General features: G+C 40.9%; 48 protein-coding genes. 15 read left to right on the top strand and 33 right to left on the bottom strand.

Translation table 11 applies throughout. The annotated features are described in order from the left end of the window. Positions 1–76 precede the first annotated feature (76 nt). The 3 genes from DSM106972_RS24735 to DSM106972_RS24725 all read left to right on the top strand — a co-directional run bounded on the left by DSM106972_RS24735 (position 77) and on the right by DSM106972_RS24725 (position 3,428). A complete protein-coding gene (locus DSM106972_RS24735) occupies positions 77–379 on the top strand; it encodes a hypothetical protein (protein WP_186538755.1) in 303 nt (100 codons plus the stop codon). Positions 380–536: 157 nt separating this feature from the next. Beyond that, the gene (locus tag DSM106972_RS24730) at positions 537–1,199 is read left to right on the top strand and encodes a Uma2 family endonuclease (protein ID WP_127083199.1); all 663 of its coding nucleotides are present in this window, start codon (positions 537–539) and stop codon (positions 1,197–1,199) included. Positions 1,200–2,225: 1,026 nt separating this feature from the next. Further along, complete coding sequence (locus tag DSM106972_RS24725) at positions 2,226–3,428, top strand: Arm DNA-binding domain-containing protein (RefSeq protein ID WP_127083198.1); 1,203 nt, start codon at positions 2,226–2,228, stop codon at positions 3,426–3,428. A 247-nt stretch (positions 3,429–3,675) separates the two neighbouring features. On the opposite strand, the gene DSM106972_RS24720 is transcribed toward DSM106972_RS24725, so the two are convergent. From DSM106972_RS24720 to DSM106972_RS53790, 12 genes are all read right to left on the bottom strand, one after another. Next, the gene (locus DSM106972_RS24720; RefSeq protein ID WP_127083197.1) at positions 3,676–5,928 is read right to left on the bottom strand and encodes an NHLP bacteriocin export ABC transporter permease/ATPase subunit; all 2,253 of its coding nucleotides are present in this window, start codon (positions 5,926–5,928) and stop codon (positions 3,676–3,678) included. 2 nt (positions 5,929–5,930) lie between these two features. Continuing rightward, complete coding sequence (locus tag DSM106972_RS24715; RefSeq protein WP_201800778.1) at positions 5,931–8,159, bottom strand: NHLP family bacteriocin export ABC transporter peptidase/permease/ATPase subunit; 2,229 nt, start codon at positions 8,157–8,159, stop codon at positions 5,931–5,933. 1 nt (position 8,160) lies between these two features. After that, positions 8,161–9,600: an NHLP bacteriocin system secretion protein gene (locus DSM106972_RS24710; protein ID WP_127083196.1), complete on the bottom strand. Its 1,440-nt coding sequence runs from the start codon at positions 9,598–9,600 to the stop codon at positions 8,161–8,163. 441 nt (positions 9,601–10,041) lie between these two features. Further along, entirely contained in the window at positions 10,042–10,509 is a 468-nt protein-coding gene (locus DSM106972_RS24705; RefSeq protein ID WP_127083195.1) for a Nif11-like leader peptide family natural product precursor, read from the bottom strand. Positions 10,510–10,607: 98 nt separating this feature from the next. After that, positions 10,608–10,886: a hypothetical protein gene (locus tag DSM106972_RS24700; RefSeq protein WP_127083194.1), complete on the bottom strand. Its 279-nt coding sequence runs from the start codon at positions 10,884–10,886 to the stop codon at positions 10,608–10,610. 310 nt (positions 10,887–11,196) lie between these two features. Further along, entirely contained in the window at positions 11,197–12,177 is a 981-nt protein-coding gene (locus DSM106972_RS24695; RefSeq protein WP_127083193.1) for a GNAT family N-acetyltransferase, read from the bottom strand. A 63-nt stretch (positions 12,178–12,240) separates the two neighbouring features. Then, complete coding sequence (locus DSM106972_RS24690) at positions 12,241–12,858, bottom strand: NHLP leader peptide family RiPP precursor (protein ID WP_127083192.1); 618 nt, start codon at positions 12,856–12,858, stop codon at positions 12,241–12,243. Between the two features lie 135 nt (positions 12,859–12,993). Continuing rightward, on the bottom strand, positions 12,994–13,197 hold the full coding sequence (locus DSM106972_RS24685) for a hypothetical protein (RefSeq protein ID WP_127083191.1): 204 nt from the start codon (positions 13,195–13,197) through the stop codon (positions 12,994–12,996). A 39-nt stretch (positions 13,198–13,236) separates the two neighbouring features. After that, positions 13,237–13,506 carry a hypothetical protein gene (locus DSM106972_RS24680; RefSeq protein ID WP_127083190.1) on the bottom strand — a complete coding sequence of 90 codons (270 nt, stop codon included), beginning with the start codon at positions 13,504–13,506 and terminating at the stop codon, positions 13,237–13,239. A gap of 222 nt (positions 13,507–13,728) precedes the next feature. Beyond that, positions 13,729–18,234, bottom strand: coding sequence for a two-partner secretion domain-containing protein (locus tag DSM106972_RS24675; protein ID WP_127083189.1), 4,506 nt, complete (start codon positions 18,232–18,234; stop codon positions 13,729–13,731). Between the two features lie 864 nt (positions 18,235–19,098). Further along, positions 19,099–19,359, bottom strand: a complete 261-nt coding sequence (locus DSM106972_RS24665) for a hypothetical protein (protein WP_127083187.1) — start codon at positions 19,357–19,359, stop codon at positions 19,099–19,101. Between the two features lie 328 nt (positions 19,360–19,687). Continuing rightward, positions 19,688–19,825, bottom strand: coding sequence for a hypothetical protein (locus DSM106972_RS53790; RefSeq protein ID WP_186538757.1), 138 nt, complete (start codon positions 19,823–19,825; stop codon positions 19,688–19,690). A gap of 13 nt (positions 19,826–19,838) precedes the next feature. Here DSM106972_RS53790 and DSM106972_RS24660 point away from each other — a divergent pair, with 13 nt between their 5' ends. The 3 genes from DSM106972_RS24660 (at position 19,839) to DSM106972_RS24650 (ending at position 23,319) form a co-directional block, all read left to right on the top strand. Beyond that, the gene (locus DSM106972_RS24660; protein ID WP_127083186.1) at positions 19,839–20,549 is read left to right on the top strand and encodes a response regulator transcription factor; all 711 of its coding nucleotides are present in this window, start codon (positions 19,839–19,841) and stop codon (positions 20,547–20,549) included. 3 nt (positions 20,550–20,552) lie between these two features. Continuing rightward, positions 20,553–22,463: a sensor histidine kinase gene (locus DSM106972_RS24655; protein WP_127083185.1), complete on the top strand. Its 1,911-nt coding sequence runs from the start codon at positions 20,553–20,555 to the stop codon at positions 22,461–22,463. 64 nt (positions 22,464–22,527) lie between these two features. After that, entirely contained in the window at positions 22,528–23,319 is a 792-nt protein-coding gene (locus DSM106972_RS24650; RefSeq protein ID WP_127083184.1) for a DUF928 domain-containing protein, read from the top strand. Positions 23,320–23,491: 172 nt separating this feature from the next. Here DSM106972_RS24650 and DSM106972_RS24645 read toward each other — a convergent pair whose 3' ends face one another. Together DSM106972_RS24645 and DSM106972_RS24640 are read right to left on the bottom strand one after the other, a co-directional pair. Further along, positions 23,492–23,698, bottom strand: coding sequence for a hypothetical protein (locus tag DSM106972_RS24645; RefSeq protein WP_127083183.1), 207 nt, complete (start codon positions 23,696–23,698; stop codon positions 23,492–23,494). 167 nt (positions 23,699–23,865) lie between these two features. Beyond that, positions 23,866–26,682 (bottom strand): CHAT domain-containing protein, encoded by a 2,817-nt coding sequence (locus DSM106972_RS24640; RefSeq protein ID WP_127083182.1) that lies wholly within the window; start codon positions 26,680–26,682, stop codon positions 23,866–23,868. Positions 26,683–26,805: 123 nt separating this feature from the next. On the opposite strand from DSM106972_RS24640, the gene DSM106972_RS24635 reads away from it, so the two are divergent. Both DSM106972_RS24635 and DSM106972_RS24630 read left to right on the top strand, forming a co-directional pair. After that, a complete protein-coding gene (locus DSM106972_RS24635; protein WP_127083181.1) occupies positions 26,806–28,536 on the top strand; it encodes a ShlB/FhaC/HecB family hemolysin secretion/activation protein in 1,731 nt (576 codons plus the stop codon). Positions 28,537–28,674: 138 nt separating this feature from the next. Beyond that, a complete protein-coding gene (locus DSM106972_RS24630; protein WP_127083180.1) occupies positions 28,675–31,263 on the top strand; it encodes a two-partner secretion domain-containing protein in 2,589 nt (862 codons plus the stop codon). Here the strand turns inward: DSM106972_RS24630 and DSM106972_RS24625 are convergent. Further along, entirely contained in the window at positions 31,243–33,054 is a 1,812-nt protein-coding gene (locus tag DSM106972_RS24625) for an NAD(P)/FAD-dependent oxidoreductase (RefSeq protein WP_127083179.1), read from the bottom strand. The genes DSM106972_RS24630 and DSM106972_RS24625 overlap by 21 nt on opposite strands. A 350-nt stretch (positions 33,055–33,404) precedes the next feature. On the opposite strand from DSM106972_RS24625, the gene DSM106972_RS24620 reads away from it, so the two are divergent. After that, entirely contained in the window at positions 33,405–33,611 is a 207-nt protein-coding gene (locus DSM106972_RS24620; RefSeq protein ID WP_127083178.1) for a hypothetical protein, read from the top strand. Here the strand turns inward: DSM106972_RS24620 and DSM106972_RS24615 are convergent. The 10 genes from DSM106972_RS24615 to DSM106972_RS24565 all read right to left on the bottom strand — a co-directional run bounded on the left by DSM106972_RS24615 (position 33,579) and on the right by DSM106972_RS24565 (position 40,795). Beyond that, on the bottom strand, positions 33,579–34,436 hold the full coding sequence (locus tag DSM106972_RS24615) for a hypothetical protein (protein WP_127083177.1): 858 nt from the start codon (positions 34,434–34,436) through the stop codon (positions 33,579–33,581). The two genes, DSM106972_RS24620 and DSM106972_RS24615, sit on opposite strands and share 33 nt — an antisense overlap. 5 nt (positions 34,437–34,441) lie before the next feature. Further along, the gene (locus DSM106972_RS24610) at positions 34,442–34,897 is read right to left on the bottom strand and encodes a general secretion pathway protein GspF (RefSeq protein ID WP_233787507.1); all 456 of its coding nucleotides are present in this window, start codon (positions 34,895–34,897) and stop codon (positions 34,442–34,444) included. Then, positions 34,898–35,257, bottom strand: a complete 360-nt coding sequence (locus DSM106972_RS24605; protein ID WP_127083176.1) for a hypothetical protein — start codon at positions 35,255–35,257, stop codon at positions 34,898–34,900. Between the two features lie 2 nt (positions 35,258–35,259). Next, a complete protein-coding gene (locus tag DSM106972_RS24600; RefSeq protein ID WP_233787509.1) occupies positions 35,260–36,120 on the bottom strand; it encodes a hypothetical protein in 861 nt (286 codons plus the stop codon). A gap of 379 nt (positions 36,121–36,499) precedes the next feature. Beyond that, positions 36,500–37,168, bottom strand: coding sequence for a hypothetical protein (locus tag DSM106972_RS24590; RefSeq protein WP_127083175.1), 669 nt, complete (start codon positions 37,166–37,168; stop codon positions 36,500–36,502). Between the two features lie 15 nt (positions 37,169–37,183). After that, complete coding sequence (locus DSM106972_RS24585) at positions 37,184–38,566, bottom strand: hypothetical protein (RefSeq protein ID WP_127083174.1); 1,383 nt, start codon at positions 38,564–38,566, stop codon at positions 37,184–37,186. Continuing rightward, a complete protein-coding gene (locus DSM106972_RS24580; protein ID WP_127083173.1) occupies positions 38,556–39,506 on the bottom strand; it encodes a hypothetical protein in 951 nt (316 codons plus the stop codon). The genes DSM106972_RS24585 and DSM106972_RS24580 overlap by 11 nt, the downstream gene beginning before the upstream one ends. Next, positions 39,506–39,793, bottom strand: coding sequence for a hypothetical protein (locus tag DSM106972_RS24575; RefSeq protein ID WP_127083172.1), 288 nt, complete (start codon positions 39,791–39,793; stop codon positions 39,506–39,508). The genes DSM106972_RS24580 and DSM106972_RS24575 overlap by 1 nt, the downstream gene beginning before the upstream one ends. A gap of 17 nt (positions 39,794–39,810) precedes the next feature. Continuing rightward, the gene (locus tag DSM106972_RS24570; RefSeq protein ID WP_127083171.1) at positions 39,811–40,437 is read right to left on the bottom strand and encodes a hypothetical protein; all 627 of its coding nucleotides are present in this window, start codon (positions 40,435–40,437) and stop codon (positions 39,811–39,813) included. After that, positions 40,406–40,795 carry a hypothetical protein gene (locus DSM106972_RS24565; protein WP_127083170.1) on the bottom strand — a complete coding sequence of 130 codons (390 nt, stop codon included), beginning with the start codon at positions 40,793–40,795 and terminating at the stop codon, positions 40,406–40,408. Before DSM106972_RS24565 ends, DSM106972_RS24570 begins: the two co-directional genes overlap by 32 nt. Positions 40,796–41,287: 492 nt before the next feature. Between DSM106972_RS24565 and DSM106972_RS24560 the strand changes: the two genes are divergently transcribed. Then, the gene (locus tag DSM106972_RS24560; protein WP_127083169.1) at positions 41,288–41,545 is read left to right on the top strand and encodes a hypothetical protein; all 258 of its coding nucleotides are present in this window, start codon (positions 41,288–41,290) and stop codon (positions 41,543–41,545) included. A gap of 8 nt (positions 41,546–41,553) precedes the next feature. Here DSM106972_RS24560 and DSM106972_RS24555 read toward each other — a convergent pair whose 3' ends face one another. The 3 genes from DSM106972_RS24555 to DSM106972_RS24545 all read right to left on the bottom strand — a co-directional run bounded on the left by DSM106972_RS24555 (position 41,554) and on the right by DSM106972_RS24545 (position 43,596). Continuing rightward, positions 41,554–41,925: a hypothetical protein gene (locus DSM106972_RS24555; protein ID WP_127083168.1), complete on the bottom strand. Its 372-nt coding sequence runs from the start codon at positions 41,923–41,925 to the stop codon at positions 41,554–41,556. A 95-nt stretch (positions 41,926–42,020) separates the two neighbouring features. Next, positions 42,021–42,965: a hypothetical protein gene (locus DSM106972_RS24550; RefSeq protein WP_325052210.1), complete on the bottom strand. Its 945-nt coding sequence runs from the start codon at positions 42,963–42,965 to the stop codon at positions 42,021–42,023. Positions 42,966–43,113: 148 nt separating this feature from the next. Further along, on the bottom strand, positions 43,114–43,596 hold the full coding sequence (locus DSM106972_RS24545; protein ID WP_127083167.1) for a hypothetical protein: 483 nt from the start codon (positions 43,594–43,596) through the stop codon (positions 43,114–43,116). Between the two features lie 233 nt (positions 43,597–43,829). Here DSM106972_RS24545 and DSM106972_RS24540 point away from each other — a divergent pair, with 233 nt between their 5' ends. Both DSM106972_RS24540 and DSM106972_RS24535 read left to right on the top strand, forming a co-directional pair. Further along, a complete protein-coding gene (locus DSM106972_RS24540; protein WP_127083166.1) occupies positions 43,830–44,180 on the top strand; it encodes a helix-turn-helix domain-containing protein in 351 nt (116 codons plus the stop codon). 297 nt (positions 44,181–44,477) lie between these two features. Beyond that, positions 44,478–47,438 carry a plasmid replication protein, CyRepA1 family gene (locus tag DSM106972_RS24535; protein ID WP_127083165.1) on the top strand — a complete coding sequence of 987 codons (2,961 nt, stop codon included), beginning with the start codon at positions 44,478–44,480 and terminating at the stop codon, positions 47,436–47,438. Between the two features lie 261 nt (positions 47,439–47,699). Here the strand turns inward: DSM106972_RS24535 and DSM106972_RS24530 are convergent, their stop codons facing one another. After that, the gene (locus DSM106972_RS24530; protein WP_127083164.1) at positions 47,700–47,861 is read right to left on the bottom strand and encodes an HAD family hydrolase; all 162 of its coding nucleotides are present in this window, start codon (positions 47,859–47,861) and stop codon (positions 47,700–47,702) included. Between the two features lie 619 nt (positions 47,862–48,480). On the opposite strand from DSM106972_RS24530, the gene DSM106972_RS53785 reads away from it, so the two are divergent. Further along, positions 48,481–48,630: a hypothetical protein gene (locus DSM106972_RS53785; protein ID WP_186538759.1), complete on the top strand. Its 150-nt coding sequence runs from the start codon at positions 48,481–48,483 to the stop codon at positions 48,628–48,630. A gap of 393 nt (positions 48,631–49,023) precedes the next feature. After that, the gene (locus DSM106972_RS24525) at positions 49,024–51,054 is read left to right on the top strand and encodes an ankyrin repeat domain-containing protein (protein WP_127083163.1); all 2,031 of its coding nucleotides are present in this window, start codon (positions 49,024–49,026) and stop codon (positions 51,052–51,054) included. Between the two features lie 229 nt (positions 51,055–51,283). Here DSM106972_RS24525 and DSM106972_RS24520 read toward each other — a convergent pair whose 3' ends face one another. The 3 genes from DSM106972_RS24520 to DSM106972_RS24510 form a co-directional block, all read right to left on the bottom strand. Further along, positions 51,284–52,573 (bottom strand): hypothetical protein, encoded by a 1,290-nt coding sequence (locus tag DSM106972_RS24520; RefSeq protein ID WP_127083162.1) that lies wholly within the window; start codon positions 52,571–52,573, stop codon positions 51,284–51,286. Positions 52,574–52,851: 278 nt separating this feature from the next. Next, a complete protein-coding gene (locus DSM106972_RS24515) occupies positions 52,852–54,111 on the bottom strand; it encodes an STM4015 family protein (protein ID WP_201800777.1) in 1,260 nt (419 codons plus the stop codon). 107 nt (positions 54,112–54,218) lie between these two features. Further along, positions 54,219–55,145 (bottom strand): SMI1/KNR4 family protein, encoded by a 927-nt coding sequence (locus DSM106972_RS24510; protein ID WP_127083161.1) that lies wholly within the window; start codon positions 55,143–55,145, stop codon positions 54,219–54,221. A 168-nt stretch (positions 55,146–55,313) separates the two neighbouring features. Here DSM106972_RS24510 and DSM106972_RS24505 point away from each other — a divergent pair, with 168 nt between their 5' ends. After that, the gene (locus DSM106972_RS24505) at positions 55,314–55,568 is read left to right on the top strand and encodes a hypothetical protein (protein ID WP_127083160.1); all 255 of its coding nucleotides are present in this window, start codon (positions 55,314–55,316) and stop codon (positions 55,566–55,568) included. 225 nt (positions 55,569–55,793) lie between these two features. Here the strand turns inward: DSM106972_RS24505 and DSM106972_RS24500 are convergent, their stop codons facing one another. Beyond that, positions 55,794–57,272, bottom strand: a complete 1,479-nt coding sequence (locus DSM106972_RS24500) for an Alr2735 family protein (protein WP_127083159.1) — start codon at positions 57,270–57,272, stop codon at positions 55,794–55,796. Positions 57,273–57,671 lie beyond the last annotated feature (399 nt).

Genomic DNA, 57,671 nt, shown 5'->3' with positions numbered 1-57,671 from the left:
AAAAATCTAGTGACCCATTCAGATAATTAGTTAACATTTTCTCAAAATTGCATATAATATATAGGAGTGTTAATTTATGACTTGGGAAGAGTTAGAGCGAAACGGACTTAAAGTTTTAGCAGGTAAATATGAAGCCTCCGCTGGTGCAGACCCGCCTGGTTATCTTTTTGTGTCACTACGAGGTTCACAAAATAACAATCAAACAGAAGTTGATGTTATAAAAATTACAAAACTTGACTTAAATGAGCGAAATTTATTATGTGAGTATGATATCTTAACTTCAGATATATCAGCAATAATGGCTCAAACACTAATCTTAACGGTAGTTCTGAGTGAATTTTACGATGATTATTTCGATGATAAGGCTGAAGGGCGTTGATTTTATAAGGAATCTTAAGGCATGAATACACATCTTCACTCCTAATTAGTTCATACGCATAATATATAGCTATAGCTTATAATGTAGATATGTTATATGTAAATATGTAACATTCCTACTGCTTAAACTGGATTGTAAAAATAACAACCATAACATTATGTATAAATACAATCCCTTACACTGTTTACCTTCAACTACAGAATTACCATGTTCTGATGACAAACCTGTGGACAGCGAATTGCAAATACTAATTCCAAACTTACTACTGGCAATTTTATCTACTATTTGGCATAATCGCGACGATTGGTATTTTGGTATAAATATGGGAATATATTATGACCCAACTCAAGATGCTATTGTCCCTGACGCTTTTCTCAGTTTGGGTGTAGAAAGATTTGTTGGAGAAAATGGACGTTCTAGCTATGGGCTTTGGGAAGAAGATAATATTATGCCAACCTTGGCATTAGAGGTTGTATCTCAAACCTATAACGGCGAATATGAGCAGAAGAAAACTGACTATGCTCAACTAGGTATTCTATATTATGTCATTTATGCACCTACACGTTTAAGACGCAGGCGCCAACGCTTAGAAGTTTACCGTTTAATAGACGGTGAATATATTTTACAACCTGGTTATAAAATTTGGATGCCGGAAATTGGTTTAGGTATTGGACGTGAAGGTGGAACGTATCAAGGGCGAACTCGTGAATGGTTATTTTGGTATAGTGAAGACGGAACACGATATTTGACGCAAGAAGAGCAAATGCAAAACTTATTAGAAAAATTGCGTCAACAAGGAATTGACCCGAATACACTTTAAGCGAACACTCAAGGTATTGCTCATTACTCTGGCGCCTAAAATCAAAAGGTTTTGCCGTTATTTACCTTTGAGTTAAATCAATTAATTGCTGCTGTAACTGTAAGGATATTGTGAGCGACTATGTAAGCACAAGTTGAGCAATATATTCCTTGAAACCCTATTAACCTCATAGAGCCTAAAAGTAGAAATGGAGGTTTTGAAAGTATAAGTTGAGCGAACATTATATTTAGAAATTATAAGTTGAGCAAATATTTTCTACACGCGCGCTCATAAATGTATAGTGTTGTGCTGACATAAACCGTAGTAAAGGCTTACACACTAAGGAGGAGGGGCTATATTTTCTTTTTGTAAGCATAAATTGAGCGAGTCGTTTTGTAAGCATGAAGTGAGCAAGTTGCTCAACTTATGCTTACAGTCACATGTACGTTGGACTGTGACGTAGAGAATAATACTTTGTAGACTTGATTCGGTTTTCTGGAATAAAAAGTAGTGAAAACCGAACCAAGCAGATATGGTGCCCCTGCTCTCCAGATGGCGCCTACAAAACAAGACTTATAGCTTAGTTCTCTCTGCGAATCAATGCACAGATGTGAAAATCAATGCTAGGGGAGGCGCCAAGGAGTGAACCTGAATGATATTACATGATTGCGTTAGAATGATTCTGACTTGACCAAAAACGTAAACCACTTTTGGGTATGGTTGACATTTTTGATTCTGTGGTAAAGTTGGATTAGAAAGGTCGATTTTGGGGGTAAATTGGGGGTAAAAAAGGTTGTAAACCGTGAAAGTACTGAAAAAATGGGTTCGTTGGAAGACTGAAAATCCTCGTGTCACGAGTTCAAGTCTCGTTCCTGGCATCCCTTTAAAATCTAAGTTATTCCTTACGGAGCAAGGGTTTTAGAGGATGAGTCGAAGAAGGTGTAATGCAATTTTTGGGTACCTTTAGGTCGATTTGAATTAAAAAATGGTGTAAAGATGGTGTAATCCTTGTCTATAATGGAAAGTGCATTACACCATCTTAAACTCATGACTATTAAAACTGCAACTGGTAGGACCCCCAAGGGTTCTGTATCGGTCATTTTGTCTAATGGTCGTATTCAGCTACGCTTCCACTTTGCTGGCAAGCGTTACTATATATCTACAGGCTACCCAGATACCCCACATCATCAAAAACTAGCCCAACTCAAGGCTTCGGAGATTGAGAAAGATATTTTGTACGAGCGCTTTGACCCCAAGGATTTGAGCAAGTACACGCCAGAAGGCGCTCCCCGTAAGGTTACACCAGTTACACCACCAAAAAAGGTTCAACCAAATTTATCCGAATTGTGGGAGAAGTATACAGAATTCCAGCGTCCTAATTTATCTCCAAGTACGTTAGCGAAAGATTATAAGCGAGTTGAGCGTTGTATAAATTTGCACTTACCAAGCAAGTCTGTTGATGATGCAATTGCAATTAGGGATTGGTTAGTTAAAAATAAACCACCGAATTCAGCCAAGCGAATGCTGACAGAACTTTCTGCTTGCTGTAAGTGGTCAGTGAAATCAAAACTGATTACAGAAAATCCGTTTACCGACATGGCTGGTGACATTAGAGTCCCTAGAGGACAATCTGAAGACACAGATATTGACCCCTTTAGCTTAGAAGAACGAGACAAAATCATCGAAACTTTTAAAAACGATCGTTACTACAAGCACTATGCTGCTTTCATTGAATTTCTGTTCATGACTGGTTGTAGACCATCCGAGGCAGTTGGTTTGCAATGGAGGCATATTGCAAATGACTTTAAGACGGTACGGTTTGAACAAGCAGTAGTTGTATCTGAAAATGGTTTGGTTTGCAAGCAAGGATTGAAGACTCAGAGGAGGCGCCAGTTTCCAGTCAATCCCAAGTTAGCAGCACTGTTACAGTCGATAAAACCAGAAGGCGCCACCGATGATATGAAAGTATTTCCGGCGCCAAAGGGGGGATGGATTCATGCCGATAATCTGACAAATAGAGGTTGGCGTGCGGTTCTGGAAAAATTGGATAGCAAGATGGAGTACCGCAAGCTTTATCAGACCAGACACACCTTTATTACAGCAGCATTGGAAACACCCATTACAATGCCGGATGGAACAATCAAAATGCTAGATGCCAAGGATGTTGCCAAATTAGTTGGTACAAGTGCCAAGATGATTTATGAGCATTATGCGGGAGCTATGAAAAAATTGTTTGTGCCAGAGTTTTAGGTTGTGTGCTTTTGTATGAACGGTTGTGGCGAACTTGTCATGACCGTATCAGTTTTTGGATGTAATACAACGGCGCCCAATACTGCTCGGTTAAGCCTTTTTAGGTATAAAAAAACGCAATATTAAGGGTTTCAGCCTAGGGTGTTGACTTTGTTAGAAATTAGGTAAAAATTCTTCATACAAGTTTATTGATTAATGAAAACTGTAACTGTTATTTTGGGATAAGTGCAGTATTTGCTTTTAAAAATTAGATCATCTGACGGGCGATAAGTTGGGCAAATAATCCGTCTTGCTGGGCTAGTTGGGCAAATGTTCCCTGTTGCACAATGCGACCTGCATCTAAAACGTAAATTCGGTCGGCGTTGCGAACTGTGCTGAGTCTATGGGCAATTACAATCCGTGTCACCTTAAGCTGATCTAAGCTTTGGCTAACAATCTCTTGGGTGCGGTTATCGAGGGCACTGGTGGCTTCGTCAAATAACAATATTTTGGGTTTTAGTACAAGCGACCTGGCAATTAGCAATCGCTGCCGTTGTCCCCCAGAAAGATTCGTGCCGCCTTCACTTATAATAGTGTGCATCCCCATCGGCATTGCTTCAATATCTGCGGCAAACCCTGCCATCCGGGCTGCTTCCTTGGCCTCATCCATCGAAATCAAGGCGCCGCTTGCAATATTCTCAAACAGTGGAGCGGACATTAAGCGGCTATTTTGCAGCACCACACCAAGCTGGCGCCGTACAGCGTTTACATTCAATCCGTTTAAATCTTGCCCATCGTAATAAATGCTACCTGACTCAGGTGTGTCGAAGCCCAAGAGCAACCGAAACAGCGTTGATTTGCCGCTACCCGACGGTCCTACCAAAGCAATAAACTCACCCGGTTCCGCATGTATACTTACATCATCGAGGGTTAATGCTCCGTCCGAACGATAGCGGAAAATCACATGGTCTACGATTACCTTTCCCATTAATCTTCCCGGGTCGGTTTTGCTAGCGTCCACTTCAGGAATGGCACTCAGAATTGGTTGCGCGCGTTTCCAAAGAGGTAAAACTTGCAGTACATCGACCACGGTACTGCTCAAGCTGGTTGCACCACTAATAAATGTGCCAAACGCTGCATTAAATGCCAGAAAGGTTCCCGTGGATAAGCTACCACCTTGAGACTGAGATTGCTTTAGCAACGTGATGGCAAACCAGAAGAGAGCAGCCGTTGTGAGCGCGGGCAGCACCTTGTTGATCACTGCCAGACTGTCTTCAATTCCCTGAGTAGCTAGGATCAATTTGAGTTGGTGTCGATACTGTTTGCCCCAGTAGGCAAAGGCTCTAGACTCTGCACCCGCTACGCGCAGTTTCGTCACACCATTGATTAACTGCACTACCACACCAAAGAGTTTGCCTTGTCGCTCCAGCAAAGGATTAACCTGGCGTAGGGTGAGAATACCGGAGACGATCGTCACTGCGATGTTGACTAACGCCACAACCACAGCAATAAGTGCCAGTGGTGCGCTGTAGAAGAACAGCAGCACCAAATTGAGTAACGAAAACAGGCTGGAGAAGATCGTTTTGAGAACGGTGTTAGTCAGTTTTTTGTGGATTTGGCTAATTGCGCTAACCCGTGAGTTGAGATCGCCGATTGCATACTGACGAAAAAATGATACTTTCAATTTCAGTAATCGATCCCACACCCCCGCCTGAATTGAAGAATTGGCAAAGGTATCCAAGCGCATTAAGGCAAAGCCTTGCGTCAGTTCAAAGAGCGCGGCACCAAAAGCAGTTGCCAATAGCCCCAACGCGATTTGTCCTAATAAGCTGCGATTAGCATCGGGAATTGCACTGTCGATCAAAATGGCAGTAGCTTGGGGAGTCAGCATTTCGAGTAGTGCCGCCAAAATGCCAGTACATAGAATAATTACGAGTTCCTTGATATGTCCCCGCACGGCAAATTGCATTAGGCTCTGGGTTTTGAGGACGAGCGGTAGAGGTCGATAGAAGGTATAGCCTGTCGCAGCAAGTGTCCCCGCGCGGTGACGATCTACTGGAGTACGGGTAAGTGTTAACGGGTCAAGCAGTTCGTAACGGGTGTCTGAAATAGGCAGTAGTGCAACAGGATGGTTTTCTTCTAGGGTATATGCCAGCATCGGGCCACCATCTTTCTGCCACCAGTTATCGCGCAATGTTACCCGCCGCATTCGCACCCTAGAGGCACGAGCAATCGCCTCTATCGGCTCTCGCACCCGGTCGATATCTTCTGACTTGGCAGGTGGCTCAATAGCAATTCCTAGTGCTTTACCCACTGCTCCAGCCGCTAGCAGCAGCGCTTGATACGAATCGATTTTGTGTACTATATTATGGGTATGGGTATGGGAGTGTGTTGGGTTTTGGGAATATAAGACAGATGCCAGGTCTACTAGGGTATCCTCCATTGCCTGACGATTGAGACGATCTTTTTCCTCAAACCACGCTGCGGAACTATTTAGTTGAGTATTTTCGTGTAATTGCATCGTTAAATTTTCTCCTCAAGAGCTTCCCCTTCGCTGCGAATCAAATGTAAATAGGCGCCTTCAACCTGTTGTAATGCCTCATGGGTGCCGCGCTGCACCACTTTTCCCCGCTCCAAAACGATGATTTCATCACAATCGCGAATGGTGCTGAGGCGATGTGCCACGATGATACAGGTGCAACTACGCTGCCTAAGATTCTGATTGATAATGTTCTCTGTCTCAGCATCGAGCGCACTTGTGGCTTCATCCATTACCAACACGCTGGGATTGTTTACTAGCGCGCGGGCGATTTCCAGGCGTTGTCTTTGTCCACCACTTAAGTTGGTTGCCCCTTCTAACAAGTCCGCATCGTAGCCACCTGGTTGCGCCAGCACCACCTCATGAATGGCAGCATCTCGACAAGCTCGAATTAAATCAGATTCGGGAACCGTTGAATCCCAAAGCGTTAAGTTATCCCGGATGCTGCCGCCAAAGAGGACGATATCTTGCTCAACAAGGGAAATCCCCGTTACAATTGCTGCGCGCGAAATTTGTGACCGTAGTCGCCCATCGAACCGAATTTCACCCTGCCACGGTTCATATAGCCCACAAATCAGCTTGGCAATAGTTGACTTACCCGACCCACTACTACCCACCAGCGCAATTCGTTGTCCTGGTTTGAGTGAAAGATTGAAGTTTTCAATCAACGGTGGTGCAACTCGGTTGTAGCCGAAGGTGAGGTTGCAAAGTTCGACGTAGCCTTGTAGTTTGGTGGGAGTGATGGCGCCTGCTACTTTATTAAGAGCCAACTGCGGATCAATTGGATTTTTTAACACATCATCGAGACGGTTTAAATCCCCTTCCACAACTTGCAAATCGCTGGCTAAACTGACGAGTGTGTTGACGGGTTCCATAAACCGTTGCATCAATCCCTGGAATGCCACTAACATACCAAGGCTAAGAACGCCATCCATGACCCGCAGTCCACCAATCACCAGTAGTAGCATTGAGGCGATTGCTGATAGCAACGATGGTACTAAGTTCAGAGATTGGTTCGAGACGTTAAGCGCTTGCTGTACATTGTTAGATTTGGCGTAGTATCCTGCCCATCGAGCAAAGAAGTCAGACTCTAACCCGGATGCTTTAAGGGTTTCCATACTTTGCAGCCCAGCGATTGCCACACCACTTACTTTGCCCTGCTCCTGCATCAATTGCATATTGGAGTCTACTTGTCGGCGTGAAACAAATCTCCAAGCCATAATATTGATAATGACAAACGCAATACCAATGGCAGTTAAAACGACATCATATTGCAGCATAACTATCGCATAAAAAACTACCGTTACCACTGAAATTAAAGTAGTTGCCAACTGTCCAGAAAGAATGCCAGCTAAATTATCATTCAAGCTGAAGCGGCTGCTAATTTCGCCAGCAAACCGTTGATCGTAAAAGCTCACTGGGAGACGTAGAATATGCCACAAAAAGCGGCTTGACATGCCGACCGATAGCTTGATTTTCATCCGACGCAGAAACTGCAACTCCAGCAGTGTCAAAAAACCATTCAGTACGCCTGTCAACAAAATGCCAATAATTAGTGGTCGCAACCACTCCTCTCGATTTTGCACTAACACGTCATCTACAAATACGCGCGAAAACGCCGCCATTGCCAACCCTGGAATTACCAGTAGCAATCCTGCTAGCACACAGTAGATTAAGGTGCCCAATGAACCCTGTAGTCGTTCCCAGAGTGATAGCAAAATACTGGGCTTTTTTCCCCCCGGTTGAAACTCGGTGCCAGGTTTTAGTGACAGAACAATGCCAGTGAACGACTCTGCAAATTCTGTGCGGGAAACGGTGCGTGGTCCTGTAGCTGGATCATTGAGATAAACACGCCTTTTACTGAATCCTTCGACCACCAAGAAATGGTTTAAATTCCAAAACACAATGTAAGGACAAACTAATTGCTGCAACCTTTCCAGGTCTGTCTTAAGTCCTTTTGCCTCCAGCCCATAGCTTCGTGCGACCAAAAGGATATTAGCGGCTTTGCTACCGTCGCGCGAAATGCCACACTTCTGCCGCAGTTCAGCCAGGGGAACGATACGCTTGTAGTAGTAGAGAATAATTCCTAAAGCTGCTGCACCACATTCGACGGCTTCCATTTGGAGTAGCGTGGGCGTATGTCTGCGTCGTCGTATCCATTTCTGTTTCAGCCATTGTATTGGCGCCCGAATACATTTTTGTAGGATTTGCATATTAGTAAACCCCCGTCCAAGATTTGAGGATGGGAAATACAAACGAAATTGGCGCCCGTTCTTCCACAGTGACGCGCACCGTCGTTGGGGTGCCAGAGGTAATTTTCTGGCGAGGACCTTTAGAGGATGACCACTTCCAACCACTGAAAGTGGAAGTATCAGGCTGAAGTGTGGCAAATGCCTGAAGTTGTGGACCTTGAGATAGCAACCCTTTGACCACTTCGGCACTACCGACTAAACTGACGGCGCCTTCTTGTGTGACCGGAAAGGCGGAGATATTGCTGACAGTACCGACAATACCCCCAAATTCTTCTCGCTTAACAGTAGTGGGCGTTATTTGGAGTTTCATGCCGGGTTTCAGCTTTTTGCCTTCGCCAGGGGCAAAAAAGGTAACACTCATTAGTTTGCCAGAACGCTCTTGCGCCTCAATCGATCCAAGCGCGTTTCCTTGAGCAATTAGTTGTCCGGGGGTTGTTGAGAGTTCAATTACCCGTCCGGTATAATTACTAGTAATTTGGCTAGTGTTTTTGAGTTGCAGTTCAAGTTGAGCGATTTCTCGTTGCGTTTCCTGTATCTCTTTTTTACGATTGGTTACAGCATCTAAATCTTGTTGTGCTTGGCTGGCTTTTTTGGTATCCAGTTCTTTTAACTGAGCCTGAATCTCTTGGATGGAGTTGAGATTTTCTAGAAATTGCCGTTGTGCATCCGCTTCTTTGACATCCAGTTGTTTGAGTTGAGATTGAACATCATTGACTTTGGTTTGTGCATCAATAAACTCTTGCCGTGCTTGCAGCACCGAATCCCCAGAAATTGCACCTTCTTTTAATAACTGCTGGCGAATCTCGAATCGCTGTTTGAGCGTCGGTAGCAGTTCACGGGTGGTTTGCAAACGTTGCTGAAGGTTTTGGCGGTCGCTGCGAATAGATTCTAAACCCTTATCGCGCAACAAGGGACTTACTGAGCGCCGAGTTTGCAAACTGTTTGAGAGTGTAGCTCGCTGCTGTTGTAGTGCAACTTGATCTAACCCAATTCGTTGCTGTTGCAAAGTGTTAGCATTGTTATACTGCAAAAGAAGTTGCCCAAGTTTAGCCTGCGACTGTTGCAGTCTCTTTTGCAGTTCCGCCTGGTCGAGCATCGCAATTACCTGTCCTTTTTTGACCATATCACCAACGCGAACATTCAAGGTAAGAAGGCGCCCTGCCCCCGGACTTTGGAACGGCATCACTTTACTAGGGAAAATCAATACACCCTGTCCTGAGACTGTCACTGGAATTCGACCCACCACGCTCCAGGCTACCCCTGCGGCGATTATTGTACCGAACGCTGCCAGCGGAATCCATTTCTGGAAGCTGACAACTTGCATAATTTGATCGAGTCGCTCAGGCGATGAAATTCTCTCTAATGCTTCTTTACGGAATAAATTATGCTTTTGCGTAAACATAGGGGCGCCTGTTAAGGAATGTGATAGGAAATTGGGGAATGAGAAGGTTGCGAAGACCGTAACGCATTAATCATTGAAGGAGATTGCATTTTGCTGCACTAACGCACCTAGTACAGCATGGCGGAAATAAACCTACCATTAGAAGTCTTGAAGAAATCCCAGTTTGCAGCCTTTGAAAATGGTAGGCGTATTTACGCCGCACGGTACTAGCCTGCTCAGGAGTGGATAAAACATTGGGATAAAAACTTTTATTTCCTCTGTGCCCTCTGCGTCTCTGTGGTGAAAAAATTTATACATCCTATCATAGAGATCACGAGAGTTCACAGAGATTTTATTGCCATAAACTAGGATTCATGAGTCACCAAGATGTGGGCTAACTAACGCACCCTACGACTCAAAATCCTACAGAATTATAGTATGAGTCAGCAGCGCCAATCCAGTTTAATAACCTATTGTGAAGGTACGATTAGATGGTACCCCTGGAAGTGTAATCGGCTCTCCAAGTGTAATAGGCGGATTCGATTCAGGCTTTGGATTTAGTCCAAACCCACTGGGGGCAGCTCGACTAGCCCCTGGTGACTTCTCTTGACCTGTTGCTAATTGGACTATTTGTAAAGCGCTAATTCCAAGCAGACCAAATACTGGTACGCCTGCCCACCAAAATCCACCTGCTACTGCTTCCAACTGCTCATCAGCAAGTTCGACCATGCCCGTGGTTTCCGTAAAGGGTTGGGCGAGGGCAATCGCTTGAATCACTTCTTCTTTTGTGAAACTGTAGCCATGTTGTTGCCCCAGTTCTACCGCCATATTTACCAGGTTTTCCTCATCGGTTGCAAATTGAAACTGTAGTTGTAGTTCTGGGTCTTGTGATACAACTTGATAAAATTGATTGACATTTTCGATTGACATGGATTTTTCCTTGATGGATAAGTTTTTGTTTGAACTGAAAAAATATTGCGAATAAAATCAGTCAGTAGGATACAGAAGGCAAGCTACTGACTATAGCCTTATCTTCTTCTTTGTTCTTCCCGCGAATTATTGGAAGACTCATTTTTTTTAACGCCATCGTAAATCTGGTAACCAGTTTTTCCAGCATTAATTGCATCTTCTCCGTATGTATTTCTTTGAGGAACTTTTTTAACATTACCTCCTACTTTTTTTGCACAGGGTTGAATTTTACGAAATAGACTAAACACACCACCATATGATGGAGAAACATTAACAGCAATAGTTGTCGTTACAGTTGTTACAGCGAAAAAGACAGCCAAAAAACGTTGATTAAACATCTGATTTCCTTTTTTGAGTCTAAGTTTGTAAGTTTTTAGTAGCATTGTAATTTGGACAATTTTGTCTTCATAGACAACTTTTTAGGAATTAATCATTGACACAAATCTGATTTTGGCAAATCAATACTATAGAGTTTTTGGGAAATGCAAGGTGAGCGCTTGTTTGTTACTCCTTTGCTCTTTCTTAATACCAATACTATTCTTTATGAAAATGCTATACATCTACCTTTTCTGCTTGTTTGTGTGCAGTATTAATACCTGGATAATGCATGAATGTGATTGCCTGATTGCAGAAAACTGCATAATTAATTCATGAGTAGGTGACGCAGGCGGTGGGTTTTTCTATAATTAACGTTTCACGATCAGCAATTTGAACTGATGTAGTTGGTTGGCTCGCATCGTTGATCAGAGATTTGAAGCAACCCCTGGTCTCCTCAATTGAGGTTAAATATGGCGCCATATGTTTTCTCACAAACTGAAGCATGGGAGCGCGCGAGCAAGAAACTACCCAAATCCCATTCGGAATATTTTCAGCATCGATTTGAAGCTGAATCGCATTGGCAATCAGAGAAATCAACCGCCCCATTTTTTGCAAATCCTGCCGGATAAAACCGTAGGAATATCGAATGGTGTCTGGCGCCAGACGATGGGTAATCATCCAGCCCACAACTTGTCCCTGATAACGTAAACCCAAGCTATTCAACGGCTCTAAGTTTTTTTCTGGTTGAAATGGATACAAATCTCTGGGAATCCAGGGAGACGATGCCTGCGTTTGTTGAATTGCAAGACACTCGGCGGTTGTAATATCCTGCCAAGGGAAAATTTCATAAACCGAAGGTAGGGTTTGCCGCCGCATCCAGGGGGCATTGGCGATGATTTCAGTACTAGACCGACAGACCAACATCCGAGGTTGGGGCAATGTCCAGTTACCCTTTTGCAACAAACGTTCCAGAGCTTTTGTGGTTGGTTGTCCCGTCGTATAAATAAAATGCGCGCTGGAGCAACCACGCAAACTTAATTCTGCTGTCAACCTCTCCAAAAGTGCGGCGCCTACTCCTTGTTGACGGTGAGTTGGTTGCACAAAAATGGAAAGTACTTCCGCCGATTGCCCCGATGGGCGAATCTCTGCTAGAGCTAAACCAATCGGTTGATTGGCAGCATCAGAAGCAGCGATCGCCACAGTCGAGGGCGCCAGTTTTAATTCTTGCAGGCGCCATCGGTAAAGCGGAAACGTGAATGGCTGATACGAGATCGCAGTAAACGCATTATCAAGGCAATTGAATGTGTACATTTTAGGATGGCTTCTTAATACCCTTTACAAAAGGTGGGTGGTGCTGCTGAAATCTGCTGTGCCTTATAGGTTAATTCTCAGCCCTCTTTCTTGCTGCGATTGCTTGACAAATGCCCCCTGTTGTCTATCAATAGCTGAAACCTTAAAAACAGGTTGCGGAGCTGTGTATGGCCTTAATGTCTCTGAGGGAGCTGATTCAACTCCAAAAGGTTTAGCCCCTCCTCCTGCAATCGCTTCCAATTCAAGATCGCTCAACTCCTCACTGGCAGGATTGACAGGCAAAACCAGATGTTTAACCGTGGGTGTGTCTTCGTAAACTCGAATCTCCAATGATGTCGGTAATGTCAGACTTGTTGCTTCTGCGATAGCAGACTTTGGCTCGCTCAATAGTAGAGTTTTGAAGGTTTCATTGGTTAATGCTAGCTTGATCACTTGTCCTGCTAATGGTTCAATCTCCTCTATATCTATTCCTTCGGGTATTTCATTTGCTTGTGGCAATACGTAGTTGATCAAATTAGATGTATTTTCATGCACTTGCACCTCCACGAAACTGGGAAATTCCAGCCCGTATTCAACAAAAATAGACTTGGGATTGTTCAGCAGCTTATTTTTCAGTGATTCATCAATCCAAGCTAGAGCTAGAACTTCTTGAACTTTTTCAATATTTGCAATCGTTGTCATGGAATGTCTCCTAATTAATTGTTTGTTTGAGGTAAATTTCGTTATTGGACTTTCTACCTATTTAGTACAATAGCTAATTAATATCGTTTGTATCAGTGACTTTTATGCTCATAAACGTGCATAAAACTGCATTGCTTATTTTGTAGTTAACAGCCAAATCCGTTCTAGCTTTTCAACACTTAGTCTAAAAATAGCAATTTTACATTTACGATAAGCAATAATTGTTAATAAAAATATCAAAGGTGCTAATACAATTAAATATCCGGCAATTGGATTCACAGGAATATTATTTTCTTTACTACCAGAGACTTGAGGTGGAATAGCTATTTGTAAATACATGGTTATTCTCAGTTAAAATAAAAAATTTAAAAGCTAAATCTACCGCCCAGTGATTGTATTAATGGCTCGACAATAACTATTAGCACATTGAGGCAGCCAGCTATTACACGCCCAAGCAGCATCCTCGCGTTTGTGTCCCCACCAAATAATGACACGCCCCAGTTGTTGGTCAGTATATTTGTGTAAGCAAGTCCAATCACTTGTACGGTTCGCTGCGCCAGCAGGTACGGTAGTGGTTACAGCAAAAATTGTTGAAACGAAAATTAGAGCAAATTTGCTTTTTATCGATTGATTAGAATTATTAGACATAATTTTTCTCTTTTAAAAATAGAGTTTTGGGAAAATGCAGAATTAGCTTTTTTGTTAGCTATTTCGTTTTTTCTTAATATCAATACTATTTTTAATTCAAATCTTATACATTCACTTTTTATGTATATTTGCGTGCGGTTTTAACACCTGAAGAATGCACGAAAATGATTGCTTGATTGCAGAAAACTGCATTCCAGTAAAGTGGTGATGTCGGTCGAGTTTCTAATTACAAGCTCTACTTAACAGCAATTGCCCTGATGGTAATCGATATAATCCTTGTGGCTCCACTATTGGGTCGCCTTTTTTCCAAGGACGCGATGTTGGTTCAACATTACGTACATCACCAGTTGTATAAGTAGAAATTAATACGTCTCCTGGGCTATTGCGTAAGGCGCCTGAGCCTGTAATTGTAAAAGTGTTTTCTTCTCGCTTGGCGCCGCGTGCAATGCAGCTATTGGCAATAAGTGCATTAGTATCAATCACGTTTGGCGATAACTCGGTAAAGCTGTTTTGAATAGAACTGTTATCGGGTTGATTAAGATTTATTGTACCGGAAATGCCTAATTCTGAACTGGCAGTAATATCACTTTTCTCAGTTGGTTTTGGACGTGACTCGATACCGAAGATACCTTGCGAGTTAATTTGGATGTTTCCACCAGTTCCACTGAAGGCATCAGCGCTAATGTCGCTATCTTCGTTTTCGAGAGCAATAATGAACTTGCCATCAAAGTTAATGTTGCCGCCATTACCCCCTGCCTTATCCGTTCCAGCAGTAGCTGAAATTAGGCTGTTGCGCCGCAACAAAGTTAGGTCTTTGACATTCAACGAAATGTTTCCGCCAGTAGTACTAGCAGTTTTAGCGGTGATGGAACCTTGTTGATTTAATACTAACCGACTCGCTTGCAGTGATATATTGCCGCCGATGCCACTACCCCGACTATCTACTGCAATAGTGGCGCCGTCTTCAATTTGCACCAGTCTAGGATCAATAATGATGTTACCACCGATACCAGTAGAGTTGTCAGTTGTGGTGGCAAATAGTCCTGTACCTCGTCCAGTCAGGAAAAGTTGATCGTTTACCTGGACGGTGAGGTTGCCTGCTGAACCACTACTAGAGGTATTCGTTGCGACTTTTGCCCCTCCACTCAGGGTAAACTTCTCTGCATTAATGCCAATTTCTCCAGCTTTTCCGATGCCTGATGTGGAGGCTGAAATTTCCACTCCGTCTTTCAAGGTCAGTTGTTGGGTAGTAAAATTCATATTTCCGGCATTACCGATGTTGCTAGTTTCCACAGCTAATTTTCCAGAACCAGCAATGGTGATTGATTGAGGCGCCGTTACAATTAAGTCACCCCCTTTACCGCTACCAGAGGTGGATGCCGAAATCTTTGAGTTGGGAGTTAATGCAATATCTAAATCGGGTTGATTGTTGTAGGGATTAAGTCGTAAAGTGCCAGCCGGCGCCTCTCCTTTGGTTTCGGCAAAAATACCAACGATACCTGCCAAATTTAAGTTGGATGCGTTGAGGGTAATACTGCCACCACCTTGGGGATTGGTTGCGTTTGCGGTAGCAGTGGCAGTAATGCGCGCCTGCTCTGAAAGGCTTAGGCTAAGAGTGTTGATGGTAATATTGCCTGCTTTCCCTGCCCCACTGGTTTCGACGGAAAGCACAGGAGACAAATTATCCTGCCTTATAAGGTCTACAGAGGTAGGTGCATTCACAAAAATGCTGCCACTATCACCAGTACTGGCAGTTTCGGCTAAGACTCGCGCGTCTCCAGCAACAACCAGCGTTGGCGCAAGGAAGGTGATATTCCCCGCTTTTCCACCGCTACTAGTTCTGGCGGAGATGGTGCTGTTGTCTGCAATGCTAATACCCTGATTCGCTCTGAATATAATATTTCCAGCTGGATTCCCTCCACGGGTATCGCTTTCAATACGGCTATTGCTGAAGGTGAGATTACCGATGCTATTTAACGTTACATTTCCAGCTTGACCTCTGTCATTTAAATTGATTTTTTTAGTTGGGTTGCTAGGGTCAGAACAAGGAGGAAACAGACATACTTCTACCTGTTGAGCCGTCAGAATACTCGTCTGGTTAATGAGCAGGTTGCCAAAGCCGTTGATCTGCACCTCCCCAGATTTGCTACCAGACGCAACTGTGTTAATAGTAAATCCAGATATGCCCTTACCCGCTTCCAGGGTCACGATTCCGCCATCCCTTGACGCTCCTCCCTCGGAAACGGAAAACGAATCGAGCAAGGTAGAATCGCCGAAAATTATTCCACTTTTAGCACTTAAACGAATCGCTCCTCCGTTCCCTGAATTGTCTGAACCTGAGTACGAGTATGAGGACAAGCGCGCGTTGTCTAGAAATATATTGCCTGAGTCGGCAACAACAGAAATCTCCCCACCATTCGCCGCAGTGCCCAAACTCGATACTGAGTTTGAGGAAAAAGATGAGGAAAAGGACGTGTTTTTTTCTAAGAAGATGTTGCCGGAGTGGGTAACGATGGAAATTGCGCCTCCATTCCCCGCAGTACCTAAGTTCGAGTTTGAGGACGAGGACGAGGACGAGGAAGAGATGGTAATATTGCCAGAGTTGGTGGTAAAATAAATCGGCCCTCCGTGCCCCCCATTACTTTTATACCCTGAATCCGTGTGTGAGTCCAAATCCGAGGACGAGAGAAGGGAGATATTGCCGGAGTTTGTGGCGAAAGAAATCGCACCCCCGTTTCCCCCTTTACCCGATAATGAGGACGAAAACGCGGTTGTTCGTGAGTTGGTTAGTAAAATGTTGCCGGAGTTAGTGGCGAAAGACAGCGCCCCTCCATTGCCTGAGTTGCCTGTGTACGCGCGCGACTCTAAGATCAACCGCGTGTTAGTTAGGGAAATATCGCCGGAGTTGGTCACGAAGGATATTGCCCCCGCATTACCTGCACTGCTTGAGTCCGAGAACGAGAATGAACGGGAGTTGGAGCCTAAGCCTGAGTCGGTTAGGGAGATATTCCCGGAGTTGCTGGAGAGGGAAATAGACCCCCCATTACTCGCATTGTCCGTGAACGAGAACGAGTCCAAGCTCGATTTGGTTAGGGAGATATTACCGGAGTTGCTGGAGAGGGAAATAGACCCCCCATTGCCAGTACCACCTGCACCAGAGTCGAGACGGGTATTACTAAAACCGCTGGAACCAATGATCGCAATATCCCCCCGCCCATACACCCGAATATCGCCTCCGTTGGTTCCTGGAACATTTAGACTGGCATCCACATTTCCTCGAATCGATATCCTCCCTGGCAAGGTGTTGGGAATGAACTGGTTGGTCAACAGCACCAATCCCGCTGGTTGATCAATTTGAATGCCCTTCCTTATCGGATTGCCAAACTCAAGTGCAGGTATGCCATTTATAGTGATATCTGCCCTTGAGGGTGTGACGGTTCCCCGAAGCAATGGATTGGTAGGGAGCCCTCCTAACTTTGCCCAATCTATCCCAACTCGGACATCCAATGTGGCTTGAGTACTACCATTAATCGCGACAGGCGCCGCAACTGGATCAACACTTCTAACGCTACCATCGCTATTCGGCGTAGCTTTATATTCCATCAAGTTAAAGTTTGCCAGATCAGCATAGGTCTTGCTGCTATTAAACTTCGTTGTATTGCTGGGGTTAATCGTAGCACCAGTATCCCCAGTTTCTTTAATAGTGACATTGCCCAGACTAACACTCCCACCTGCCAAAATGTGCAGCGATGCCCCTATATAATCCCCCAAGGCAACATCACCATTGGTAAGAATAATTGAGCCACGAGAACTGGATAAATTGCCCAAACTACCATTTAACCGTTCAGTTCTAAAACTGCCACCGCTCCGAAAATGAGCATCACTCCCCACCGTACCATCAGAGCGCAGTACTAAATTCCCACCTGCAAATAACCCGCTATTGGGGTGACTTAGTGCAGCAATATCAACTCCCTGATTCCCCTGTACCAGTAAATTTCTGCCTGCCGATGCCACAAACGGGATGTTTATGCTGTCTCGCGCTATCACCGTATTGGCTGCTAACCTCAAATCTCCACCAGCTACCAATTGTCCTTGCAGGTCGAGTTGATCGGCGCCCAGGCTCAAGTCTTGTCCAGTAATGAGGTTGCCACGATTGGTAAGCACACTACCCGCTGGGATCGAACCAGTTTGTAATCCGAGGGGGACGTTGATACTCAACTGTGGTGGTGCTTGGGGAGTGGTGGCACTGAATTCGTTGCCGTCAGTAAATTTGACATTATTTGCAGTGCTTGCCGAAAAGGAACCTTGAATATCTAACTGAGCATTAAACCCAAATAAAATTCCATTGGGATTAATCAAAAACAAATTTGATGTACCAAGCACTCCCAAAGTACCGAAAATATTTGATGCATTTTTACCTGTTACGCGCGTCAATATATTTTCTACTCCAGTGGGATTGACAAAATACACCCGTTGCCCATCTTTAATATTAAACTCGCTAAAACTATGAAAAAGATTGCTGCCACGTGTTGCACCACCCTCAATTTTGTCACCTAGGGCGCCGTTAATTATCTGATTTTGATTGAGTCGAGGAGCTTCTTGTTCGAGCGTGTTATCGGGTGTGATTTGTCCTTGAACGGGTGAAACAAAGGCAAATGCAGCGAATATTAAAGATAAATAACAAATAATTTTAATACTGAGTTTTTCAGGCTGATGTACTTGGCTCATAAATAATCTGCCTTGGATAAAATAAAATCCAGTGAACTACTAATGTGAATATTTTTTGTAATACGTCCACATTATCATTAATAGACAGCAACGCACGGAGTATCAGGTTTGGCGCCAAAAATTTAAACCATGCTCGCAACCATTTCAGTGTCAGTCTATTTTATACATAAACAACCAGCAGCGAGCAACTGCCGAAACAATTACTTACTGCTGCAATAATTCACAATCAGGTAAACTTCAAATTAAGCGCTTAATAATTGAGTCTATTTATCAAAGCGTGCTATAGGGTCTACGAGGCCCTATAACCCGAGGTTGTACTTGTTCCGACTCATAGCGCTGGGACTGCGGGGTGCTGTTATCTGCGCTAGCAGGTAAAGCAACACTTACAGCTAATGTTGTACCCGCAAAAATTAAAGCTAATTTGCTTTTGATAGATTGTTTAGAAGTAGTTGACAACAGTAAGAGTTTTTGAACATGATGATGCACCACTAATGGCGAAATTTTCTGCTCAGAAAACGGAATAGCATAAAGAGTAGAATAACTATGAGTGCGACGGGTATTATAACGCTCTTTGTTGGCTTCAAACCCAGAATTTGTTTTGACACAATTTTGTACCTAATTTTGATGTTGATTATTGGAGGTGTTGATTTACTTGTCTTGTATTATTTTGAAAATGTTAATATAAGCTAAAGCTACCGCTTGTTAATCTGGGTCAGAAGTGCTTCCAAATTAGCAAGTTTAACATCTCCGTTCACAGGCTCTCCATTCATTGCTAGCCTAGGAGTACTATTGTTCATAGTCAATTTCTTAGTTGCAAAATGAAGCTATTACATATCGTGAAATATTAAGTAAATATTCAGGAGATTAATTGTCGTTTGTAGAATTCACTTTGTCAGGAATAAAAATTGTTCTAGAACCGAATTTTAGATGGGTAGCATTGTTGTTATTTATATCTACATGAGGTTGGAATGATATAGTCTGATATCTGTTGTTAACATTGTTGGCTGTTACTTCCATATATTTGCACCCTCTTGAGGCTGAAGCTTGATTTACAAATCCAAACATAACAGAACTACCAAGAATCATTGCACCAAGGGGCAGAAACATTTTCTTTTTGATAGACATGATTTTATCCTTTAATTAATCGAGTGTTTTGGAAAATTTAGAAATGCAAAGTGAGCGCTTGTTTGCTAACTCTTTTGCTTGCTGATATTTATAGTAGGCAATAACAATTTGATTAGTAAGTGACTTTTATGCTTGCCAATGTGCATGAAACTGTATTTTTGCTTGATAGCGTCCGACTGGCGCCTATATTAGATTTGCACTTTTCTGCATAGATTAAAATTTGATCTCCAGTTAGAATAAGGACAGACTTCAACGAATGTGGTTAATAATTCTTAAACAATTCCTTCGGTGCGTGACGCTATAAGTCTTATCACTACGTTGATTTTTTTCATGGCGCCACGCACGCTACAGTTGAATGGCACTTACAATCGCGATAATCGGCGCCGAAAATTTCACGCACCATTAATCTATTAGAGTTGAAAGGAGGATTTGGAATAAAGCTTAAGAAAATTTTAATTTTAGTCAATAGAGGTTAAAATATGATAACGGTAAGCTCAGAAGAACACCAAGTTTATGGGTATTTACCAGTGGAAAAAAAACTGCGTATTCTTGTAGTCGATGACCATCAATTAATTTTGACTGGTACTCTAGATGTATTAAGTAGTACATACCCTGAAGCTGATATTTTTAAAGCTCAGATAGCGAATGAGGTACTTTCTCTACTGCAATCTCAGCAGTTTGAACTAATTGTGATGGATTTATCTATTCCTAACGAGCTAGGGGAGACGGCAGAAATTGATACAGGAATTAAGCTGCTGCAAACTTTGCTCAAACAGTACCCCAATCAAAATTTTATGGTACAAACAAGTTATGTGAAGGCATTAATCCGAATTAAACACGAAATAGACAATCATCAAGGTGGGTTTGCAATTGCCGACAAAGGATTACCCGAAGCGGATATGCTGATGCGAGCTAATTTAGCACTTAATGGCGCCACCCACACAAAAGATATCAAAACAGGGATTGAACTGAAACCCGAATGGTTGGACGTATTGCGGTTAGCTTTTGAAGAAAGTTTAACAGATAAAGCAATCGCTGAAAGGATGTATAAATCAGAACGGGCAGTACGCAATTACTGGACAAAGATTCAGGATGTTTTAGGGGTGTATCCTGAAGATTGTAAGCAATATGGTAAGAATATGCGAATTCAAACCGAAGTTCGTTCCCGTGAAGAAGGTCTAATTGATTAGCAGATGAGAAACAAAATCTGGAATCGCATTCGCAAGGAATTTGGGTTGTGGTCGCTTGCTGCCCCTCCAGGTATTATAGTACTGATTGTGGTGGTATTGATACGTATGACTGGAGGACTTCAACCTTTAGAATGGATGTTCTTTGATACTATGTTACGTCTACGTCCACAAGAAAAACTTGATGAACGTATCGTAATTGTAGGAATCGATGAAAAGGATATTCAATGGGTTGGACAGTACCCGGTTCCAGATGAGAAAATAGCAGAGTTACTTACCAAGCTAGAAACCTATCAACCGCTAGCTATTGGGCTAGATATTTTTAAAAATGTTCCTGTTGAACCTGGTGCAGAACAACTCGCACGGGTGTTTCAGAAAAATACTAATATTATTGGTATTGAAAAAGTATTACGACCCGGAGAAATTCCACCACATCGCAATTTACCACCCGAACAAGTTGGATTTGGTGATTTAGTTCATGATAATGATATCAAAAATCGACGTTATTTGTTATATACAACTAATCCTGCTAATCCTAAAAATGAAAAAGAAGATAAATATTCTCTAGCACTACGATTAGTTAGCACGTATTTAGATGCTAAAGGAATTAATGGTGGTGCAGGTAAAAATGACCCGAACACAATAATGATTAATCAGGTCGAATTACCCCGTATTACCAAAAATTTTGGTGGATACGTTAATGTTAAGAATGACGGATTGTATATTTTGATGAATTTCCGTAACAATTCTCAACCTTTCCATGTTGTATCGCTACGCAATATTTTAAACGATAAAAACGACGAGGTTAATCAAAAATTATTGCGTGGGCGCCTTGTGTTAATTGGCAACCGAAATATGAGTGCTGGGGATATTTTTTATACAAATGGTGTACATACATTAGAATTAAAAGGCGTAATTTATGGAGTTGATTATCATGCTCACGTAATTAGTCAAATCATTAGTACTGTAATTGATGGGCGCCCAATGCTGGGTAGTTGGGGAGATATAGAAGAATACACATGGATAGTTATTTGGGGTTTTCTTCCTATTATTATCGGACGACTTACCCAATCTGTTAGGAGAAATGTATTAAGTGTTGGTGTTGCTGGCGTTTGTTTGTTTAGCTGCGGGTATATAATGCTGTGGCAGTGGGGTATATGGATTCCTGTGGCGCCGAGTTTACTTGTATTAGCTGTAAATGGAGTTGGGCTGAGTGCTTTTGCATTTTACCAACACGATAAATTTTTGCGTTCGCAAATTAACGAACGTCAAAACACAATTCAAAACACTTTTCATGTAATTCATAACGGACCATTGCAAACCCTTGGTTACGGATTGAAACACATGCGCTCTAAAGATATTCCATATGAACAACTGCTTGCACAATTTGAAAAACTTGATAAAGAAATTCGAGAACTTGGAGATTTACTCAAGCTCCAAGCATTAACCGAGGAAGAAACTTTACGTTTAGGAAGTGGATTGATACTTGAATTAAGCCGACCACTTCATGATTTACTATACGAAGTTTATTCAAGCACGTTAGAACGTGATAGTTTTGAGAATTTTAAAACCTTAAAAGTCAAAGTTCGCAATTTTGAACCAATTGATGATAAATATGTAAGTATGGAAGATAAACGCGGAATTTGTTTATTTTTAGAAGAAGCTTTGTGCAATATTGGTAAACATGCCCAAGGAGCAAAGCGCGTTCAAGCATCAGGTATGTATGCTGAAAGTAAATATAAACTGTCGGTTAAAGACAACGGTTGTGGAATTAAATCGAAGCTGGAAAATAAAGGTACGAGACATTGTCAAGCAGTTGCCAAAAAATTAGGTGGAGAATTTAGACGCGAATCAATTTCTTCTCGCGGTACAATATGCGAACTTACTTGGATACCGACGAAAAATTTTAGATTTTAGAGTTTCTATTTCCGTGACATCCGTGTTTTTTAGCAAACAATCAGATAATTGGGTAGCATATATCATGAATTATCAATCTTTTTCATTTTTACTTCTGAGCCGTAAATTTACAAGTATATTCGTGGGAATAAGTTTTATCATTAATATATTCCCCGCATTTGCAGAAGTAAAACCACAGGTGCCTAAACCTGCTAATCGAACAACTAAGGCGCCTAGCTCAGGTATCGTATTTAAACCACGTGACCGCAAACCAGCGAGTGAAAATTCTCGTGCAGGAGGTTCACGGGGGTGTGCAATTAGCAATGGTATTCCAATAACACAACTTGCACCACAAGCATTTATTGGTAAGACCGCTTCGACACGTCCAATGTTCGCTTGGTACATGTCAAGTTCACAAACTGTAGAATTCCGGCTTTTTGAACTTAAGTCAGGTGCAACCCCTAAACAAATTGGTGAGCCAAAAGAAATATCAGGAACAGTTGGTATTAATAAACTAAAACTTCCCCTCGATTATCCTGAACTGACAGTAGGTAAAACATATCTTTGGCAAATTGCAATCAACTGTGAAAACGATGTAAATGTTAACCGCGCAGAATTTACGGTTATAAATCCTCAATCACTTCCCAAGAAACAATCCACAAGTATTGAGGGAAGAGTAAATTATTATACTGAAAATGAGCTATGGTATGAAGCATTTGAAGAATCATTAAAGGTAGCGAATAACGGGAAGCTCAGTTCAATTGCATCAAAATTGATTCAAGAACTTGCACAATCTGAGATATCAATGAAAAGCGAAGCTGATATCGAAAATGTCAAAAACCGAACTGAGTATCTCCAAAAAATTTCAGCAATATAGAGATGTTATATGTATTAGGATTTACGTAAAGAAACCTGGTTTCTGTATATATAAAAAAACAGTAAGTAACTGCCAAAACAATTACTCACTGCTGCAATAATTTTCAACCAGGTAAACCGGGAAAGCAAAAAGGAGCTAAGGGATATGGCGCCATATCCCCTTGGTGCAAGTCTTATAGTAGCTCTTTGTACGAATAAGAATAGCGTCTATCTGGTTGAGGTACTAAGATTGGACGTTCTACTCCATAGTGCTGGGACAGCAAGGTGCTAGTAGCTGTAACTGCGCTAGCAGGTGGTGCAGCAACACTGACAGCTAATGTTGTACTTGCGAAAATTAGAGCTAATTTGCTTTTTATTGATTGCTTAGAAGTAGTAGACATGATTTTATCCTTTGATAAATACAGTTTTTTGGGAAATATTGTTTAGCTTTTTTGCTAACTTTTTTACTTCTTGATATTCATAGTAGGCAATAACAATTTGATTTGTAAGTGACTTTTATGCTCATAAATGTGCGTAAAACTGTATAAGTAATTAAGAGGATGTAATGTTAAAGCCAATTACCGATAATAATCATCGGCGCCCAATATGCAGGGTTATCATATATAGTAATTATATCTTTACTAGGTGATTTCTTCGCACTAATCATTTTAATTTGGGCTTTTTGCAATGCTTCGGCAATACTCATTCCTGCGTTGCGGTAATTAGTATAAAATTCTTTGACTAAAACTGATGTTGATTTATCCTCAACACTCCATAAAGATGCAATTGCAGTTTTTACACCAACTTGTAATGCAACTCCAGCTAACCCTAATGTCGCACGGTCGTCACCAACTGCAGTTTGACATGCGGTAAGCGCGAGAAGTTCGACGCTACTCGGTTTATTATTAAGTTTTCGCAATGAGTTTTCTAATTGGTTAATGCTAAGTTTTTCGTTTTTGCCCGTAGCTTCGTTTTTGCCCGCAACAATAAAGGTGTCTTCAGGAATAATACCAAATTGAGCATGACTCGCTACATGAACAATAGGGTATGTGGTTTTTTCTAGTTTGTTCTGGAAATTTTTAGAGATAAAGTTTGTATCGATGAGGGGGACAGAATTGGGAAATAAGGTTTGAAGTGATTTTACTTCGCTCTCAACTGATTTTAGTGCAGGAAATGACTTTCCATCAATTGTTGCTTCTTTGGTTAAACCCAAAATTAACGCTTTTTGCACACCCCGCGCGCGTAATTTGGGTGCTGTAACTCGTAAACTAGGAGTTGTGGCAATTGCATAGGTTTCCACCAAATATTTCTTTTCTTGGCTATCATAAAGTGCTGCCATTGGAACGCTACGTAAAAATCCATCCTGAATAAATACAAGGGTTTTAATGTCATCGGGTTTGAGATTTTCGGCAAAAGGACGAATTATCCAATCATAAAGCTGTGCCGCAGTTGTTGTATCGTATTCAAATACTTTTTTTGCGTCAATTAAGCTTTTGCGAAACTTTTGAATAGTTTTTTCAAGGGTATCACTGCTAACTATTTTATTTGCATCTTGTTGATTGAGGTCTTGAATCCATCTAAATTGGGTTGTTTGGTCGGGTAATTGCAGTAACATCCCAGTTTTCCCGTCTAAAATTATCGAACTCAAGAACGCAGTATTCTTAAACTTAAAACTATCATCTTTAAGAAGTTCGCCTACCTGTTTGGGATTTAATGCACTCAAAACGCAATCGTTTCCAAAATAATTTTGTAATTCTGCCAGTTTCAAAGCATCAATGGTATTGACAACTTTTGATAACTCCTCCGTGCGTCCTTTTTCGGAAACGGCGCCTTTATAAAGCAGTTCAAGCCGCGACTGTGCCAATGTACGGTATAATGGGCGGACGACATCACGGAAGTCAAACTGTACATCACGTTCTGCAGTCAAAATATCATTGCGGATGTTTTCCAAGATATCAAATGCACGTTGATAGGATGCGGTTGCTTGTTCTTTCTGATTTTCTTTTTCCAAAATGCGTCCAGCTTGCCACTCCCATAAATACAGACTATCCTTTGAACTCAATTTACTGTCTGCTGCAATTATTGCGTTTTGGGTGTATTTTAATGCTTGTTTATTATCTCCACGACATTCCCATAAATGCCCTAAAGCACCATTAGAATAAGATTGTAAACGTTCGGATTGCAAGTTATTACTACTTAATACTGCTTGATTGAGTAAATTTAATATTTTATTATCTGAAGCAACTAGCTGCTGTGGGCAAATGGTAAAAGGTGAAATTCTTTTATCAGTGTGCTGTAAATATGCTAAGTCAATTGCCCCGTAAACTTTTGTTGCTGAATCAGGTAAACCTTCGAGAAGTTTCAAAGCATCGTTATAAATATTGTTGGTCTTGTTGGTCGCTTCATTAAAAAATTTCGTCTTACTTGTTTGCGAACTCAACTGAATTAAATTTAATAATCCCCGCATTTCTGCTAAAGCTTGTTTTGAAGAGCGAGCAAGTTCTATACTATATTTAAAATATGCGCGCGCTTTATTGTAATCTGCCATTGACTTTTGCGTCAATTCCTTCTCTTTCTCAATAATGCCAGCTTGAAGAGCAGAATTAGCTTGTAACTCTTGCAATTGAGCGCGATTTCTATATGCATTTCCTAAACTATTTAACACTAAAAATTCATATTCTGGAGAAATTTGCTTTGCTGCGTGTAAATACTTAATAGCCTGGTCATAATTTCCAATTCTTCGATATGCTTCACCTAGAATTCCTAAAGCCGCTACAATACCACGTTTATCGTTATACTTAGTAGCAATTTGTTCGGCACTTTCCGGAGTGCATTTTATTTCCATCGCTTGACTTTCTGAGCTTTGCGACTTTTCCACCAGTTTTCCACACAAAAACGCAATTGCCTTGCGAGGTTGCCCCAAATTGTTGTAAACTTGGGCGAGTTCCGACTTCATTCGTCCAACCTGTGGGATGTTATTCAGTGCGTTATAGTTATAAATTGCTGCCGACAGTGATTCAATAGCTTCCTTATTTTGTCCTAGTTCTTGGTAAGCACGCGCTAAATTTTCATGAATAATTGCTGCACCCGATGGGTCATTTTTATATTGAAAGAGCGCATCTTGCCAGTGCTTTATCGCATTTAGGAAATTTCCGGCATTATAGTCTTTAATTCCTTGCTCAACTAGAGTTCGGCTATTTGGAGCTTGTGCTAATACTATTTGTCCTAATGAGAAAGATATTATTAAGGTTGTTAAAAATAATATTTTACTAAATTGGTGTCTATTTAATTGTTGACATTGCTTGGTAAAAAAACTAAGTAGTCTCTGACCTAGACACAGAGGCAGAGAAAGTAATTTTAATTTTAGATATTTGTTGAGTTGCATAATTATTACAAAAAGTCAAAAATTGATTTGTTATATAGGTAATTGGTACTATGATAGTTTTGTAGCAAAGATGGTCTAATTAAAACAATAGCTTATTAAAAATTTACATATTGAATACTAACAATGAATTTTTACTTTCGCATTCAAAAGCTGTTGTTAATATTATTATCATACATTAGTATCACTCAACTTGCAGTGTTTGCACAATCTGCGCCCCCACCCAGAGTGATAATTCCCCCAGAAATACCTAGAAAAGTTGAAGAAACGATACCTCAACCATTCCCATCACCAACGATTACTCCAACACCTATGGTGCCAACTACCCCAATAATTCCATCACCGAGGTTTTATAATCCACCCGAAACAACTTTTCCTAGTGGCGAAAGTTTTTTTGTTAAGGAAATTCAAGTCAAAGGGTATTCTGTTTTAGAAAATGAAATAATCAAGTTAAAACGTTCTGTAGAACAGAAGAAAAAAATTACATTTGAGGACTTGCTAGAACTGCGAACACAAATCACTCAACTTTATATTAATAAAGGTTATATTACCAGTGGTGCATTTATTCCAAACAACCAAGATTTGACTAACGGCATCGTACAAATTCAAATTGTTGAAGGCGAACTCGAAGGAATTTTAATTTCTGGGTTAAAAAGATTGCAATCAAGTTACGTGCGTTCTCGTATTGAGCGTTATACAGGAAAGCCATTAAATAAAAACCGCCTTGAAGAAGCGTTGCAATTATTACAACTTGACCCTTTAATTGAACGAGTCAATGCTGAGTTAACCGCAGGCAGTATTTCCGGAAGTAATATTCTACAGATGAAAATTAGCGAATCGTCCGCATTCCACGCAGGAGTTGCCTTTGCAAATAACCAATCACCAAGCATTGGTTCGGAACAAGGGACTATTTTTGTTGCCCACGATAATTTATTGGGGTTTGGCGATAAATTGAGTGCAGAATATGGAATAACTGAAGGATTCAATATATATGATGTAAGTTATTCTGTACCTATTAACGCCTTAGACGGAGCAATTAGTGTCCGCTATAGTAACAGTGAAAGCCGAATTATTGAAAGTCAATTTCGTGAGTTAGATATCCGCAGCGAAGCTGAAACCCTTTCATTTAGCATTCGTCAACCTTTAGTTCGTAAACCAAACAGTGAATTTGCTCTTTCGTTAGCATTTGATTTGCGTCATAGTCAAACCTTTTTACTTAATGATATTCCCTATTCCTTTACCTCTGGGTCTGAAGATGGGGAATCAAAAGTTACAGTTATTCGCTTTTCCCAAGATTGGTTACAACGTAATACTACTAGTGTTTTAGCCGCGCGCTCACAATTTAGTTTAGGAATTGGCGCCTTGGATGCGACAGTTAATAATACAGGTACAGATGGACGTTTTTTTTCCTGGCTAGGACAATTTCAATGGGTACAAAGGTTATCTCCTCGTATATTAATGCTTGCCAAAATTAATGCTCAACTCACAGGTGATTCGTTACTATCACCAGAAAAAATTACGATTGGGGGAGTTGAAACAGTACGTGGTTATCGTCAAAATCAACTCGTTGCAGATAACGGAGTAATTGGAGGGGTGGAAATTCGTATTCCTTTAACATCGAACGTTGAAAATCTACAGTTAGTACCATTTTTTGATATTGGTACAGTTTGGAATAATCACGGTAGCAATTTAGACCAGCAAACCCTTGCTAGTTTAGGATTAGGCTTGCAGTGGCAACCCTTTAACGGTTTGGCACTGCGTGCAGACTATGGTATCCCATTAATTGGCGCCAGCGATAGTGGTAGTTCACTGCAAGATAACGGCTTTAATTTTTCAGTACGATATCAACTGTTTTAAACAATTTTTAATTTTTAATTTTTAATTTGAGCGAAGCGAGTGGTGTATCCTTTATTTTCCGAGTAGATTCTCCACAACAAAGAAAATATTCACATAATAAATATCGTGGATTTTTGATTTATCCAAGCTAAATTATTTATGAATCGAACACAGCAGCCAAAAAAAGTCAGTATTAAAAGTATTTTTTCTTTATGCTTAGTATCTATTGCATTCAGTGTACATCCCCCCGTTCAGGCACAGATAATACCTGATAGCACCTTGGGTACAGAAGCTTCTCAACTCAATCAAAATCAGATAATTAAAGACGCACCAGGTGACAAAATTGACGGTGGTGCAACACGCGGCATCAATCTGTTTCATAGTTTTAGTGAGTTTAATATCCAAGATGGGCAACGTGTGTATTTTGCCAACCCCACTGGGGTAGAAAATATATTGACGCGGGTAACAGGTAGGAATGGGTCAAATATTTTCGGGACGTTGGGCGTAGCTGGTGCAGCAAATTTGTTTTTGATTAATCCCAACGGAATTTTATTTGGGCAGAATGCTTCTTTAGATGTGCAAGGGAGTTTTGTTGGGACAACAGCCAATGGAGTGCAGTTTGGGAATCAACAATTGTTTAGTGCCACAAATCCCCAAATACCTTCATTACTGATTGTGAGTGTGCCTGTAGGGTTGCAGTATGGGCAAAATCCGGGGGAGATTCAAACTCAGGGAGCGAGTTTAAAGGTTCTTAATGGTCAAACCTTAACTCTGGCAGGTGGCACAGTAAATATTGATGGCGGGCAGTTGCTAGCACCTTCTGGACGTGTGGAATTGGCAGGGGTGGCAGCACTAGACGAGGTGGGGCTGACGCAGCAGGGGCAGAAGTGGCGGTTGAGTTTGCCAGACGGATTGGCGAGATATGATGTATCCTTGACGAATGGCGCGATCGTAAATGGCAGTGGTGGAAGTATTGCGATTAATGCCAGGAACGTGAATATTTTGGGAACCGGGACAAGGTTGTTTGCAAGAATAAACCCAGGTTTAGGCTCTGTTGGCGCAAAGGCGGGGGATATTGATGTTAATGCGGTACAGGAAGTAAATATAGCTGTGGGCGGAGGTGTTGCGGGCGGTATATATAGTGGAACGGGAAGAGGAAGTGTGGGTGACAGTGGCAATATCAACATCACTACTGGATCATTGAAAGTTTCGGGGGACGGTGCTCGGATAGCTACACCCACCTTTGGAGGGGGGAAGGCAGGCAATATAAATATCGTTGCCCGCGATACAGTGACCTTTGATGGCGGTGGCTTCCATAGCGTCAGAGGCGGTGTAGCCGTAGTCAGTAGTGTGGAAGAAGGCGCAGTCAACGGGGGCGACATCAACATTACCACCGGATCGCTTAATGTCATCCGAGGCGCTCAACTGAATGCCATCACTTTTGGAGGGGGCAATGCAGGAAATGTAAATATCCTTGCCCGCGATACCGTAACTTTTGATGGCGGTAGCTTCGGAAGTACTGGATTCTCCTCCACTGGATCAGCAACTGCTGTGACGGAGGAAGGGACAGGCAACGGGGGCGACATCAACATCACCACGGGGTCGCTAAAAGTCACGGGAGGTGCTAGGTTGAGCGCCAACACCTTTGGAGGTGGCAATGCGGGGAATGTGATCATCAATGCCCGCGATAGAGTGACCTTTGATGGGGTGGCGAGCAATGGAGTTACCAGTCGGGTAACAACCAATGTGACAGAGACAGGCAAAGGCGACGGAGGAGATATCAGCATCAACACAGGCGTGCTTTCCCTCACCAATGGGGGAAACATCGATGCAGCTACTTATGGTCAAGGAAATGCGGGAAATATAAACATTGCGGCTAGAGATGCGGTGTTCTTTGATGGAGTGGACAGCGATGGATTTGGCAGTGGTGCTTATAGCTCGGTGGACTCAGAAGCCAGCGGTCAGGGTGGAAGGATTACAGTTAATGCCGGACTGTTCTCAATCATCAACAAAGGTATATTGTCTGTCTCCTCTGAAGGTCAAGGAAATGCAGGCGACCTAAAAGTAAATGCTCGTCAACTCCTGCTGGATAATCAGGGATCGATTGTGGCACAAACAGCATCAGGGGAGGGTGGCAATATCACGTTGAAAGCCCCAGAACTCTTGGTATTGCGACGGGGTAGCTTTATTTCCACCACTGCTGGAACGGCTCAGTCCGGGGGGAATGGCGGCAACATTACCTTTGATGGCAAGTTCATCGTGGCGATTCCCAACGAGAATACCGACATTAGCGCCAATGCCTTCACTGGCACTGGTGGAAATATCCAAATCAACTCCCAAGGTATCTTCGGTATCGAGTCCCGTCCAAAACCAACAGATAAAAGTGATATTACTGCCAGTTCAGAATTAGGCATTTCCGGTACAATAAATCTTAATCAACCCGATAACAGTTCTATTCAAAACAGCTTTACCGAGTTATCGCCAAACGTCATTGATACCAATGCACTGATTGCCAATAGCTGTATTGCGCGCGGTGCCAAGCGACAAGAAAACTCTTTTACCATTACGGGTTCTGGCGCTTTACGCAATAGTCCAGGCGATGTGTTAATTTCCACCTATACAACTGGTGATGTGCGTAGTGTTGAATCCACATCGCGTCCTTGGAAAAAAGGCGACCCAATAATTGAGCCACAAGGATTATATCGATTACCTGATGGGCGATCGCTCTTAAGTCGGGCTTGTAATTAAAGGAAATATTGCCGCGATCGCACCTTGCTTTGGAGGATTGGAACTTGGCTCTTGATTTTGATGGTTTATCGGCTCACCACAAACTGGGCAACTAGAGAGCGCATCATCAGTAAAAAGGTTACAACTAGAACAGCGCATAAACTTGACATTACCCCGTTCTTTGCTGGCTTTTTCGGCATAGTGACCGAGATCGTCGTAAAAATTGAAGAAGCGCCCCAGCCGTAGTGCAACGATTTCAGGACGAGACGTTACTTCAGCAATGTAGGGTGTAATCAGTGCGCTCACTTCTTGCGCTATGAGTGTGGGTGATTTATCGGCTTTCTCGCCTTCTTGAAAGATTACTTTGACTGCTTTAATGCGCTGCATATTGTCGGGATGCAAAAAATTCCAGACATAGGGATCTGTGGCGGAATACTCGGTGCGCTCAAGGATATCTTCTATCCCAGAGAAGAATTTGTTAGCAAGTACCCGTTCATAACTATCTACATGGGCAAACGACCGATACAGCGTGTCGGTATCATCCAATAAGGCATCAATCAGCGTGCGGGCATAGGTTTCGTATTTGGCAAAGGTAGCACGGCTGAGGTCTTTGCGATCTAATCCTGCGGCGGAATCGCAGGCTGCCATGTAAGACGTACCTGTACCGAAAGTCATACCAGGTGAAATTATGGGGTTGGAGAAGAGAGCAGCATCGCCAATCGCACACCAACCGTCACCAGCAAATTGTTCCGCATCATGTGCCATGTTGGTGACGGAAAACCAAGGAAACTTTTGTTCTGGGTAAGGCTCCTCTACCAACTCATAATGTGACATCAGCCACTCAATTGCCGGATGTTTCTTGACATAATGAGCGAAGCGATCGCCAATACTACCATGTGAGTCGTCCTGGTCAGCACGGATGGTTAAGCCAACGCTGATCATCTGCTCACTTTGACCACCATACTCAGCTTCTAGCTCCTTACGAGTGGGATAGGTCGGGTCGGGAGCATCCGACTCATCTAATAAGCGTTTAACTATCTGTGCTAAGTTGGCATCCGGTGTTTTCTGCCACGACACCAACGTGATAAACCACATCCAACCACCTGGAAAAGTGATATGCCGTGTGGTGGGATATTCCCAAAAGCGCAGAGCTACATCCTTCTTTAATTTGAAGTAAGCGTAATAAGCGTTGCAATTGAAGGTATCATACATCTCCATATTTTTGCGATAGACACCAAAATGTTTAGGTAACATACTGGCAGGACCACTAGCATCTACTACCAGATGGCTATGCAAAGTGATATGTTCACCCGTAGCGGTTTCGCAGACTAACTGGTTGCCTGCGGCAGTGATTGTGCTTGCTTTCGGGATAAAAGTAGTGTTGGTCAAGATATCGATCCCCCGACGACGGACAGTTTCTTGCAACACCATCTCTAATACCCGTCGCTCCACCTGGAAGGTTTCTTCAATATCCACTACGTCAATCTCCTTTTCGAGTTGATCTGTGTCGGGATGAGTGTGGAAGAAGCGCAATCCCGCTTTTTTGCCAAACAAACGGCGCAACACTGGCATCGACAAGCCCATAGCACGGAACGCCCGCACCGTTGTGCTCAAAGTACTTTCCCCCACTTTGTGTCCAGGTTTGGCTTTCCTCTCCAATAGGGCAATGGTAGTCTGCGGACGCATCTTTTTGAGCATAGCTGCGTAGAAAATCCCAATCGGTCCAGCCCCAATTACCACTACGTCGTAATTTTTTTCTGTGTTGTTCTGCTGTGTCTGTACGTTGTGGGCAAACATTTCTGTGTTCATCATTTTTGCTTATTCCTTTTTGTTGTGTTGTATTTTGCCGACTTTTTTATTACCAAGTCTTGCGAGTTAACGCATAATTGTTTGCATGTTGATGCATTGACTGAAATTTACTTCAATGCTAGTACCAGCTAAATTGGGCTTGTAGTTAAAATAAATATTGTATTTATCGCAAAAATAGCAAATAGCATATACAGTTTTCTGCACAAAAAAATGCACAATCATGTAATCCTAAAGTATAAATTATGCAACTAATTTTGCAGAAAAGGTGAATACATTACGTAGTTATTTTGCTTAATATCAGTGTTGTAATAAGCTCAAATTTCAACTATTACAAGCTATTCAGGAAAATAAATATGCTATCTATTCCTCATCAAAAAAAATCCAACACTATTGCAAATAAAGATTTGATTGAAAATCCCACCGAACCATATTTATCCTCAACGATTCCTCAAAAAGAAAGTCCGAAAAAAGCCTCTCCTCAACTTTCGATGATATGGGTAAAAAAATTTGACGGAACACGCGATTGCTTAGTGGCAAAGTGGGTTACTAGCATACTTTGAAAGCTTAGAGGAATTTGACTTATTGCTATTTATGGAGTGACTGGGAGCAACACCATCAGCAGCTTTTGTCAAAACTTGGTCTATCGCTTCTAAACGGCGCCGTTGATCCAGAGCAATACAGTTCCAACGCCAACGTTCTGACCACACGGGGTACTGCTGCAACCGAGTTGTATAGTATGTATTGCTTGGATTAGCACAAATCGAGAACAAGCCGACTCGTGAGTTACCAGCCTCCAACTCTCCATTGTTCTTGCGAAAAGCTTCAACTCTTGCCCACAAGATGGCCTCTTTACCCTTCAATCCTTGTTTGATAGCATTTGCATAGCGTTGTGCAAATGTATTACTAACACGAGGAGATGCTTGATTCCATTGGTCAATCGAATTCAAAAACACTTCTACATTTTCTTCTGGATTGAACCCAGCAACTTGCATTTTACGAACTAATACAGAAATACGACTTTGAGTTCTTTTTAAACAGCCAGCATCCGCATTTTGCAAGTTAGTTCCTCCTCTACCTTGGTCGCTACACCAGCCTCTGTTACTAACTCTGTTTCCAGGGTCAACATGCCCGTAGTATAAAGAAGTTTTATTTCCTTCAATGGTACAGTTACCTTCCGCAGCACACAATGCTAACACTCCTACTGAAGAATTATTAGCGAATAAAGTATTTAGCTTACCTGAATAAGATGTATTAAATTCACTCAGATTATTTAAACTATCAGAGCCAAATTTTATTGCAGGTTTACTAAATACAAAGATGACGATACCAACTAATAATAGGGCGTTGAGGAAATCCCACTTACGCCCTAGCTTTTGTAAATACATGGAAGTTAGCTAAACAGCAATACTAAAAGAAAAGCACCTAAAATAAAACACATCCACCAAGAAACAAGATATGCAATCAGTAATCCAACAACCAAAAATACTAACTGTTTTAATAGCAGTGGTAAACTACACCAAAAGTGCAGTGTTTTTTGAACAATATTCGGTTTCCAGGGAGCTTTAGCTTTCATATGCCCACCATGAATTAGCCAGTGAGCGAGTGGGCACAGCGGAAGTACATCTGTCCACAACTCTTCATGTCCCAAGTGGCGATAACCAACACCCGTATGGTGTATACTATATTTGCCGTACTTTTTAGATGCATATTTTCCAATTCTGACCCAAGGAAACATTGAGCATCGGTAATTACATTGCTTTAGCCAATAATAGTGCTTATTTCTCCAAGCATCAGACTTCATGTACAAATAATAATCACTTGGGGAAAGATATTTTTTCGTCTTCATTTACAAACCCCTTGATTGCGCCATCCGACTAAAAATTCTTTGAGCAATTCCACAAGTCCTAGGGTCGCGAATTGACTTCAGTATTTCTACGCCTTCGGTTAAATCAAATCTATCCAACGCGGCTATCAATCTAATGGCAGTAGTAAAATCAACCCCATTTGCAATAAATTGTCCTTCTAAACCAACCGGGAATTGTAATAACAGTTGCTCTGTATCTTGCAATGCCTCATCTAAAAAATCACTATGTTCTGAAAACGTATACGCAGCGGCATAAAGTTGCTTTAAAACAGCTAAAATTCCTGTTACAGCTTCAGAAACTAGCTCAGAATGTTGATTATTTAATACTCTATTTCTCGACATAATTAGAACCTCAAATCCTTGGCAGTAATAAAACCCGTAGAAAAGATAAATTTTTTGTTCAGAGAATAATCAGCGTCTTGTTGTAAAAATCTCATAAATTCCTGATGTCCTTTGGATGTTCGTCCTACCGGACAACCTGCACTTGCATCATCAACTAACTTCTGGTCATGTGCGCTATGTTGATTGGCGCCAATTAACGCGCGCTGTTTCAAATCACCTTCATCAGCCTTACCATTACGGTTTTTATCGCGCGATATATCAACAGGCGCCACTTGTACCAAAGCAAGTTCTCGGTTTTTATGCATACCAATACGCCATGCTTTATACTGCCCTGGTACTTGTATATGCGCCGCACCCGACGCATTCATTGGTTGCTTGGTGTAATGATTTCCCGGTTCAACAGAAGCATCCCAGGCGCCAATCAAACGTGGAGTCGGATTGACTTCAACTAAAAAGCGACTATCATTGAATTGGTTGGGAGCGTTATCGTTACTAACACCATTGGGAAACATTCCTTGAACGTAAAAGATGTTGTAACGATGGGCGCCAGTTCTTATTTCCCAATTGTGAGCGCGCGCGTAATCTACGAGCGCAGCAGCGATTTTATCTGCTTCTTTGACCTGTGCATCCGTTGTAGAACCGATACCAATAATCCGGTTTAACTGAAGTTTGCTTTCAACCCACGCATTAACACCAGGATGAACAATCGCGATTGCCATAATCAAAGACAATCCAAAACAGCAAATACGTCCCCTAGCTTGAGCTATAACATTTTGGCGAAGTGCTTCTTCTACTGCTTTGATTTCGTGATATTGGACTTCTGGAGGGAGGTATTTGAGTAAGTCGGTGGCTCGAATTGGCATTTATGCCCCTTTTTGTAAGCATCTAGCAAAGTTCGACAATCTTTAGCGAGACTATAATTTTTCATAGGCTGTTTTTGTGTGCTGTATATGGGTGATTTTGAACGCATCAAATTTTCCAAGTCGGAGCGTACATCAGTTGTTAGTGATGCGATATTTAGGCGCCAGTTTGGAATTAGAGCAAACGAACCATAGCCGGGACTAGCCATATCTAAAACAAACACAATAAATATGGCGCCTGTAACCAGGAAGCTCAAGGGAGGAATCTTTATCCAAGAGGAATGAGGGAGTGAGGGAGTGAAGGAGTGAGGGAGTGAGGGCAAGGAATCTACTTTACCCTCATCATGTAAACTGTGTTTTGCGATGTTATTCCCTCCCTCTCTCACTCTCTCCCTCCCTCACTCCTTCCGGCGCCTGTCCAATTAGTTAAGGGTAAAGTAGTAGTTGATTGTTGGGCTTGTTGTACAGTTACTCTTGGTTGTTGCCAATCGTCTGAGGTGCCTGAATTTAACCGTACAGCTTTATCTAAACTGTCACCGGCTCCCGTCGCAACAGTGCCAAACCCATTCCAAACCCCTGCTGCAACAGGTTTACCAGCATTGACAACACCATGTCCAAACCTAACTGCGGTGGGGGCATTTTGTGGAAGCTGTCTCGGATTACGAGTTGCAATTAGTCCACCCAAAAAGAATTGGGCAACCCATCCACCAACAATCAAAGTTCCAATCCCCATAGACCAAAAAGCAAAGGACTTCCAAGGTCTAAATGGGTTGGTGTGACTAGCTACAGTACCCAAAGTACCAATAGCTGCACTGGCGCCGTTTTCCATTGCGGGTGTAATGCCACGACTGTAATTTTGACCCCAATCGTAAGCACCCCTTGCATAGCGTCCAGCACGGTACGCGCGTCCATGCCAGTTTGACCCTCTGTTGTGGCGATTGGTGTAATCATCGTTTTCTTCTTCGTAATTTGCGTCCATAACATCAGTACTTAAATAATCGCTTGAATGTAACTGTGGTAAGTTGGCGCCTCTTAATTGTTTTCTAACCATTGAAAACTCCTTAAATTAATGATTTGGTTCTTCATCAAGTCCCCAGATGTCTTCCTGTTGTATTAGCTTTTGACGAAACTGTTCTGTATCAACCTCTGTTTGGGAATTATTAGATACAGGTTGTTGAGCATTAGTTGGAAGGTATAGAAATTGAGGGCAATATTTTTGTACGAGTTGTATGTAGTTATATTTGTCTTTTCCATCAAGTCGAGTTGCTGGTGGTCCTTGCATCCAAGTTGGAATATCAACTCGCAGTTTCTGACGCTCTCCTCCATCTGGACGAATTAAATATGCCCAGCCAGCACAACGCTTATTACCTTCAATATTTCTATCCGTTACCGCTTGGGCGTACAACCAAACAATCGCATCTTTAATCGTTTCTGATTTTCCAGCCAGAGCTTTGGCGCCGCCTAACATTGCTTGCGTATCACCGTGGCTGGCAAAGGATACAGACATATTCGATTGCCGCACAAATTGCACCACTGCTTCCCAGAATTTAGGCATGACGGTAGCATCGATATTATCGACTTCGCTCGAATAATTGGACATTTCATCAAGCGAGAGATGAATATGGATATCTTCAAACGGTTCGTATTCTTTGGTTTCATCACCAGCTTCAGCAATTCTAAAAAAAGCAATGCGGGTAAACTCACGAATCGCGTTTGTAGCTTCAACAAAGTTGTAACCACGTCCAAAAACTTTAATTCCCTTCCAGTGCTGACCCTTGGCGAAAGGGTTAACCATCCATACCAAATGACCAAGTTTGATATGTTCGGCAATTAAATAACCAAGTTTTGAAGTTTTGCCGCTCCCTTTCTCCTTACCAACAATGCCCACTGTGTTTTCGTAAACAAGAGATTTTATGTCTCCATATTTATCTTCATTGATGGCGCCCGACATTCTCCTTTCTGCATCAACTTTATTGCCTGAGTTTATAGATTCATAGGCGCCAGTTTGATAGAAATTTGGAACTTGCTTGGGAACTGGAGGACTATTTGTTTGTTGGTAGCTTGTATCAACTCGATTAATATCAGTATGAGTACTAGCAACACTTTTAACTTTAGGTTGCGTATTGTCTACCCCAAACGAAGATGGTTGAGATTGTTGATTTGACACATTCTGGCTCGCTTTCAATAAGAGTTGAGGCGGTTGTGTTAAATGCCGTTTTTTACTAGTTAATTCCCAAAAAACTAAACTTGATGGTGCTGCGACTGCTAAAACGGCGCCTCCAATTCGCAGAAAAGACTTGGCTGGTTCTGGCATCTCCACTTCAACTGGCTGCTGTTGCGTAGAGTATGGTGTTGTTTGCTGCATTATCGTACTTACTGTAAAGCTGCTTGTGAACATCCAGCCACCTACAAGCAAAGGTATGGGAGCAAAAAATAACTTACTGCTCATGGTTATCCTCCTTGGTTGGTTTTGGAGGCAAGTTTGACTGCTGCGGTTTTCGCGGTTTTGGTTCTGGTTTATCCTGCTGGTAATCAGATATTTCAGCACCTTGTGGATTAGTTGTATTTCCAAACCAATCGGTCTTTTCTAACTGCGATGCAACAGGCGCCAGTCCTTTGACTCGTAATGCTTCGACTCTTGTATTTTTGATTTCTGTTAAAGCTTTGCGCGTATTTTGAGCAATGGTAATCAAGTCAAAGCGTTGTGTTGTCTCCCTCCTACCATTTGAGATAATGTTTAGTTTGACTAAACCACTTGCAGCTAATTCGGCAGAGTCGAGAGGAATTGTTACCCATAAGTCAGTGCTTGGGTCAATATATCGTAATTCTGCTTCTTTACCAGATGCTCCCAAGTTGATACGTTTGAGCGCTTCAATTTCTGAGCCATAATTAATCACCTCCTCATGTTGGTTGTATGCTTGGTTTTGAGGATTATTTTGACTGGTAACAATTCGATTACGGTAGCGCGCGGAAGCTTCTAAAACTGCTGCTTGTAATAAACCAGGATTGCTTACCATTCCGGAACTGTAATCATTGCGCGTTAAATATTCTCGGAAGTTGGTATCACTTGCCTCCAAATTTTTAGATTTTTGTAACAGTGCTTGCTGTGTTTCTTGTTCAGGTGTAAGTTCTGTCGAACGTTGACCTAGAATTATTGCTGCAATCGAAGCAATCAATATTGAAATTACCGTCGCGATGAAAATTGATACGAGCCAAGGATTGGTTAGTAAAGAATCTAAACTCCCCGATTTGATAATACCGATAAGTCCTGTTGGGGGCGCCTGGTCAAGCTGAAATTTCCCATGTGGGTTTGGCACCCAGTCTGCATCAAAATCATCTGAGCTATATTCATGGTCTTGGTAATCGGATGGCGAATCAGTAAACTGCATTACTGCCTTTGGTGTAAAACTTGCTTTCTGTAATGCCGAAGAATTAATATTGCTAGCGCTATTCCCAAAATAGTTCCGCCCATGCCAACACCTATAATTTTCAACAAAACTGGTTTTGGCGGAGATGTTATAGCAACAGCAATTGTAGTACTAGTAATCGTTGTCGTAATAGCAACAGTCGTAGCAATTGCTCCCCCTTCGGTCATATAGTTGGTGATAGTTTGGCGGTCGCTAATAACGCTTTTGTTAATTGCAGGCGCCATCACTTGTAATGTTTCTGCTGCCAAAGCAGGCGCCGCTTCAACTATTTCTTCGACACATGGGATGTTGATGTAGTCGTTTTCTTCGCACTTGGTAGCGATGTTTGTTTTGCCGCTGCCAATACTGGATGTTCTTCCTCCCCCCAATTTACCGACGTTCCTAAAAAATTTTGCTCGAACTGATTCTCGATACTTTCAAATGCGGCGCCGAAACCACCAACTGTTTGGTTGTGCGTAATTTCTGATTCTTCTACACCGTTTAAAATTAAATCCTGGGTTTGACGTAGGAACGCTTCTCTAAATAGCGTGTAGCCAACTTGAGATATTGAATGAGATTTGAGTAACAGTTGGTATAGGTCATAGTGGTAGCTACCAGGTTTTATTACCTGTGGGTCAACACCAATGCGCTGCCTAAAAAATTCATCTAAATTAAATCTGGCGCCCATTGTCTGTTGTTGTGCTTGCGCTTCGGTTTTGAGACGCAGTAATTCTTGAATACCCTCAGAGAATGAGCATGAGCGCTCCTTGCAAGCAGTAATGAAAGCTTGAACTTTCTGAAAATTATCATCGCTAATCGAGTTATCGGCAATTGGAATATCTAAAGCATGGCAAATTGCTTTCAATTCAGATACGGGTATTTCAAGCTGCTGTACTGCTGCTGACAGATTCATTTGCTTGTTCCTCCTTCAATTTATCAACCAATATTTTCACGAAAAAGTTATCTTGTTCCTCTAGAGTTAAAAACTCAGTCAGAAATGTGTACAAATCAGTACGCCTAACTTCACGGACGTATAATTTTATTCCTCCTCTACTAACTACTTCTTGTTGGTAATCGACTTGCGCGACTCTTAAAAAGCGGTTAGCGACGTAAAAGCAAGCTAATAACTCTAAATCAAGGCAGCTAAATAAACCTCCACGCTTTGGTAATTTCATATCCGCAAACTCGCACCAGTTTTTGATGGTTGTTACACAAACACCTAATTCTTTGGCTAATCTAGTTTGGGAATAAAGTCGTTGTACATATTTCATGGAGCCAAATTTCATTACGGTTCAATTAAACCTCGATTTGAACTAAATTCCAGTTTGGATTCAGTTCAAACTTTAATCGTATAGCATTACTTTTTATTTAATACTTGATGACTTGGATATTACTTACATTTGCGTAAAATTTCGGAAATTAACCTAAAAAACAAAACGCTGATTGATAAAATTTTGGTGATTAAAGACTGAATATCGCTGATTATTTCAATAATGGCTTTAATTTGGGCGCCTTAATTAAATCCGAAGGAAGCTTTCTTTGTACTTAGCGGTGATGATAATGCTTTGGCTACGTAATATTGGGGTCGTCTTCTAAGGCCAATTATTTCTGAAGACAATGAAGAATCATTCGTAGGCGCCTTGTTTACAATCAGCTAGGATAATTACATGCCTATATGAACTGTACGGAATTGTACGCGCACATTTTATTGAAGTTACAACTGTTAAATACTTCATAGCCAAGACTGATTAAGGAGCGTCAAAATGAAAGTTAGAGCAATAAAACGTGGCCAAATCCTTGAATTGTTAGAACAAATTAACAATATTCCTGATAATGCAGAAATTTTAGTTGAGTTGCAGGCGCCAAGAGCAGATATTACAGGAGGGACTTTGAGCGATGACGAGAAGTTAGCAAAACTTAACCAATTATTTGGCACCTGGAAAGATAAACCAGAATTGATAGAAATATTTACAGAACTTGATAAAAATCGTCATGCCTACGGAGGCAGAGAAATAAGCTAGCTTGATTACTAGTGCTTCAAACATTGCTGCAATTTGAAAATTAAATGAAAACAGCGTAATAGTATGCCAACCGAATAATGATATGGCTTCCCGTAAAACCAACCCTCGATAGTTCTCTGGTTGTAGCCAGTTAATAACGTGAGAGTCGCATTACAAGCTTTCATATATCCTATCGGGTTACGTTGTCCAGGAGTTGGAAGTTCCACATCTGGAAAAATTACAGGTACCCATAAGATGCACCATTCGGATGGTGTCATCGGTTTTAAAAGCTCAAAAAATATTTTTTTACTTTTAGGATTATTCCGTGTTGATATTGATATAAATTTTTCTAGCCAACGCGGAATTTTTATAGTTTGTTGTGATTTTTTATCCGTTTCCATTTCATCATTAGTAATTTTTTTGTACTATGGATTTAAGAAGGGAAGTTTCTTAGTATTTAATAAAACTTCCCGGTTAATGGAACGATTAGCAGACTTTAGTTCAACAGTTTCTGCTGAGACTGTTGAACGTTCTGCATCCAAGCCTGTACTGCTGTCACTTCAGAAATTCCTGAAGCAACAGCCTCAATTACATGTTCGTGATATGAACTAACCACATGGCTCGGATGCTCAAATTTATCTTGTGCCCAAAAGAGGCACATGCTTTTCACCAATTCGTCCACTTGGCTATCTTCTAGTTCGCTTGGACGCTCTACTTCCTGAAACCTCAGCCACTCAATTACGCTTGTAACTGGATAGTTAAGCAAAGTACGAATTTGTTTAACCCGTAAATCTTGACTCGGTTTTGATGATGGAGGAACAACGGCTCTCAGTACTTGAGTTTGTTGTTGTGGTAAGGGAACATCTGATGAAGAACCAGCTAATCGAGATTGAATGTTGCTAATTATTTCAGCCCAATCAGCATCTTTATTCCACTCACAACGAATCCTGGTTTTTGTTGCAGCATCATACAGCCGACAAAAAACCACATTCTCTTCACCAGGCGCCGCAGCTATAATTAGAGGCTTAGAAAAATCTTGAATTTGCGACACTGACAGAAGGAATGTTTTTGCAAAGTTTGTTTCTATCCCAGTTCGGATAACATAAAGCTCATCCGCCGCAATAATGATGTCAAGCTTCATGTTGTCCTTGCCTTTGAACTCTTTGCTTGTTAAGCGTAGATTTTGTAGATATCCACTTAAAGCTCGTTGTTGCACAGGAATCGTTTTATCGTTGTTGATGTCATAGTGGTACCAGAGGTAAGACTCACCACTTACTTCTCCATTTTTGACATACAAATAGATTGGTTCCGGTGGATTACACAGTCCCAGTTTTATTTCTCCAACCATTTCGATTTCTCCTTTCTTATCTTTAAAGGCGCCAAGCAGCAACGCGCACTCTGAGAATTTAGCTTCACTGCTAACTATTTGATGTGCCTGCAAAATTTTTATAAATTCGCTTCGATACAGCAGGCAGGTTCGCTTTGAAAAGTGGACAAAGACCAATTGCACCCAATGAAAACAGGTCTCAATTTTGGTGAGAGCGGACAACCACGCTTTCGTGCGAACGTATAGCTTTATATTAGTGACTTCAAGTTTTTAGATAATCGCCCCTACAAGATTTTGACCATTTTTTGAACAAAAATACGAGGGCGGCAATTCTAAGGCTTCTTTTAAGTTTGAAATTGATGTGTAGCGCATTTGAAAGAAGTAAAAGCACTGGTCTAAATTTTGGGTTGGAGACAAATACTGACACAATGATGGGTTTACAATCAGCTACGGCTACTTCTTCTTTTTGTTCGGGTAGGGTTCCCTGTTTAAAGTGCCATGTGACATAGTGGTAACATTTAGCCCAAGTATTGGCTCGATGAATCTCAATACCATTTACTGTTACCACCCAAGGTTGTGTAACAAAATCATCATCTTCACGGACAATTTTGGCAATTGCGCGAACTCCAATATAAATCTCGTGTTCCTCAAACGATATTTCTACGGTTCTAATATCGTTTAGGCTTTGAGGTGATTCGAGTGGTTGAGCCGTGACCGTTTGTAAAGTGTTTGTTGAATACGCCATAATTTATGCATTCCTGTAAAGACCCATTCCTGCGGTCGCTTTCAAACTTGAGCATTTCAAATCCACATACTACTTACGGTAGCACAACCAATCGTAAGTGGAATAAGCGAAAGGCAATTTTTCTATTACGATTAGTAATGCTACTCTCGGTAAGTATTTATATTACTTATAGATACACACGCCAGAGATTACCAACTATAAGTAGTGCTACTTTAAGGAGTAAGAGTTAGGAAATGCCTGTGCTTGTAAAATTAAAGAACACTAGGGAAACTAAGGGTTTCTCTCAAAACGAGCTAGCTAGAAGAACTGGCTATAGCCTGCAAAATATTCAAAAAATTGAGCAGGGGAGAGCCGCCTCAATTACTTTTGAAGCTCTTGGAAGATTTTGCAAGGTACTAGAGTGTCAGCCAGGAGATATTTTAGAATGGCTGCCAGATGATTTTGACGACAAAATCCATTTGCCACCAGCTACATCTGAGCCATCAGAAGAAGAAATAGCAATTAGAGGTAATTCGCCAAAACGCACAAAACACCAACATCAAACACGCATGATGATTATCGACGGTAATAAAGGTGTGGCATAAAAATATGATTTTATAATTTCTGGTTATTTATCCCAGAAATGAGAATCTATTATTAATCTCCTAATTACTTTCGTTCTCCGTATCAGCACAACAAAAATCATCAGAACAGCATTTGTGTACATTGCTGTCATATTTTGATGCGTTAAAATATAATGAAATATTGAGAGTGTATTAACAATTTAATCTTTTAGTTAGCACAAAAATAACCCAGATACAAGAAAGGCGACATCTCTACGTTTGTTGCTTTACTATCGTGCATCTACGCATCTAAACCTGGCTCAAAAATTGGAGTTTCCTATGTACGCAATTGATATCTCTTCAACAAGCTTCCAACCCGAACACCTTACTGAATGGCTTTCTAGCTCAGTTGATAAAGAAATTATCGAGCTTAATGTCATATCGTTATCAGGAACAACACCTTACGAGTACCTGCTTTATAGTCCTAATATCTCACGCCGTAACGACGGGCGCCTGCGAGATGGGGATTTAAAGAAATATCGTCACATTGAATATGGAGGATGGTGGTGTAACGGTATTGACCCTCTTAACGACTACGAGCCAATGATGTGGGGATGTTTTAAACCAGATAAACCTAGAGGTGATTATGAAAAAATTCACAAATTTATAAAATATGAGCATCCACCCAAAGAAGCAACGCGCGCGTTTTTTCTGCAAGTACCAAAAAGAATTTGGGAGAAGGTTTCAGAACGTTATGGTATCCCCATTACAGAAGAAGATTGGCAACAGGAGCATGGGTTTTGGTACTGGGTTTGGCGCCGTAATGTACCAGTAATAATTGTTGAAGGAGCAAAGAAAGCTGGTTGTTTGTTGACTGCTGGTTATGCTGCAATTGCAATACCTGGGGTAAATGGTGGCTATCGTACACCCAAAGATAAAGAGAGCAATATTATTGGGAAACCTTACCTCATACCAGATTTGAAGCATTTTGCCAGTCCTGATAGAGCCATTACCATTTGTTTTGACCGAGATAATAAACCAGAAACAGTAAAAAACGTTAGGACAGCTATCAACCAAACGGGAAAGTTATTTTCACAATCCGGCTGTAGTGTTAAGGTAATCGACTTACCAGGACCTTCTAAGGGTGTTGACGATTTTATTTTTGCCCAAAATGAGACAGCCGCGCATGAGGAGGCTTTCCCTCAGCAGGCAACTGCGAACTCGAAGGGAGAGGATGCATTTGAAGCACTTTATAACAAAGCCGAATCTTTAGAGATGTGGACAGTCAAACTTTTTACTTTGTTGACTTACCAACCCGCAATCACGCTTGACCAGAAATTTCTGGGAAAAATATCAACTCCAGACTCAGAAAAGTTGATTATTCTTAAATCCGCAAAAGGAACAGGTAAAACAGAATGGCTAACCGATGAAGTTGCAAAAGCTCATGAACAAAATCGTCGAGTGTTAATTATTACTCATCGCATTCAGTTAGGAGAGGCATTATGCAAGCGTTTTGGAGTCAATTATGTAACTGAAGTACGTTCTTCGGGTACGGGGGATTTACTCGGATATGGAGTATGTATCGATTCTCTCCACCACCATAGCCAAGCCAGGTTTAATCCCAGTGATTGGTATAACGACACGGTTATTATTGACGAATGTGACCAAGTATTCTGGCATCTTCTTAATTCTTCAACAGAAGTTGCCAAACATCGTGTTTCTATACTTAAAAACCTAAAGTTGCTAATTCAAAATGTTTTAAGCAGCCCTCTAGGAAAGATTTATTTAGCAAGTGCCGATGTATCCGATTGTGATGCTGACTACGTGCTTTCTTTAGCAGGAGAGATAAAAGTTAAACCATTTGTAATTCTTAACAATTATCGACCCATCAGCGGAAAATGTTACAACTACGACGGTACTAATCCCAAAAATTTGATTGCCGCTTTGGATAAAGCAATTCCTAATGGTGGGCATCATTTGTTATGCTGTTCTGCCCAAAAAGCAAAATCCAAATGGGGAACTCAAGCTTTAGAAGAAAGATTTCGCCGTAAATTTCCTCATTTGAGAATTTTACGAATTGACAGCGAATCTGTCGCAGACCCATCTCATCCAGCTTATGGCTGTATTGCTCACCTCAATTCCATTCTTGCAGAATACGATTTGGTTATTGCTTCCCCAAGTTTGGAAACTGGTGTGTCTATAGATATCAAAGGTCATTTTAATGCTGTGTGGGGGATATTCCAAGGAGTTCAGTCTGCTTCGAGCGCGCGGCAGATGTTAGCAAGATTGAGAGAGACTGTTGACCGCCATATCTGGGTGAGAAATTGTGGCATGGGATTTATAGGAAACGGCGCCGCATCATTAGGTGTATTGTTAGCAAGTCAACATGCAGCAACAAGAGCAAATATTGCATTATTATCTCAAGCTGATAATGCTGATTACAGTTGCATCGATCAGAACTTTCAACCCGAATCCCTACAAACCTGGGGCAAACGCGCTTGTGTCATCAATGCTCAAATGCGGTGCTATCGAGAATCTGTGCTTCAGGGTTTGGAAGAAGATGGTTACACAATTATTGATGCGGAAGCTGTTGAGGAAGAAGAGAGTGACCGAGTATTCGTATCCGTTAAAGCAGCTTCTGTGGAGTTACATGAATCTGAATGCCGCGCGGTTGAAACAGCAAAAGATATCTCGGAAGCAGAGTTTAAGAAGCTACAAGACAAGCGCGCGAAGACTAGTACCGAACGTCAAGAAGAACGCAAAGCAGTATTGAAAGAACGCTATGGGATTGATGTAACAGCTTCTTTAGTATGGAAAGATGACGATGGGTGGTATCCTCAACTACGCCTGCATTACTTCTTGACCTTGGGACGAGAGCATCTTATTGAACGTGATGCAAAGACAGCTAAGGCACAAATAGAAGCGGGTGATAATGCGATTTGGAAGCCGGATTTTAACCGAGGGCAGTTATTACCTGTGGTTTTGTTGTTGGAAAATCTGAAAATTAGTTATTTTCTGACTCCAGGGGTGATGTTTCGTCGTTCTGACCCACAAGTTCAGCAGTTTAAAGCTCTGGCTGTGCAGCATCGCTACATTATCAGGAACTATTTGGGGGTTTCTATTTCTAGTAGATTAGGCGCCATTACAATTGCTCAAAAAATATTGAGTAAGCTGGGGTTGAAATTATCCTATGTTGGACGATTTGGGAGTAGGGGTAACAGGGAAAGAGTTTATCGATTTATTAAGCCAGAAGATAAGCGTGATGATATTTTCGCTGCTTGGAAAAAACGCTATGCTTAGGCGTGTCCAGCACTAATAATAAAGAGACTATTCAAATAGATTTTGGACACAACCACCCATAATCTCCCAAATTATATGGGAAAATTTAGGCGCCTTTAAAAATACGAGCCAAAAATAGTATAAATAAACGACGACTCCGAACGGCAACTGTTGCCGTTCGACAGAATCTTGCCCTTTTATGTTTCTCCAAAGCTTGTTGAAACGTTAATTGAGGGTGTCAACTGATATGGGCGCCATTTGCAAGCCTGACCTCGACAATTGTTAGGATACACACTGTTCATACCTAGTTAACCCATTGAGCTTTGTACCAACGGGAACAAACTGCCACCCAAGCGCTTTGGCAGCGACAGCATCCCAGTGTCCGTCTCCATAGTATGTAACGGTTTCAAAGACCCGATTCAGTTGCCGGAGCGCGTTAAGCATTATTTCCTTCCTCTGGAAATGGTCATCGGAGGTGGCTAGCCCGTTATAGGAAAGCCTGAGAGCGACAGTTTTAGTAGTGCCGATCCACGCCAACCGCCTGTTGCGTAGGCAATTCGATACATGGTCGAATTGTGAAGATTCTGCACAAAAGTCCTCGCACCTGGCATCTCTACAAACGGACCTTGCTCAGAGAGATGACGACGGACACTTTCAACAAAGTGATCTCGAACTGCGCCCACTCTCTCTGATGTTGTTTCTATAGCATTGTCATTCAGAATCTCAGCCAAGATACCAGAGAAGAGTGAATTGTGTATACATCCCCCAGGACGGACGCAAGCTGACATCGCCAAGTACCGGAGCGAACTGATGCCAAGTACCGGAGCGTCGTCATTTACATCGGACTGTAGGAGCGTGCCGTCTATGTCGAAAATCATTGCTTTCACTTTTGTGCCGCCTGGGTATTTATTATACGTCCGATTCCATATCATCTTTTTCTAAATCTACATCGTAAAAGAGATTTCACGCAAACCTACTGTTCTTAAAAAATGTCAGTAGTGCGGCGCCTTCAATAACACAAGTAAGATAATTTAATGTACTTGCTTAATATTTATGAACTACTTTGCTTTACTACTCCATCGAACGGCAAGACTTGCCGTTCGGGGAGAATACTGCCGAACATGTTTTTCTGAGCCTTGTTAAACCGTTAATTGAAGGTACGCAAAACCAAAGGCGCCGTGAGTTGTGTCAAATTGTTAAGACTGGACAATAGAAAAGCTTCTTATTATCAAAATGGTGACCTCTCAATGGCGTGAAGTTATTGACTAATTTCTGACAAAGGAAGTATCCTCGAATACTTGTGTTACTTGCGTAAGTCCGTACACCCGTGACGCGGCCATAACAGCGCAGAAACTAATTGTTTCAATTGTGTAAAGCTGATTTATTTAAACACCATAATTTCACCAACATAATTTCATTTTTACTGAGATATTCCCTGCCACAACCCATAACATAGGAAATGATTTTAAGATAACTTAACTTTTTCCCTATCGCATATTTATCAAAAATTACCTAAAAACATACAAATTATTTACAGTCATGAAATAATTTAGTTTTCATACAAATTTAATATAAAAGTAATGTTTTTTAATTATTAGTGAGTTGCATGAGAGATTTACCATACCAGCAGGGAGATATCATTACCGCTCCAGAGGGAATACGTTACCGGGTAATTGATGTTTTGGGTGAGGGAAGTAGTGGAGTAACCTTCGCAGTCGAAGATGTAGAACAGCCAGGTAACTGTTTTGCTCTCAAGGTTTTATCGTTCAAGAAAATGAGTGATTGGAAAGTACTGGAGTTGTTTGAGCGAGAGGCAAAAGTACTCGCAAAACTGCAACACCAGGGAATTCCCCGTTATTACGATTCGTTTTGTATTGATACAGAAAACGACCGCCAATTCTGTATTGTTCAGGCATTGGCCAAAGGTAAATCCCTTGCTACTTGGATAGAATCGGGATGGCGCCCAAAAGAAGCAGCAGTTAAAGACGTTGCTGAACAAATCTTAGAAATTTTGATTTACTTGCACGAGCTAGAGCCTTGGGTGATTCATCGTGATATCAAGCCTAACAATATTATTCGTGATGATAACGGTTTAGTGTTTTTAGTAGATTTTGGTGCGGTACGGGATACCTATTACACGACGATGATGCATGGTAGTACGGTTGTTGGGACTTTTGGTTACATTGCACCGGAACAATTTCGCGGAACCGTATCGCCTACGAGCGATTTATACGGTTTAGCCGCTACGTTATTATTTTTATTAACCTGTCGTTCTCCTACGGAGTTACCGGCTAAGGGTTTGAGTGTTGACTTTCGCTCGAAAGTTCAAATTTCTGATAGTTTTGCTAATTGGTTGGAGAAAATGCTGGCGCCTGACCCAAACGAACGTTTTTCTTCTGCACGGGAAGCGTTAGATGTGCTGAGGAATCCGCAAAAATTGTTGAATAAAAAAACTAAATTTTTACCAGCCATAATATTAACTTCCATTACACTAGTCGTTGGTAGTGTTTCATCTTTATTGATGTCTAAGATGTCCAACAAAGAAAATTTGCCTGTTAGCAACACAGGAAATATAGCTAATATGTCTCAGATGGCGCCTAGCGATACATGTGATAGCTCAGACAAATTGAGGGAATATGTACAACAAGGTCTTAATCCCAATGCTAGAATTAAGGCTTTACTAGTTCCTAATTATAACCATTCCAGTCGCGACCGTCAGAAGTCAAATACTGTTCCATTAATATTTTGTGCCGACAATGAAGATGCGAAATTTCTTTTAAAACGCGGAGCTAATTTTAATATTCCTGAATCTGGTAATTTAATTTTATATAAATTACAATCTTCTCAGACAATGGAATTAGTCAATTTTTTACTAGATAATGGTGCGAATCCTAATAACAAAATTGATGGAGCAAGAAGCGATTCTTTACTTGTAAATTTAATGAATCGAAATGAATATAGAAATAGGTATAGAAATGAAGAGAACAATAATAATCTTAAAGAAGTATTAAATATGGTAATAAAACATGGAGCAAATGTGAATGCACTTGACAATAATGGAACTACAGCATTAATGGCAGCTATTATAAATCAAGAGTATCATCGAGAAGAAATTATAAAAACATTGATTGATAAAGGTGCCGATGTTAATCTAATAAGTACTGAGCGAGAAACTAGAACGCCACTGCACTTGGCTATCCAAGAGAATAATGAAAATATTGTAAAGCTTTTGATAAAAAGTGGCGCCAATGTTAATGCAAAAGATTCTTCTGGCAATACACCAATAATAACAGCTTTTAATCGTGACCAGTTTTCTGCTGACATCATAAAATTATTACTCGAACATGGTGCAGATGTTAATACGATGACTAAAGATGGTCAAACGCTATTAGATATAATGCTTGAAAAGTATGTCAGGTATCGTAAAATTGTATTTGAATCTCCACAAAATGACATATATGAGAGAAGTAGTAGAAGTGATGGAAGGTCTAAATATCAAATTACAAAAATTAAAGAAGCAATTGAGTTAATTTTAGCCAAAAATGCAAGAACTACAAGTGTCAAAGAACTAAATTTATTTTTAGATGACAAAAAACAAAATAAATTTGATTTTGGTGTCACCGCTCCCCAATCGTGATTCATACACTCGCTCTCGACACAGCGTTCGTTTATACGGTGAAGTCTCGATACAAAGCGATAACTTGTGGGATGTTTTCGCCTGAGAGGTGCTACTTTGTTGACTGTATTAACTGTTGGCACCTTTCAATCTGGTTTTTCGCTATACTCATTAATTATTTTAAGAAGGGTGTAGAAACGGTGTCTAACCCAATCTTGATAAATATTCTGCATCAGATAGCAGCAGTAGTTTAAAACTGCGATTGTTTTGCTTCACAATATTGATGGACAGCAAGCCGAATTTTCTCATTCGCGTCGTACTGGCACTCATCAATTATCCAGTCTGGTAAACTTGCAAGTTTTACCAAACAGTCAACGATGTGTTGACGACATATAGAACATGGACTTTGCTCATATAGTGCTATCAGCAAATCTTGAGATGATTGTGTTAAATTTTGTTCAAAAACATCAATCAAACTGCAAATTAGAGAATGTAAATCATCATCGTCAATATTTTGTTCAAAAATCTCTGTTAAGAAAAGTTCGTCACCAGCTTGAAAGTTATGGATAAATAGTTTTATTGCATCACTCGTGTGATGTTTGGCAGCAATTAATTGTAGTGCAAGCGCGCGGACTTGTGAATCGTGAAACATTGCTACTGCTCTAATGGCATAACTGGCGACACGTTCCTCATTAGACCAAACAAGTGGTAATAAAGGTGACAAACCAAACGGAAATGTTCGCTTACAAAACATTCCTAAATATAAAGGAATTATTTTTGTATCAGTCAGAGTCAATAAATCCTGTGCTGCCCGATAAATATCATCATCAGATGCAAGTTTTCCCCAACGATAGAACACAGCAGATGCTATTCTTCGTTGACTCTCCAAAATTATACGCTTAATTTCTTCGTAAGGTTGTTGGCTTAAAGAAGGTTTAAGAGTACGTGCAGTATCTTGAGATGAGATTAAAGTAAAATAGCGCGCGATAAAAACATTAGTTTGTTGTGCCTTCTTTAATTGCTCTTGGATTTTTTCTGCACTCAAGTGCTTCTCGATTTGTTTGAGGAGAAAATCGTTATCCCAAAAATCTGGCTGTGCTTCATTTGTCCTTCCCCGATGCTCTGCTATAAATAGAAAAGCATCAATGTTATCAAGCTCAACAAGTTGTTCGGCGCCTACAGTACTACCGGCACAAGCATACTCAGCACCCAACGAGTACATTAACTGGCGAGCAACGGTATCCCCAGAACGAGCATAGTTAAGAGCAAAGCCAAAAAGTTGCTCAATATCCATTTCCTCAACTGGATTTCTCAAAGCTTCTAGAATGTTTTGACGAATATCAGTGTTACAAGCAGTGATATTCAGAAGTTCCCAGTAGTAGTTTGTGCGCGCACCTTCTATTTGGTGGTCATAAGCAGGATTATATAAACATGCATGGAGAAGTGCCTCACGATAGGGAAAATCTTTGTGTCGCTGATAGTAACAGTGTGGGCGCCCAAGCCCTTTAAATAGGCTGCTTGTAAATTCTGCTTCGTCCATTCGTTAAGTTAGTTTACATATAAATTAAGAAACAAAGCCCAAAGATTGATAACAGCACAACGAACAAGAACATCGCGTTTATTTGTAGTATAGCCCACTACATAAGCAATCTGGTTTTCATGTTCTTTTTTTTAACCAAGTGTTCTCCAAACGTAGGAGATGGTAGTAGGTAGGTTGTAGTTTCCACTACGCTCACGGCGCCTTTAGTCGCGCTTTGTGGAGTATCGGTTAAAATAGCCTCACATGGCATATATTTATGCGAGTTAATAACATTAAAATTACTCAGCAATAGAACAGTAGCGTCTGTAACGAGGGTCTTCATCATTTTCCTCTCGTTTTTGATGATGGTTAACTAATTGACAATCTAACTGAGATAAGCGCATAATCATCTCGTCAGATAAATAGTTCTCATGAACGTTTAAAATATCGAGTTTATTAATTGCAGAACAGTTTAGTAAAGCTTCGGCGCCTTCATCAGAAAGAGTTCCCATTGCTAGGTCAAGAATATTAATAAACTTGACTATAAGTGTATTGACTATCGCACAAGCAATATCGTCAGAATAATTACTATTTCGCAATCCCAAAAAGCTCAAGCGTGGAAATAGATTACCTTCTAAAATAGGCATTAAATCATCAACAGTTGAATTTCCTCCATAGCGATAACTACCCAGCCATATTTCTAGATGTTGTAATGCAGGTAACTGTAAATCACAAATTTGAGCTATTGTCTCACGAGTTAATGCACCACTTTCAATAATAATAGCCTTCAAATTTTCATGGTGTAACTGGCTAAATTGTAAATTGGAAGCTCCACGTAGTTGTATTACTTCTAATAGAGGATAAGCTCTTAATAAAGGGCTAATATCACTTTGCTCTATGCTAGAAATCATCCATTCAGAAAATTCTATATCGCCGATAAATATAGCTTTTAGATTTTTTAATTTGTCCTTAACTGATACTAAAGCATCAACGACGCAGCTAGAATCATCATCACCATATTCATCCCACATGCCAATTACTAAAGCTTCTAGTTTACTAGCTTGTGCATCTTGGGTTAGACTTTCCAACTTCTCTCTAAAGATTTCAAAATTTTCTTCGCCTGCTTCACATCTGACAGCATAAGCAATTCCTGTCGGGTTGGTTATACCGATTTGTGGGTCAAAATCCTCAACTTCTTTGTTGAAAAATTTACTAACATGATGGTCTGAATACCACTCTAAGCGCTCAGGTAATTTCCAACTTTGAAATGCTTTTATTGCCTGTTTAATTTCTAATTCTGTCCTTTCTCGCAGAAGTAAATAGGCAGAAAGCTGTACCTGTGATGATTCGTCTTGTAATGCCGCAATTACTAGGTTTAAACCTGACTCACCATATTGCAAGGCTTCATTTACAGCATCTATTCTTACTTTGACTATAGAACTTGTCAAACGCTTCTTAACACCCTTAATCCCACCTAAAACAGCACCCTGTAACGGTGGTGGTGCTTCCCCTCCAAGCACTACGTCAAATTCTCTGGGTAAATTTTTATCAGTAGACATGATTTTAAAAACTATTTATCTAATCTGTTATATCAAACCAGCTTTTTAATGTCGTGCGTATAATAACTAAATTTATGTAAACTTATAATGAACAATGAGAATAAAAATCATGAGTTATAAATTTTTAGATTACTTGTATTATATTTACGAATAATATTCCTGACCTTATCGTAGTTAAATTCCAAGCTGCTATCATCATTTGAGGGAGTAGAAATGTATATAGCATTTACCTGAAAGCATTCTACGATAGCGTAAAGTAAAGTCGTTAAGCTGGGTGAGAACCTTTGTAATCCTAAAAAATTTTGAATAGTAATTTCATTATCTTCGGTAAAATGGATGATTGGATATGTTGCATTATCTAAACTGACCGCAAAATAATCTCCTCCCAAATAATGAATGAACAAGAAAAGACGCAAAAAATTTGATGGACAACCTCTTTGTTTTACATTATAAAAATCTTCGATGGCTTCTGCTAAGGGGCTAAATCCTCCTTGAATACCATTCCATGTTAATCCAAATCCTACATAGCCTGATATTCCATTTCGCCACTGATATAATTCATATACTTCTTCTGGTAACTTCAAGGGAAAATCTTTGGTTATTTTATCAATTTCTTCACGAGTTAGCCCAGGCTGTAATGCGGATGCTATATCTGGTACCCTTTCTTCTAAAATTGTGAGTATTTTGTCTAAGACCCTTCTTAAAGCTATATTTTTCGGAGATATAATGTCAAGCTTAGAAAAAGTTAATAATGCTTTTTGAGCCTTTTCCCCTCCATTCTGTTGCAATAATTTTGCAGCAACTAATTGCACCTGCTGTGAAGAATCTTGTAATGCATCAATGACTAAATCTAAACCAATATCGCCATATTTAATTGCATCATTAAGAGCGGCAATTTTTACATCAGAATGGGAATTTGTTAAACGCCTTTTAACACCCTGAATACCACCTAAAACACTACCATCTAATGGCGATGCCACTTCTTCTCCACGCACTGCGTCGAATTCTTTAGGTTGATTTTGCTCAGTAGACATATTTTAAAAACTCTTAATATAATCTATTGTATCAAACCAACTTCCCAGTGTCGAAGAGTAAAGTTTCACCATTGAGGCGCCTCCCTTTGAGTACTAGAAGGTATAATAAAGAGTCCATCTTTTTGTAGATATACAAATTAAGTCCGACTCTTAGTTGCAAACCAGCATATGACACTAATCAAAAAATCTGAACAACTACTTCTCCTTAAAATCAAGAAAATAGAGGATTCTGAGCAAAATACTCAACCCGATACTAAGGATACTCCAATGGTTAGCTTAGAGCAAAAACCTATAGCTATACCGAATCAAGAATCTGATTATATTGCAGTGCGCGATAACCCCATAGTGCAATCTGTCGGCAACTCAGGATGGCAAATTTCTGATATTTGGAGAGATATTAGGGTAGATGATTTTTTTAATTGACAAAAATGAATACTTGTGATTTTTGCGTTTATATCTCAACAATGCCTAACGACAGCTGATAGTAATTTAGTACCCTTTAATGTGAAACTTGAGTGCTAATTGGAACTATACCATCACCACTAATAAAGATTGGTGCGGTATTTATTTTTTACTATCAACTGTATAGGGTTTTTCCGAGAGGCACCGAGCAAAGCATTACCGAAGCGCTCTTAAGCCCAATATAACTTATTCAACCAGTGATAATTCTGCCAAAGGTACAGAATTAGCATAATAATCAAGTCTTGCTTCATCCCCTTCAATCTTTGTAATAATGAAAGGCTGCCAACTATGTAAATGTGGGTAACAGTTCTCCCACATCACTTTATCTCCGACTTTTAAAGTGTTCAGAGAGTTTGGATTTAAGGTTTTATCTGACATTTCTTCATTAGTCTCTACCTTTGTATTGCTGACCTCAAATTCGTGCTTTAGTTGATATAACCGCGCTTTTTGATTCTCGTCAAGCAATTCCCAGGATAGTAATTTCAATTCGCCTGGGCAATTTTCCATTACAGCCACTACTTCTCCCCAGGTTTCAAGTTTGGATAAATATTCCGCAATTATTACTGCTTCTTCTAATTCTAAATCGGTGCCGCTTACCACTACTGGCTGACTAGCATCCGAGTTATTAATATCTTTATTAACCTCTGAATCGGCGCCACTATCGAACACTACTATTGGCTCACCAACATCTGAGTTATGTACGTCGTTATTAAGTTCTTTTGCGGCGCCACTATCAAACACAACTACTGGCTTACCAACATCCGAATCATTCACGTCGTTATTAACTTCTTTTGCGGCGCCACTATCAAACACCACTACTGGCTCACTAATATCCGAGTCATCAACTTCGTTCCTCGATGTTACTTCCTTACCTTCTTCATTTTCGGGTGATTGTGATTCAGTGTCTGTGCAAGAAGAATTGTAGTTAGGCGCCTCAACACCGTTTGGAGTATCAATTTTAACAACGTCAAAGAAGCTTTTTAGGTCATCATTGTTTAATTCAGTCGAATTATTAGCCCATACCAACTGCGCTGAGGAGTAAGCTTGAACGAGTGACATCGCATTTCTAACTACAGTTTGGGGAGGAATGCCTTTTTCATCAACAATTTTTTGTATGACCGTGCCGGTAAACTCATCTTCTTCGTGGATTGCTCCAATTTGGCAATACTTTTTACCTTTCTCTTGTTGGCGCCAAACACTACCATTTGCATCTGAACTTTTCTCTTTCTGAGCTTTACGCTTCAGTTGAATTAATTCACGTACTCTTTGTTGAGTAATATTAGTTTCATTTTTGAGTTGGTCAATCACTGATTGGTACTTTTTGCTACTCTTAGCAAGTAAAAATATTGTGGCAGGTTCAATCAAAGCTAAATCTTTAAAGTCAAAATCAGAAAATGTGGCGCCTACTTTCAGATACTTCCTGTCCTCTCCTTCCAAACCCAGTGATACAACTAGTTCTTTATAATTTTTTCTCTTCATTACGCGGTTTTGTTCTTTTAGGTAGGAGGAAAACTCAAGAATATCTATCGTGCCTCGTTGCAGTTTCCTTGAAGCATCCGCGTGTTTATGCAGTACATAAGGTTGACTAAGATATTGCTCTAAATTCACTTCTCCCAATGCAGGTGAGTCGCTAATTACTTCAAAACCTTGATTTTCCGTCGTCATATGCTCATATCCTCCAAAGCAAGCTTATGTTTAGGACAGGTCGAATTGACCCAATACCCGTGAGAAAACGCGAAAATATTCTGCCAAAAAGATACACAAGCGTTATAAATTCAATGCGGCGCCGTTATAAGTCGCCTAATTATGGTAGATACAGCTTTTAACTCTCAAACAAAATGATTGGCGCCTTTATCCCAAAGCATTGGGAGGTGATGCAGCTTTTGGCGCGCGTAAAAAGTAATGTTTCCGAATCCCAACATTTTGTTGTCTTCTAGAATCATGCTGGGGTTAAAGTGATGTCGTTCCTCAATGCAATACTTTGATTACTACTTGTTTTGATTGTTGTTCGAGTTGTTCATTTAAAATTACTTGCTCCTCAAAAACTAAATTGCTCAGTATCTG

The sequence above is a fragment of the Dulcicalothrix desertica PCC 7102 genome (genome assembly GCF_003991905.1).
GTDB lineage: Bacteria > Cyanobacteriota > Cyanobacteriia > Cyanobacteriales > Nostocaceae > Dulcicalothrix > Dulcicalothrix desertica.
Note: the sequence above shows the minus strand (reverse complement) of the source record. Positions and strands in the feature narration are given on the sequence as shown.

What these genes read in the sequence shown, in the direction of transcription:
- DSM106972_RS24605 (WP_127083176.1), bottom strand. Translation starts at nt 35,257, where the DNA reads ATGTCGAGAAATAGAGTATTAAATAATCAACATTCTGAGCTAGTTTCT.
- DSM106972_RS24685 (WP_127083191.1), bottom strand. Translation starts at nt 13,197, where the DNA reads ATGTATTTACAAATAGCTATTCCACCTCAAGTCTCTGGTAGTAAAGAA.
- DSM106972_RS24505 (WP_127083160.1), top strand. Translation starts at nt 55,314, where the DNA reads ATGACACTAATCAAAAAATCTGAACAACTACTTCTCCTTAAAATCAAG.
- DSM106972_RS24610 (WP_233787507.1), bottom strand. Translation starts at nt 34,897, where the DNA reads ATGAAGACGAAAAAATATCTTTCCCCAAGTGATTATTATTTGTACATG.
- DSM106972_RS24655 (WP_127083185.1), top strand. Translation starts at nt 20,553, where the DNA reads ATGAGAAACAAAATCTGGAATCGCATTCGCAAGGAATTTGGGTTGTGG.
- DSM106972_RS24565 (WP_127083170.1), bottom strand. Translation starts at nt 40,795, where the DNA reads ATGAAATATGTACAACGACTTTATTCCCAAACTAGATTAGCCAAAGAA.
- DSM106972_RS24555 (WP_127083168.1), bottom strand. Translation starts at nt 41,925, where the DNA reads ATGGAAACGGATAAAAAATCACAACAAACTATAAAAATTCCGCGTTGG.
- DSM106972_RS24680 (WP_127083190.1), bottom strand. Translation starts at nt 13,506, where the DNA reads ATGTCTAATAATTCTAATCAATCGATAAAAAGCAAATTTGCTCTAATT.
- DSM106972_RS24720 (WP_127083197.1), bottom strand. Translation starts at nt 5,928, where the DNA reads ATGCAATTACACGAAAATACTCAACTAAATAGTTCCGCAGCGTGGTTT.
- DSM106972_RS24715 (WP_201800778.1), bottom strand. Translation starts at nt 8,159, where the DNA reads ATGCAAATCCTACAAAAATGTATTCGGGCGCCAATACAATGGCTGAAA.
- DSM106972_RS24590 (WP_127083175.1), bottom strand. Translation starts at nt 37,168, where the DNA reads ATGGTTAGAAAACAATTAAGAGGCGCCAACTTACCACAGTTACATTCA.
- DSM106972_RS24530 (WP_127083164.1), bottom strand. Translation starts at nt 47,861, where the DNA reads ATGCTTAACGCGCTCCGGCAACTGAATCGGGTCTTTGAAACCGTTACA.
- DSM106972_RS24645 (WP_127083183.1), bottom strand. Translation starts at nt 23,698, where the DNA reads ATGTCTACTACTTCTAAGCAATCAATAAAAAGCAAATTAGCTCTAATT.
- DSM106972_RS24725 (WP_127083198.1), top strand. Translation starts at nt 2,226, where the DNA reads ATGACTATTAAAACTGCAACTGGTAGGACCCCCAAGGGTTCTGTATCG.
- DSM106972_RS24570 (WP_127083171.1), bottom strand. Translation starts at nt 40,437, where the DNA reads ATGAATCTGTCAGCAGCAGTACAGCAGCTTGAAATACCCGTATCTGAA.
- DSM106972_RS24640 (WP_127083182.1), bottom strand. Translation starts at nt 26,682, where the DNA reads ATGCAACTCAACAAATATCTAAAATTAAAATTACTTTCTCTGCCTCTG.
- DSM106972_RS24665 (WP_127083187.1), bottom strand. Translation starts at nt 19,359, where the DNA reads ATGTCTATCAAAAAGAAAATGTTTCTGCCCCTTGGTGCAATGATTCTT.
- DSM106972_RS24710 (WP_127083196.1), bottom strand. Translation starts at nt 9,600, where the DNA reads ATGTTTACGCAAAAGCATAATTTATTCCGTAAAGAAGCATTAGAGAGA.
- DSM106972_RS24630 (WP_127083180.1), top strand. Translation starts at nt 28,675, where the DNA reads ATGAATCGAACACAGCAGCCAAAAAAAGTCAGTATTAAAAGTATTTTT.
- DSM106972_RS24675 (WP_127083189.1), bottom strand. Translation starts at nt 18,234, where the DNA reads ATGAGCCAAGTACATCAGCCTGAAAAACTCAGTATTAAAATTATTTGT.
- DSM106972_RS24625 (WP_127083179.1), bottom strand. Translation starts at nt 33,054, where the DNA reads ATGATGAACACAGAAATGTTTGCCCACAACGTACAGACACAGCAGAAC.
- DSM106972_RS24500 (WP_127083159.1), bottom strand. Translation starts at nt 57,272, where the DNA reads ATGACGACGGAAAATCAAGGTTTTGAAGTAATTAGCGACTCACCTGCA.
- DSM106972_RS24635 (WP_127083181.1), top strand. Translation starts at nt 26,806, where the DNA reads ATGAATTTTTACTTTCGCATTCAAAAGCTGTTGTTAATATTATTATCA.
- DSM106972_RS24520 (WP_127083162.1), bottom strand. Translation starts at nt 52,573, where the DNA reads ATGGACGAAGCAGAATTTACAAGCAGCCTATTTAAAGGGCTTGGGCGC.
- DSM106972_RS24515 (WP_201800777.1), bottom strand. Translation starts at nt 54,111, where the DNA reads ATGTCTACTGATAAAAATTTACCCAGAGAATTTGACGTAGTGCTTGGA.
- DSM106972_RS24660 (WP_127083186.1), top strand. Translation starts at nt 19,839, where the DNA reads ATGATAACGGTAAGCTCAGAAGAACACCAAGTTTATGGGTATTTACCA.
- DSM106972_RS24650 (WP_127083184.1), top strand. Translation starts at nt 22,528, where the DNA reads ATGAATTATCAATCTTTTTCATTTTTACTTCTGAGCCGTAAATTTACA.
- DSM106972_RS24735 (WP_186538755.1), top strand. Translation starts at nt 77, where the DNA reads ATGACTTGGGAAGAGTTAGAGCGAAACGGACTTAAAGTTTTAGCAGGT.
- DSM106972_RS24510 (WP_127083161.1), bottom strand. Translation starts at nt 55,145, where the DNA reads ATGTCTACTGAGCAAAATCAACCTAAAGAATTCGACGCAGTGCGTGGA.
- DSM106972_RS24700 (WP_127083194.1), bottom strand. Translation starts at nt 10,886, where the DNA reads ATGTTTAATCAACGTTTTTTGGCTGTCTTTTTCGCTGTAACAACTGTA.
- DSM106972_RS24730 (WP_127083199.1), top strand. Translation starts at nt 537, where the DNA reads ATGTATAAATACAATCCCTTACACTGTTTACCTTCAACTACAGAATTA.
- DSM106972_RS24560 (WP_127083169.1), top strand. Translation starts at nt 41,288, where the DNA reads ATGAAAGTTAGAGCAATAAAACGTGGCCAAATCCTTGAATTGTTAGAA.
- DSM106972_RS24705 (WP_127083195.1), bottom strand. Translation starts at nt 10,509, where the DNA reads ATGTCAATCGAAAATGTCAATCAATTTTATCAAGTTGTATCACAAGAC.
- DSM106972_RS24535 (WP_127083165.1), top strand. Translation starts at nt 44,478, where the DNA reads ATGTACGCAATTGATATCTCTTCAACAAGCTTCCAACCCGAACACCTT.
- DSM106972_RS24585 (WP_127083174.1), bottom strand. Translation starts at nt 38,566, where the DNA reads ATGAGCAGTAAGTTATTTTTTGCTCCCATACCTTTGCTTGTAGGTGGC.
- DSM106972_RS24540 (WP_127083166.1), top strand. Translation starts at nt 43,830, where the DNA reads ATGCCTGTGCTTGTAAAATTAAAGAACACTAGGGAAACTAAGGGTTTC.
- DSM106972_RS24615 (WP_127083177.1), bottom strand. Translation starts at nt 34,436, where the DNA reads ATGTATTTACAAAAGCTAGGGCGTAAGTGGGATTTCCTCAACGCCCTA.
- DSM106972_RS24690 (WP_127083192.1), bottom strand. Translation starts at nt 12,858, where the DNA reads ATGACAACGATTGCAAATATTGAAAAAGTTCAAGAAGTTCTAGCTCTA.
- DSM106972_RS24620 (WP_127083178.1), top strand. Translation starts at nt 33,405, where the DNA reads ATGCTATCTATTCCTCATCAAAAAAAATCCAACACTATTGCAAATAAA.
- DSM106972_RS24525 (WP_127083163.1), top strand. Translation starts at nt 49,024, where the DNA reads ATGAGAGATTTACCATACCAGCAGGGAGATATCATTACCGCTCCAGAG.
- DSM106972_RS24695 (WP_127083193.1), bottom strand. Translation starts at nt 12,177, where the DNA reads ATGTACACATTCAATTGCCTTGATAATGCGTTTACTGCGATCTCGTAT.
- DSM106972_RS24545 (WP_127083167.1), bottom strand. Translation starts at nt 43,596, where the DNA reads ATGGCGTATTCAACAAACACTTTACAAACGGTCACGGCTCAACCACTC.
- DSM106972_RS24600 (WP_233787509.1), bottom strand. Translation starts at nt 36,120, where the DNA reads ATGCCAATTCGAGCCACCGACTTACTCAAATACCTCCCTCCAGAAGTC.
- DSM106972_RS24580 (WP_127083173.1), bottom strand. Translation starts at nt 39,506, where the DNA reads ATGCAGTTTACTGATTCGCCATCCGATTACCAAGACCATGAATATAGC.